The organism is Gordoniibacillus kamchatkensis, from assembly GCF_000829455.1.
Lineage (GTDB): Bacteria > Bacillota > Bacilli > Paenibacillales > NBRC-103111 > Gordoniibacillus > Gordoniibacillus kamchatkensis.
In genome coordinates, this window is sequence record NZ_JXAK01000009.1 from 1 (window position 1) to 57,671 (window position 57,671).

The 57,671-nt window shown below is 58.0% G+C and carries 43 protein-coding genes and 4 pseudogenes (1 of these 47 running past the window's edge); 43 read left to right on the forward strand and 4 right to left on the reverse strand.

The window, feature by feature from the left end; translation table 11 throughout:
* Positions 1-273: 273 nt before the first annotated feature.
* From pnp to dapA, 16 genes and pseudogenes are all read left to right on the forward strand, one after another.
* The gene (gene pnp, locus SD70_RS06900; protein WP_041046977.1) at positions 274-2,358 is read left to right on the forward strand and encodes a polyribonucleotide nucleotidyltransferase; all 2,085 of its coding nucleotides are present in this window, start codon (positions 274-276) and stop codon (positions 2,356-2,358) included.
* A gap of 357 nt (positions 2,359-2,715) precedes the next feature.
* The gene (locus tag SD70_RS06905; RefSeq protein WP_041046893.1) at positions 2,716-3,972 is read left to right on the forward strand and encodes a M16 family metallopeptidase; all 1,257 of its coding nucleotides are present in this window, start codon (positions 2,716-2,718) and stop codon (positions 3,970-3,972) included.
* Complete coding sequence (gene dut, locus SD70_RS06910; protein ID WP_156157918.1) at positions 3,959-4,411, forward strand: dUTP diphosphatase; 453 nt, start codon at positions 3,959-3,961, stop codon at positions 4,409-4,411. Before SD70_RS06905 ends, dut begins: the two co-directional genes overlap by 14 nt.
* A 140-nt stretch (positions 4,412-4,551) precedes the next feature.
* A complete protein-coding gene (locus SD70_RS06915) occupies positions 4,552-5,946 on the forward strand; it encodes a sedoheptulokinase (protein ID WP_197080958.1) in 1,395 nt (464 codons plus the stop codon).
* A 61-nt stretch (positions 5,947-6,007) separates the two neighbouring features.
* Entirely contained in the window at positions 6,008-7,246 is a 1,239-nt protein-coding gene (locus tag SD70_RS06920; protein ID WP_041046895.1) for a response regulator, read from the forward strand.
* Positions 7,247-8,149: 903 nt separating this feature from the next.
* Positions 8,150-8,332 (forward strand): annotated as a pseudogene (locus SD70_RS40235) (HAMP domain-containing protein); the annotation flags it as partial.
* A 119-nt stretch (positions 8,333-8,451) separates the two neighbouring features.
* Positions 8,452-8,565, forward strand: a pseudogene (locus SD70_RS40240) (hypothetical protein); the annotation flags it as partial.
* Between the two features lie 12 nt (positions 8,566-8,577).
* Positions 8,578-9,030, forward strand: coding sequence for a sensor histidine kinase (locus SD70_RS34610; protein WP_041046897.1), 453 nt, complete (start codon positions 8,578-8,580; stop codon positions 9,028-9,030).
* A 163-nt stretch (positions 9,031-9,193) separates the two neighbouring features.
* Positions 9,194-10,180 carry an ABC transporter permease gene (locus tag SD70_RS06935; RefSeq protein ID WP_231571081.1) on the forward strand — a complete coding sequence of 329 codons (987 nt, stop codon included), beginning with the start codon at positions 9,194-9,196 and terminating at the stop codon, positions 10,178-10,180.
* 19 nt (positions 10,181-10,199) lie between these two features.
* On the forward strand, positions 10,200-11,081 hold the full coding sequence (locus tag SD70_RS06940) for a carbohydrate ABC transporter permease (protein ID WP_041046898.1): 882 nt from the start codon (positions 10,200-10,202) through the stop codon (positions 11,079-11,081).
* A 42-nt stretch (positions 11,082-11,123) separates the two neighbouring features.
* On the forward strand, positions 11,124-15,926 hold the full coding sequence (locus SD70_RS06945) for an FAD-dependent oxidoreductase (protein WP_041046899.1): 4,803 nt from the start codon (positions 11,124-11,126) through the stop codon (positions 15,924-15,926).
* Positions 15,927-16,112: 186 nt separating this feature from the next.
* A complete protein-coding gene (dpsA, locus tag SD70_RS06950; RefSeq protein WP_041046900.1) occupies positions 16,113-17,009 on the forward strand; it encodes a dipicolinate synthase subunit DpsA in 897 nt (298 codons plus the stop codon).
* On the forward strand, positions 17,009-17,602 hold the full coding sequence (locus SD70_RS06955; protein ID WP_041046901.1) for a dipicolinate synthase subunit B: 594 nt from the start codon (positions 17,009-17,011) through the stop codon (positions 17,600-17,602). The genes dpsA and SD70_RS06955 overlap by 1 nt, the downstream gene beginning before the upstream one ends.
* A gap of 65 nt (positions 17,603-17,667) precedes the next feature.
* Positions 17,668-18,705, forward strand: a complete 1,038-nt coding sequence (locus tag SD70_RS06960; protein WP_041046902.1) for an aspartate-semialdehyde dehydrogenase — start codon at positions 17,668-17,670, stop codon at positions 18,703-18,705.
* 63 nt (positions 18,706-18,768) lie between these two features.
* Positions 18,769-19,986: an aspartate kinase gene (gene dapG, locus SD70_RS06965; RefSeq protein WP_041046903.1), complete on the forward strand. Its 1,218-nt coding sequence runs from the start codon at positions 18,769-18,771 to the stop codon at positions 19,984-19,986.
* Positions 19,987-20,028: 42 nt separating this feature from the next.
* On the forward strand, positions 20,029-20,892 hold the full coding sequence (gene dapA / locus SD70_RS06970; protein ID WP_041046904.1) for a 4-hydroxy-tetrahydrodipicolinate synthase: 864 nt from the start codon (positions 20,029-20,031) through the stop codon (positions 20,890-20,892).
* 84 nt (positions 20,893-20,976) lie between these two features.
* Here dapA and SD70_RS06975 read toward each other — a convergent pair.
* Positions 20,977-22,466: pseudogene (locus SD70_RS06975) on the reverse strand (peptide MFS transporter).
* Between the two features lie 359 nt (positions 22,467-22,825).
* On the opposite strand from SD70_RS06975, the gene SD70_RS06980 reads away from it, so the two are divergent.
* The 26 genes from SD70_RS06980 to SD70_RS07105 all read left to right on the forward strand — a co-directional run bounded on the left by SD70_RS06980 (position 22,826) and on the right by SD70_RS07105 (position 51,235).
* Complete coding sequence (locus SD70_RS06980; protein ID WP_041046905.1) at positions 22,826-24,502, forward strand: ribonuclease J; 1,677 nt, start codon at positions 22,826-22,828, stop codon at positions 24,500-24,502.
* A 231-nt stretch (positions 24,503-24,733) separates the two neighbouring features.
* Positions 24,734-25,480, forward strand: coding sequence for a ClpP family protease (locus SD70_RS06985; protein ID WP_041046906.1), 747 nt, complete (start codon positions 24,734-24,736; stop codon positions 25,478-25,480).
* Positions 25,477-25,719, forward strand: coding sequence for a YlzJ-like family protein (locus tag SD70_RS06990; protein ID WP_041046907.1), 243 nt, complete (start codon positions 25,477-25,479; stop codon positions 25,717-25,719). Before SD70_RS06985 ends, SD70_RS06990 begins: the two co-directional genes overlap by 4 nt.
* Positions 25,720-25,779: 60 nt before the next feature.
* Positions 25,780-28,317: an FtsK/SpoIIIE family DNA translocase gene (locus SD70_RS06995; RefSeq protein WP_041046908.1), complete on the forward strand. Its 2,538-nt coding sequence runs from the start codon at positions 25,780-25,782 to the stop codon at positions 28,315-28,317.
* 835 nt (positions 28,318-29,152) lie between these two features.
* Positions 29,153-29,923: a spore cortex-lytic enzyme gene (sleB, locus tag SD70_RS07000; protein ID WP_041046980.1), complete on the forward strand. Its 771-nt coding sequence runs from the start codon at positions 29,153-29,155 to the stop codon at positions 29,921-29,923.
* A 103-nt stretch (positions 29,924-30,026) separates the two neighbouring features.
* Entirely contained in the window at positions 30,027-31,307 is a 1,281-nt protein-coding gene (yfmF, locus tag SD70_RS07005; protein ID WP_041046909.1) for an EF-P 5-aminopentanol modification-associated protein YfmF, read from the forward strand.
* A 3-nt stretch (positions 31,308-31,310) separates the two neighbouring features.
* On the forward strand, positions 31,311-32,597 hold the full coding sequence (gene yfmH, locus SD70_RS07010; protein WP_041046910.1) for an EF-P 5-aminopentanol modification-associated protein YfmH: 1,287 nt from the start codon (positions 31,311-31,313) through the stop codon (positions 32,595-32,597).
* Positions 32,594-33,355 carry an elongation factor P 5-aminopentanone reductase gene (gene ymfI, locus SD70_RS07015; protein ID WP_041046911.1) on the forward strand — a complete coding sequence of 254 codons (762 nt, stop codon included), beginning with the start codon at positions 32,594-32,596 and terminating at the stop codon, positions 33,353-33,355. The genes yfmH and ymfI overlap by 4 nt, the downstream gene beginning before the upstream one ends.
* Positions 33,356-33,435: 80 nt before the next feature.
* Positions 33,436-33,690 carry a DUF3243 domain-containing protein gene (locus SD70_RS07020; protein ID WP_041046912.1) on the forward strand — a complete coding sequence of 85 codons (255 nt, stop codon included), beginning with the start codon at positions 33,436-33,438 and terminating at the stop codon, positions 33,688-33,690.
* A 106-nt stretch (positions 33,691-33,796) separates the two neighbouring features.
* Positions 33,797-34,561: a DUF3388 domain-containing protein gene (locus tag SD70_RS07025; protein ID WP_041046913.1), complete on the forward strand. Its 765-nt coding sequence runs from the start codon at positions 33,797-33,799 to the stop codon at positions 34,559-34,561.
* Between the two features lie 55 nt (positions 34,562-34,616).
* The gene (locus tag SD70_RS07030) at positions 34,617-35,543 is read left to right on the forward strand and encodes a helix-turn-helix domain-containing protein (RefSeq protein ID WP_041046914.1); all 927 of its coding nucleotides are present in this window, start codon (positions 34,617-34,619) and stop codon (positions 35,541-35,543) included.
* A 258-nt stretch (positions 35,544-35,801) separates the two neighbouring features.
* Positions 35,802-36,293 carry a YajQ family cyclic di-GMP-binding protein gene (locus SD70_RS07035; protein ID WP_041046915.1) on the forward strand — a complete coding sequence of 164 codons (492 nt, stop codon included), beginning with the start codon at positions 35,802-35,804 and terminating at the stop codon, positions 36,291-36,293.
* 84 nt (positions 36,294-36,377) lie between these two features.
* Complete coding sequence (gene rimO / locus SD70_RS07040; protein WP_041046916.1) at positions 36,378-37,706, forward strand: 30S ribosomal protein S12 methylthiotransferase RimO; 1,329 nt, start codon at positions 36,378-36,380, stop codon at positions 37,704-37,706.
* Entirely contained in the window at positions 37,703-38,284 is a 582-nt protein-coding gene (pgsA, locus tag SD70_RS07045) for a CDP-diacylglycerol--glycerol-3-phosphate 3-phosphatidyltransferase (RefSeq protein ID WP_041046917.1), read from the forward strand. Before rimO ends, pgsA begins: the two co-directional genes overlap by 4 nt.
* Positions 38,285-38,316: 32 nt before the next feature.
* Positions 38,317-39,567 (forward strand): competence/damage-inducible protein A, encoded by a 1,251-nt coding sequence (locus tag SD70_RS07050; RefSeq protein ID WP_041046918.1) that lies wholly within the window; start codon positions 38,317-38,319, stop codon positions 39,565-39,567.
* Positions 39,568-39,742: 175 nt separating this feature from the next.
* Positions 39,743-40,792 (forward strand): recombinase RecA, encoded by a 1,050-nt coding sequence (gene recA, locus SD70_RS07055; protein ID WP_041046919.1) that lies wholly within the window; start codon positions 39,743-39,745, stop codon positions 40,790-40,792.
* Positions 40,793-40,881: 89 nt separating this feature from the next.
* The gene (locus tag SD70_RS07060; RefSeq protein WP_052487130.1) at positions 40,882-41,532 is read left to right on the forward strand and encodes a RecX family transcriptional regulator; all 651 of its coding nucleotides are present in this window, start codon (positions 40,882-40,884) and stop codon (positions 41,530-41,532) included.
* A 185-nt stretch (positions 41,533-41,717) separates the two neighbouring features.
* Positions 41,718-43,259, forward strand: a complete 1,542-nt coding sequence (gene rny / locus SD70_RS07065; RefSeq protein ID WP_041046920.1) for a ribonuclease Y — start codon at positions 41,718-41,720, stop codon at positions 43,257-43,259.
* Between the two features lie 77 nt (positions 43,260-43,336).
* Positions 43,337-44,131: a TIGR00282 family metallophosphoesterase gene (locus tag SD70_RS07070; protein ID WP_041046921.1), complete on the forward strand. Its 795-nt coding sequence runs from the start codon at positions 43,337-43,339 to the stop codon at positions 44,129-44,131.
* A 76-nt stretch (positions 44,132-44,207) separates the two neighbouring features.
* Positions 44,208-44,510 (forward strand): stage V sporulation protein S, encoded by a 303-nt coding sequence (locus tag SD70_RS07075; RefSeq protein ID WP_052487131.1) that lies wholly within the window; start codon positions 44,208-44,210, stop codon positions 44,508-44,510.
* A 197-nt stretch (positions 44,511-44,707) separates the two neighbouring features.
* Positions 44,708-45,655, forward strand: coding sequence for a dipeptidase (locus SD70_RS07080; RefSeq protein WP_041046922.1), 948 nt, complete (start codon positions 44,708-44,710; stop codon positions 45,653-45,655).
* Between the two features lie 196 nt (positions 45,656-45,851).
* Positions 45,852-47,600 (forward strand): 2-oxoacid:acceptor oxidoreductase subunit alpha, encoded by a 1,749-nt coding sequence (locus SD70_RS07085; protein ID WP_052487132.1) that lies wholly within the window; start codon positions 45,852-45,854, stop codon positions 47,598-47,600.
* A complete protein-coding gene (locus SD70_RS07090; protein ID WP_041046923.1) occupies positions 47,588-48,454 on the forward strand; it encodes a 2-oxoacid:ferredoxin oxidoreductase subunit beta in 867 nt (288 codons plus the stop codon). Before SD70_RS07085 ends, SD70_RS07090 begins: the two co-directional genes overlap by 13 nt.
* 154 nt (positions 48,455-48,608) lie before the next feature.
* Positions 48,609-49,178 (forward strand): phosphate propanoyltransferase, encoded by a 570-nt coding sequence (gene pduL, locus SD70_RS07095; RefSeq protein ID WP_041046924.1) that lies wholly within the window; start codon positions 48,609-48,611, stop codon positions 49,176-49,178.
* A 76-nt stretch (positions 49,179-49,254) separates the two neighbouring features.
* Entirely contained in the window at positions 49,255-50,736 is a 1,482-nt protein-coding gene (gene miaB / locus SD70_RS07100; RefSeq protein ID WP_041046925.1) for a tRNA (N6-isopentenyl adenosine(37)-C2)-methylthiotransferase MiaB, read from the forward strand.
* Positions 50,737-50,770: 34 nt separating this feature from the next.
* A complete protein-coding gene (locus tag SD70_RS07105; RefSeq protein ID WP_041046926.1) occupies positions 50,771-51,235 on the forward strand; it encodes a RicAFT regulatory complex protein RicA family protein in 465 nt (154 codons plus the stop codon).
* 234 nt (positions 51,236-51,469) lie between these two features.
* Here SD70_RS07105 and gluQRS read toward each other — a convergent pair whose 3' ends face one another.
* Positions 51,470-52,432, reverse strand: a complete 963-nt coding sequence (gene gluQRS, locus SD70_RS07110) for a tRNA glutamyl-Q(34) synthetase GluQRS (RefSeq protein ID WP_041046927.1) — start codon at positions 52,430-52,432, stop codon at positions 51,470-51,472.
* Between the two features lie 96 nt (positions 52,433-52,528).
* Here gluQRS and hrpB point away from each other — a divergent pair.
* Positions 52,529-55,046: pseudogene (gene hrpB, locus SD70_RS07115) on the forward strand (ATP-dependent helicase HrpB).
* 213 nt (positions 55,047-55,259) lie between these two features.
* Here the strand turns inward: hrpB and SD70_RS07120 are convergent.
* Both SD70_RS07120 and SD70_RS07125 read right to left on the reverse strand, forming a co-directional pair.
* Positions 55,260-56,981, reverse strand: a complete 1,722-nt coding sequence (locus tag SD70_RS07120) for a putative bifunctional diguanylate cyclase/phosphodiesterase (RefSeq protein ID WP_052487133.1) — start codon at positions 56,979-56,981, stop codon at positions 55,260-55,262.
* A gap of 93 nt (positions 56,982-57,074) precedes the next feature.
* Positions 57,075-57,671, reverse strand: partial view of a PIG-L family deacetylase gene (locus SD70_RS07125; RefSeq protein ID WP_052487134.1) — the 3' portion only. It continues 138 nt past the right edge of the window; only the last 597 of its 735 coding nucleotides appear in the window; its start codon lies beyond the right edge, outside the window; it ends in the stop codon at positions 57,075-57,077.

The following is a 57,671-nucleotide window of genomic DNA, read 5'->3' on the forward strand; positions in this document are numbered from 1 at the left end:
GGCGGAGCGGAGGGCGGAAACGAACCGGAGAGACGACTTTTAAAGCCGCGTTCATCCGCCAAGGATGAAGAAAGGAACGTGGCTTTAACGAGGCCGGAGGTTCGTTTCGACCCGCAGCGCAGCGCTATTTTCCAAATAGCCCCAGAGACTAGATCCAGCCCATGTTTTTCTGCAAAAAGAAGGAAATACTAGGCATTACGAAGAATGTTACATAGATGATGAATCGTACGCTTATAGCTTGCAGGAGGTAGACATTTGGTGAAAACTGTGCAAATGGATTTGGCGGGCAGGCCGCTCATCCTCGAGACGGGCCGTCTCGCCAAGCAAGCGGCAGCGGCCGTTAACGTTCGTTACGGGGAAACCGTCGTGCTTTGTACCGTAACCGTATCGCCCGAGCCAAAGCCGCTCGATTTTTTCCCGCTGACCGTGAACTACGAGGAACGGCTCTATTCCGTCGGCAAAATTCCGGGAGGCTTCATTAAGCGCGAAGGCCGTCCGAGCGAGAAAGCGATTCTCGCCGGCCGTCTGACGGACCGCCCGATTCGCCCCTTGTTCCCGGAAGGGTTCCGCAACGACGTGCAAATCGTGGCGATGGTCATGAGCGTCGATCAGGAATGCTCGCCGGAAATCGCGGCGATGATCGGCTGCTCGGCAGCGCTCAGCATATCCGAAATTCCGTTTAACGGACCGGTCGGCGGGGTCATCGTAGGCCGCGTGGACGGCGAGCTCGTCATCAACCCGACGACGGCGCAGGCGGAAAAGAGCGACCTGCATCTCGTCGTTGCCGGCACGAAGGACGCGATCATGATGGTCGAAGCCGGAGCCGAGGAAGTGCCGGAGGAAGTCATGCTCGAAGCGATCATGTTCGGCCATGACGAGATCAAAAAAATCGTCGCCCTGCAAGAGCAGCTCGTCGCCGAAGCCGGCAAGCCGAAGATGGAAGTGCAGCTGCATGCCGTCGACGAAGAAGTGAACCGGCAAGTGCGCGACTTTGCGGCGGCGAAGCTCGTGGAAGCGGTCCGCATCGCGGAAAAGCAAGCCCGCGCCGAAGCTATCGACGCGATCAATAAGGAAACCGTAGAGCATTTCACAACCGTGTACGCGGAAACGCCGGAGAAGCTGGCTGACGTGAAGGAAGTGCTGTACGACATCGTGAAAGAGGAAGTGCGCCGCCTCATTACGCACGACAAAGTGCGTCCGGACGGCCGCAAGCTCGATGAAATCCGGCCGATCGAATGCGATATTAGCCTGCTCCCGCGCACGCACGGCTCCGGCCTGTTCACCCGCGGCCAGACGCAGGCGCTGTCCGTCTGTACGCTCGGCGCCCTCGGCGACGTGCAAATTCTCGACGGCATCGGCCTCGAAGAAACGAAGCGGTTCATGCACCATTACAACTTCCCGCCGTTTTCCGTCGGCGAAGCCCGTCCGCTGCGCGCTCCGGGCCGCCGCGAGATCGGCCACGGCGCGCTCGGCGAGAGAGCGATCGAGCCGATTATCCCGAGCGAGTCGGAGTTCCCGTACACGATCCGCCTCGTCTCCGAGGTGCTGGAGTCGAACGGCTCGACGTCGCAAGCTTCCATCTGCGCATCGGTGCTTGCGCTCATGGACGCCGGCGTGCCGATCAAAGCACCGGTTGCCGGTGTGGCGATGGGGCTTATCAAGGACGGCGACCACTTCTCCATTTTGACCGACATTCAAGGGATGGAAGACCATCTCGGCGATATGGACTTCAAAGTAGCCGGTACGGCCAAAGGCGTTACCGCGCTGCAAATGGACATCAAGATCGACGGCATTAACCGCAACATCCTCGAGCAGTCGCTCGCCCAGGCGAAGGAAGGCCGGATGTTCATTTTGAACAAAATGCTGGAGCGCATTCAGGAACCAAAAAAATCGCTCTCGCCGTATGCGCCGAAGATCACCATCATGCAGATCAATCCGGACAAAATCCGCGACGTCATCGGCGCCGGCGGCAAAGTGATCAACAAGATCATCGACGAAACCGGCGTCAAGATCGATATCGAGCAGGACGGCCGCGTCTACATCGCTTCCCCGAGCGCCGAGGCGAACGAGAAAGCCCGTTCCATCATCGAAGGCATCGTGCGCGAAGTCGTCGTCGGCGAGACGTATCTGGGTACCGTGAAACGGATCGAGAAGTTCGGCGCGTTCGTCGAAGTGCTGCCGGGCAAAGAAGGGCTCGTCCACATTTCGCAGCTTGCGAGCGAACGGGTAGGCAAAGTCGAGGACGTTGTCAAGATCGGCGATAAAATTACGGTCAAAGTGACCGAAATCGATGCTCAAGGCCGCGTCAATTTGTCGCGCAAAGCGACTTTGCAGGCCGAAAGCCCGGTGAAATCGTAGCCGGAAATTGCGATAGGCAAGCGATCAAGTTTGCTCTCCTTCGGGGACGCAAACTTTTTTGTTGCGCCTACGTCTAAAACGAGTGCCGCGAACATAAGTTGGAGCACGGCGAAAGCGCGGCGGACGCAAAATGGCAAATTTGAGTCGGCACCGCATTTTTGATAGACTAGGCGTTGAGCTGGCCGAGGGACGCCCGGCGCATTGCAGAACGTTCCTTCCTCCAGCTTAGCGCCCAGGCGTTAAGCTGGCCGAGGGACGTCCGGCGCATTGCAGAACGTTCCTTCTCCAGCTTAACGCCCAGGTGGGTAATACGACCTGACACGACTCGCACCGGCTTCAGCCAAGGAGGAATCTTCGTTGATTCATACCCGACTTTCCAACGGCCTTAGGGTCGTCATGGAACAAATTCCGACAAGCCGCTCGGTCTCGTTCGGCATCTGGGTCAAAACCGGATCGCGCAACGAGAGCGACAAGAGCAACGGAATTTCGCATTTTATCGAACATATGCTGTTCAAAGGAACGAAGCGCCATTCGGCACAAGACATAGCGGAAGTGTTCGACGGCATCGGCGGCAACGTCAACGCCTTCACTTCCAAGGAATATACGTGCTATTACGCCAAAGTGCTCGACGAGCATTTGCCGATCGCCGTCGATGTGCTGGCCGACATGTTTTTTAACTCGCAGTTTGACGTGACGGAGCTGGAGAAGGAGAAAAACGTCATTTTCGAGGAAATTTCCATGTACGAAGATACGCCGGACGATCTCGTGCACGATTTGGTGGCTAAAGCTTCATACGGCACGCACCCGCTCGGACATACGATTCTTGGCACCGAGGACAACCTCGCGAGCATGACTCCGGACGATCTGCGGGCTTATATGGCGAACCACTATACGGTGGAAAATACCGTCATCGCCGCCGCAGGCAACTTGGACGATCGGGCTATCGAGCTGCTGGAGCGTCATTTCGGCTCGTTCGCGGCCCGCGGCGTGGAGAGCGACGACAAGGAGCCTGACTTCCTGTCCGAGCTGCTGTTCCATGAAAAGCAGACAGAGCAAAACCATATTTGCCTGACGCTGCCGGGGCTGTCGCTGCGAGAGCACAATTTATACCCGCTTATTTTGCTCAACAATGCGATCGGCGGCGGCATGAGCTCCCGGCTGTTCCAGGAAATCCGCGAGAAGCGCGGGCTTGCTTACTCGGTCTATTCGTACCATTCGGCCCATGCCGACAGCGGCTTGTTCACGATTTATGCGGGGACGGCGCCGAAGCAGACGGAGGAAGTGCTGAAAGTGACGCTGGAGCTGCTGTCGAACGTGAAGCGGAGCGGACTGACGCCGGCCGAGCTGAAAAAAGGCAAGGAGCAGCTGAAAGGCAGCCTCATCCTGAGCTTGGAAAGCAACGGCAGCCGGATGAACCGGCTCGGCAAAAACGAGCTGATGCTCGGCAAACATTACACGCTGGATGAAATGCTGCACCGCATCGACGCCGTAGTGATGGACGACATCGACCGCATGATCGCGAGCTTGTTCGCCCAACCGTTCGCGGTCGCCATGGTCGGCGCGAGCGTCGAACCGCTGCGCGATTTCAGGAGGGATGCGCTTGTCACCGTATAACGTATTGATCAAACGGCTCGAAGGAGCGGACGGCATCCCGCTGCCGCGCCGCATGTCCGAGCAGGCGAGCGGCTTCGATCTGCATGCCGCCGTAAGCGAGGACGTCGTCCTGGAGCCGGGCAAGCGCGCGCTCATCCCGACCGGCTTTGCGCTCAGCATGCCGCCCGAGCTTGAGGCGCAAATACGCCCGCGCAGCGGACTGGCTTTGAAGCACGGCATCACGTGCCTCAACACGCCCGGCACGATCGATGCCGACTATCGCGGCGAAATCAAAGTGCTGCTCATCAATTTGGGGGAAGAGCCGTTTGCGATTCGCCGCGGCGAGCGCATCGCGCAAATGGTGTTCCAGCTCGTTCCGCCCGTCCGGCTCGAGGAGACAATCGAGCTTGCCGAGACGGAGCGCGGAGCCGGAGGCTTTGGCCATACGGGTAAACTTTAACTGACCGATTATCGCCCGCATCCGGTGTTTAGTGCCGGATGCGGGCGATTTTTTTTTGCCGGCTGGCAACGAAATCAAGGTTGATGATCGGCGGCACAATGTGCATAATGAAGGCAAGCCGGCGCGAAGGAGCAAATCCATTGCAGCCATACCGACAGGAGGGATGGGCCATCATCGTCATCGGTATTGACATAGGAACGACATCGATTTGCGGTGCGGCCTACGAGGTAACGGCCAAACGTTTATTGCAAGCGGTTACGCTGCCCAACCGAAGCGGGCAAGCGGAACACGGTCAGGATCCTGCCAGCATATACGGCACCGTGGAAACGATATTGCGTCAGCTGCTTGCGCGCTATCCGAAAGCAGCCGGCATCGGCGTCACCGGACAAATGCACGGAATCGTCTATGTCGATCGGCACGGCCAAGCCGTGAGCCCGCTATATACATGGCAGGACAGGAAAGGGCTGCTGCCGGCAGGCGAGCATGAGACGATTGCGGAACGTATGGCACGAATAACCGGGTACGAGCTGTCGACCGGTTTCGGCCTGGTCACTCATGCGGCTTTGACGAGCCAGGGCAAGCTGCCCGCCGATGCAGTGAAGTTATGCACGATAGCGGATTACATCGCCATGCGGATCGTTCGTGGAAGCGCTCCCATCATTGAGGCTTCCAATGCGGCAAGCATCGGCATATTCGACGTTCGGCAAGGTCGCTTCGACGAAGCTGCGCTGGCAGCGGCCGGCATCTCTGCCGATTATCTTCCGGCAGTCCGCCCATCCGTAGCGCCGGCCGGGCATACGAGCGAAGGTATACCGGTATTCAACGCGCTGGGAGACAACCAAGCGAGTGTGCTCGGCTCCGTTAAAGAGCTGCGCACTTCATTGCTGCTGAACATAGGGACCGGAGGACAGCTTTCGGCATATTCGGATCGCTACACTGCGGCGGAAGGGCTGGAGACCAGGCCTTTTCCCGGGGGAGGCGTGCTGCTCGTCGGAGCGTCGCTCGCCGGCGGCAAAAGCTACGCGATGCTGGAACGTCTGTTCCGGAGCGTTGTGGATGTTTTCTCAGACGGAAGGGAACGGGAAACGTCCGCAAGCGGAAGAGAACTGTACGGGCGGATGGAACAACTGCTGGACCGTCTCCCGCCGGCAGGAGACAAGTTGACGGTGCGCACCCAATTTTACGGCACCCGGAGCGAGCCGGGCGCAAAAGGCGCGATCGAGGGAATCGGACCGGACAACTTGACGCCTGAACATTTGACCGAGGCGTTCCTTGCAGGCATGGCCGACGAATTGTACCGGTACTACGAGCTCCTTCCTCTTGAACTGCGCAGCGGATTCGCCACCGTTACCGGTTCCGGCAACGGCCTGCGGCATAACAAGCATTTGCGGCGAATTTGCGCCGAGCGGTTCGGCATGCCGATCGTGCTTTCCGCCGTGCGCGAAGAAGCGTCGGTCGGCGCGGCGCTGCACGCGGCGGTCGCATTAGGCGCCGCCGGCTACGATACGGCGGGCCGGCTGCTGCCCGGCGTTTAGAGCGCAGGTGCGGCAAGCACCCCCAGCAACCACCATACAGTACGGCAGGAGGTCAGGCATCATGTATACACTGCTGCTGGTCGAGGATGAGAATAAAGCGCGGGCCGCCTTAATGGAATACGTGCCGTGGCGCGAATGGAACATAGCGGACGTATTCGAGGCGGCAAACGGCAGACAAGCTTTGGAAGTCGCGAGGGAAAAGGCGCCGGACTTCGTATTGACCGACATACGCATGCCCGAAATGGACGGCATCGAATTGTCCCGGCGTTTGCATGAAGAGCTGCCGGACACGTACGTCATAATGCTCAGCGCTTATTCGGACGTCGCGTATTTGAAGGCGGCTATGAAAACGAGAGCTGTCGATTATTTGCTGAAGCCCGTCGATGTCGCCGAGCTGGAACAGGCGGTGCAGGCCGCCATCGGACGCAAGGCGGAGTCTGAGGTAAGGAAAAAGGAGCGGCACGTGCTGGAGCGGAATTTGCCGCTTTTGCGCGAACGCTTTTTCCTCTCTTTGCTGGAGGACGGCCGGCGAGGGCGGCAGGAGATTGCGGATATGTGCGCTTCGCTCGGGCTGCCTGCTGCGGACGGGATGAAGTGGCATGTTGCGGTGTTCCGCTTCGCCGCGAAGACGGGCGAGGCGCGCCCGCTTCGTTTTACTCCGGCCGTGCGGGAAGAGATGAAGTCGATGCTGCTGCAAGCGTTCCGCCGATTCGAGCCATGCCATGTCGTTATGAACGGGGAAACGGAATGGATCGTGCTGGCAGGGGTTCACGGCGATACCGAGCCGCACCCGCCTGCAGACCGCATCGCCGCGGAAGCACGGGCTCTGCTGGAAAACCATTTCGAGTTCGCCGTCATCGCCAACGTTTGCCGCACCGCGCTGGCATTGGCGGACTTGCACCGCAGCATGGGAATGCTGGAAGCGGCGGACGCCGGAGAAGGGACGGACAGCGGGACGACTCCGGCCGAGGAACGGCAAACGAAGCTCGTTCGGGCGATCAAGTCATATATTGAAGAGCGTTACAGCGACGAAACGCTGACCGTTGCGGACATCGCCGAACATCTCAATTACACGAGCGCTTACGTGTGCATGGCGTTCAAACGGGCGACCGGGCTCACGGTCAATCACTATATGAACCTTTACCGCATCCGCATGGCGAAGCGGCTTTTGGACGATCCGGCGATAAAATTGTACGAAGTCGCCGTGCGCGTCGGGTACAGCAATGAAAACTATTTCAGCAAAGTGTTTAAAAAATACGAGAGCGTTTCGCCTTCGGAGTACAAGCAAGGGAAGGAGTGAGCATGCGCCTTGCGGAACTTTCGCCTGCAGCACCGCATTTTCCTCTACTTCTCGCTGCTGATCATCATGTCGACGATTTTGTTCGGCTACTATGCCTATCAAGCCAACGTGCGGACCGCGGAAGACAATTTCACTTCCGCCGTCAAGGCGACGATGACGCAAGCGGCGAACGGCTTGGAGGGCGTGCTGAACGAAGCCGAGAAGCAGGCCAATTTGTTTGCCGCCAGCTATGCCGTGCAGGAATCGCTTTCGGACGACCCCGCTTCGGTCGTACAGCAGTATGACCGCTACTTGAACATGGAGCGGGTCGTAAACGCCTATGAGAAAAATTACGATTCGTTCGCGATTCGTCTGTTTTTGGATCGTCCGAGAAGGTTCATGAACGATGGGATTCGCTATTTCGACGCATCCGCGCTGAAAGGGGAAGAGGACGCCGGCTTTTTGTTCCGGCGCAATTCGGCGACGTATTGGGAGCTTTCGCCGGCTCCGGCGGACGGGGCACAAGGCGGGAGCTTGCTGTCGGTATACAGGAGCATTTTCAGTCTGTCCGATATTAGCACGTATCAAGGGACGGTAGCGTTCGATTTGAAGCCGAAAGCGTTCGCGGCCGCGATTAACGGCGTGAAGCTGCCGGACAACCGCCGCTTGTATTTGTTTGATGACAAGGGGCGGGGCCTCTATGACAGCGGCGATGGCGGCGAGCAAGCAGCGCTGCCGGGCAAAACGACGATGAACCGGATTCGGCAAAAGGCGGAAGGCAGCTTTCAGGTGGAGATGGCCGGCGGTTCGCAGCTTCTCGTATATGAGCGGCTGCGGCAGTACCCGATCTATATGGCGGTATACATTCCGCTGTCGGACATTTCCAACCGCAGCAAAACGATTTTGTACCAGTTCATTTGGGTGATGATTGCGGTGCTGACGCTGACGTTTGCGGTCGCATACGGCATTTCGCGCGGCGTGACGAGGCGGCTGAAGCGGCTGATGAACGCGATGGGCCAGGTCGAGAGCCACGAGTTCAACATCCAGGTGCCGACCGACCGCAGCGACGAAATCGGCATCCTGACGCGTAAATTCAATTGGATGATCGAGCGCATCCGGCTGCTGATCGAAGACGTGTACAAATCGAACTACGAGAAAAAAGCGGCGGAGCTGAAGCTGCTGCAGGCGCAGATCAACCCGCATTTCTGTACAACACGCTCAACAGCGTGCATTGGCTTGCGGTCAAGCACCAAGCTCCCGACATCAGCTATATGGTCCGCAATTTATCCGACTTTTTCCGCCTCAGCCTCCATGTGGACGACAGCTCCACGCTGGGAACGGAGCTGAAGCACTTGAAGGCGTATTTCAACATCCAGCGATACCGGTTCGAGGACAAAATCGAGCTCGTCGACGAAGTCGACGAATCGCTGCTCGATGTGGAAGTGCCGCCGCTCATTTTGCAGCCGCTGGTCGAGAACGCCATCCTGCACGGCATTTTGCCCGACGGCGAGCGGAAAGGGGTCATCGCGGTGCGCGCCGCCTGCAGCAAAGACGTGCTGACGCTGGAAGTGGCGGATAACGGCCGGGGCATGGACGGGGAAAGGCTGAAGCAGGTGAGAGCCGCGCTTGCATCGGACCGGCCGGAGGCGGAAGGGACAGGGCTGCGCAACGTGCATCGGAGAATCCGGTACCGCTACGACGAGCCGTACGGTCTTCGCGTGTACAGCGAACCGGAAGCGGGTACTCGCTGCGAGCTGACTCTCCCCAAGGCTCACGGCGGCAAAGATAAAAGAGATACAGAATAACGATCGAATGCCAGGCGCGGCCCTTAAGGGGCGGCGCTTTCGTTTGCGGCGGACAGAAGTTAATATTTTACCCGTTCATTGAATCCTGTACATTCAGATGCCCGACTGCGGTGTGCTATAGTGAAAGCATTCGGTAAAACGCTTTCATAAAGGGGAGGCCGCCATGATTACGAGACAACGAACGCACATCCCGCTGGCCGCGAATCCGATGACAAGCGGACCGCCGAAGCGGCGAACGGAGCCTGGCAAGGGCGGCAGGTTCCGGCGCGAAGGATACGGGCAAATGTACTTGATTTTGCTGCCGTCGCTCCTTCTTCTTGTGATATTCAAGTACGTGCCGATGGGCGGACTCGTTATCGCGTTTCAGGACTACAATATTTTCCAAGGTGTGCGGGGCAGCGATTTCGTCGGCCTGCAGCAGTTCCGTGAGCTGTTTGCCAGCGAAGAATTTTACCGGGTGCTGCTGAACACGCTTCTGATCAATTTTTACAAGCTGCTCTTCTGGGTTCCGCTGCCGGCGTTCACTGCCATTTTGCTGAACGAAGTTCGTTTGCTGCTGTTTCGCAAAATCGTGCAGACGACGCTGTACATGCCTCACTTCCTGTCTTGGGTTATCGTCGGCGGCATTTTCGTCAACCTGCTGCAAATCAACGGCGGTTTGGTCAACGACGTCATCGCTTGGTTCGGCGGCCATCGCGTATCGTTCATGCTGCAGCCCGAATTTTTCCGCCATATCGTCGTCGCTTCGGCGATGTGGAAAGAGGTCGGCTGGGGCACGATCGTCTACTTGGCGGCGATCGCGGGCATCAACCCGCAGCTGTACGAAGCCGCCGTCATGGACGGGGCGTCCAAGCTGCAGCAAATTCGCCATATTACGATCCCGGGCATTGCCGGCACGGTCGTCCTGATGGCGATTATGTCGCTGGGCAGCGTGCTGACGAATTCGTTCGAACAAATTCTCGTCATGTATAACGCTGCGGTCTATGATGTGGCGGACGTACTGGAAACTTACGTGTTTCGCAACGGTATCGGACAGATGCAGTACTCGTTTACGACTGCCGTCGGCATATTCAGCGGAGTCGTCGGGTTCGTGCTCGTCGTAACGACCAACGCGCTGTGCCGCAAATTTTTACATCGGGGCATGTGGTGAGGAAAGGGGGCAGCACATCATGAACAAGCTGGCAGCAAGAAGCGATCGTATCGTTACCGCGTTCGCCTATTTGCTCCTGATCGTATCCGCGCTGCTCGTGGCCTTGCCGTTTTTGAACCTGCTGTCGATCTCGCTCAGCTCGGCTAATCCTGTCGTCTCCGGCGACGTCGGACTTTGGCCGAAGCAGCTCCAGTGGGACGCGTACCGGTACGTGATAAAGGCCGGAGCGTTTTACAGCTCGCTGCGCATATCGATTGCCATTACGCTCGTCGGCAGCTTGCTCGGCATCGTGCTCTCGGTCATGGCCGCGTATCCGCTCTCGAAGCCGCAGCTGCCGGGCCGCAAAGGGCTCGTGCTGCTGTACGTGTTCACGATGATGTTCAGCGGCGGCATCGTTCCGCAATATTTGCTCATGAACAGCCTGCATTTGCTGAATACGATATGGGCCGTCATCCTGCCGTCCGTCACCGCCGTATTCAACTTGCTGATCGTGAAAAACTATTTCGAGTCGCTCCCGGAAGAAATCGAGGAAGCCGCCAAAATCGACGGCGCCTCGCCGCTCTTCATTTTGTTCCGGATAATGCTGCCGCTGTCCGCGCCCGTCATCGCCACCATTTTTCTGTTCTATGCGGTCGGGTTCTGGAACGACTACTTCAACGCGCGGCTGTACATCACCGACCAACACATGATGCCGCTGCAAGTGTACTTGCGGACGGTCATTTTCGAAGCGCAAGATCCGTCTGGCAATTTCAAGCTGGATTCGACGAATGTCGGCAGCCTGGCGCCGCAAAGCATCATCAATGCGACCGTCATATTGTCGATGCTGCCGATGGTCGCGCTGTATCCGTTCCTGCAAAAGTTTTTCCTGCGCGGCATGGTCATCGGCTCGGTGAAAGGATAGCCATGCGGCAACGAAACGACATCCAATAAGGAGGAACCGGTCATGAGAGGAATGAAACGATGGACGGCCCGCGCGGCCACGATGGCGATAGCGACGTCGCTCGCGCTAACGGGCTGCGGCGGGGGAGGGCAGAAGGCCGCGCCGGGCGGACCGGCGGCAGCGCCGCAACCGGGGCCCGCGGCAAACAGCGGCAAGCTGAATGCGCAGCTGAAATTTTTGTCCTATCAGGACAACTTCGACCCGGCCACGGATTACGAACGCCAGCTCATCAAAGACGTCCTAGGCGTCGACATCGTGCCTTCGATGGGCAACGAGGACGACAAAGTCAATCTGGTGCTCAGCTCAGGCCAGGACTACGACATGATTTCCATGAACAACCGCAACCTGCTGGCCATGTACGCCAAAAACCAGGCGATCCAGCCGCTCAATCAACTGATCGACCAGTACGGCCCGAACCTCAAGAAGGCGTTCTCCAAAGAGCAGTGGGATATGGTGTCTTCCGGCGGGAACATCTATGCCATTCCGACCTTCAATTACGAAGCGGTTACAGACGGGATCGTCATTCGCAAAGACTGGCTCGACAAGCTGAACCTGCCGCTGCCGACAACGCCGAACGAGCTGTACACCGCGCTCAAGGCGTTCAAGGACAAAGATCCGGGCGGCGTGGGCAAAGACAAGGTGATTCCGTTCTCGTTCTCCGCCGGCGACCCCGGCCACCAGTTGAACATCAGCGGATTGGCGGAAGCGTTCGGCCTCAGCCGCGGCCCTGCGGATTTCGTCATCAAGAACGGAAACATCGAGGCGGGCGTCGATCAGCCCGGGGCCAAAGCGTACATGACGTATTTGAACAAGCTGAATAACGAAGGGCTGCTTGACCCGGATGCGGCGGCGTCGAAGCACGCCAAAATCGTGGAAAAGGTCGGCGCCGGCCTCGTCGGAGCCGCAGCGCTGTCCTGCTGGGATTCGGCGGCGCTGAAGGCGCTCAAGGAAAAAGACCCGAAAGCGGAGCTCGTGTTTCTGCCGCCGCTGAAGGACGAGAACGGCAAGCAGGCCATTGCCGGCACAGGCGGTTTGTACAGCTTCGTCATCGTGCCGAAAGCTTCGAAGAAGGCGGCGGAAGTGGTGCAATACGCCAACGCGTTCCTCGATCCGAGGAACTATACGAAGCTCATTCTCGGCGAAGAGAACGTGACGTATAAAGTCGAAGGCGGCAAATATTACCCGATCTTCCCCGAGTTCAACAAGCTGAACAAAGGGCGCTGGTTTTATCCGGTCAACGATTCCAAAATGTATACGCCGCTTTTCGGCGCGCGCGCCCGCAAAGAGAAGGAGATGGGCGAGCTGTGGGACGACATTAACGCCAAGTCGCTAAAATTCATGTATACGCCCGTCATCAACAATGCGCCGGTTGTCGAAGCCGAGCAGAAGTCGGGGCAAGCGCTCCGCAACCTGGTTCACGAACGGCTGATCAAAATGATGCTCGACTCCGGGGAGCTGGCCAAGTTCGACGAATTCGTCCAAAACGTGGAAAAGCAAAGGCGGCGCCGCTCTGACGGAAGATTACAACAAATGGTACCAATCGACGAAGTAAGCTCGAACTGGTACGGCTCGGAAAATGGGGGGCGGACCGCGGTTCCGCTTCCCATTTTGCGCACATTGCCCGCAAAGGATGGGATGAACATGTATTGCACGATTCCCGCCGGAGAGCTTCCGGTTTTGTTTGAGGCGGACGCCGCTGTCATCGGCGGCTCGCTGGCCGGCGTCGCTTGCGCGCTGCGGCTGGCCAAAGCAGGGAAGCACACGGTCCTCGTCGAGCAGCGCACCTATTTGGGCAGGGAGATTACGGCTGCGCTTCGGCCTTGGCTGGAGCTTGAGGCGGAGAGCGGTCAGGAGCCGCTGCCGGAAGCGCTGCGCGCGTGCGTCGTCGTCGGCGGCGGCGAAACGGCGGGCGAGGTGCCGCTCGATCCGGACGTGCTGAAGCGAACGCTGGAAGATTTGCTGATCGAGCATCAAGTGAACTTTCTTTATGCCACCGCTGCGGTCGGCATTGTGGAAACGGGCGGAAGAGCGAGCGGCGTGGCGATCGCCAACAAGTCGGGAAGGCAGGCGATCCGCTGCCGCACCGTTGTCGACATGACGGAGACGGCGATTACGTCTTTGCTGTGCGGCGAAGCGGCGGACGGGTACCGGTACGGTCCGACGGCCAGGTACAGCCGGACGCTCGAATTTACCGATGTGGAGGACCGGGACGTTTCGGAACCATGGAGCGTGCCCGTGGCGGAGGAGCTGGGTATTGCCGGCAACCTTGTGCGGCTGCACCGAGGATGCCGCGGAGCCGGCCATGTCTTGGCCGAATACGAGCTTGAGCTGCCGAGCGGCAACGGATTGCATGCAGACCGGGAGCGTGAGACGGCGGCGCGCCACACGGGAATGCGGCTTGCCGCTTATTTGATTCGCAACGAAGCCGCTTTTCGCCGCGCGTTTCTCGCCGCTTCCTCTTACGAGCTGCACGGTCCTTTTCCGCTTCAGCCGTCTCCGCCCGGGGCCGCTGCCGCCCAATTCGATCTTGATCGGTACGAAACCCGGGTGCCGGGAGTATTTTGCTTTGGGAAAGATCTCGTCGTGCGCGGCGATACGACGCTTCTGGACCCCGTCCGCGCTTATGCTTTCGGCGATCTGGCTGGCGAGAAGCTGCTGCCGCATGTCGGCGGAGGCCCGTTCCCGGTCGATAACCGGGAAGGGAGCCTGGTACAAAGCGCGATATCGGATGCTTGCGCGGACGCTCCCGACGCGTTCGTCCCCTCTTTAACCGGCTCAGACACAGGAACGCCTGCCATGTTTGTCGGCGACCAGACAGTGCCGCTGCGGGAGCAGGTTGATGTGCTCGTTGCCGGGGGAGGCTCCAGCGGGGCAAGCGCGTCGATTACCGCCGCCCGGGAAGGGATGCGGACGATGCTGCTGGAGCTGAACCCCGGCCTTGGCGGCACGGGGACGTTCGGCGGCGTGGATAGTTACTGGTTCGGCCGGCGAACCGGATTCGCCGCCCGGATCACGGAGTCCGTGCTGACCGTGCAGCAGGAGCTGCAGTATAAAGGCCACAAGTGGAACATCGAAGCGAAAATGTACGCCCTGCTGCGGGAGGCGGAGTCGGCAGGAGTGCAATGGGTGCTGAACGCGATCACCTTCGGTGCATTAAAGAAAGGCGACCGGGTTTGCGGAGCGGTCGCCGCGACGCGCTGGGGGCCGATTGCAGTTGTGGCGAAGGCCGTCATCGACGCGACCGGGGACGGGGATATTGCCGCTTTCGCGGGGGCGGATTACGTATACGGTTCGGAGAAAGACAGGACGGTCATGTGGTATTCGCTGGCGCAATTCAAGGCGCCGGGCCGAACGCAAAACAACTTCACGAGCATGGTCGACGTATCCGATGCGCTCGATTATACCCGCGCCATCGTCGCGGGAAGGCGGAGAGGGGCAAGCTGCCACGACCACGGCATTTATGTCGCGACAAGAGAAAGCCGCCATATTCGGGGCGACGTGACGATGACATTATCCGATCAGCTGCTGTATCGCCGCTGGCCGGACGCCGTCAACGTTCATTTCAGCAATCACGACGTTAAAGGGGTGAGCGGGGCGGATTGGGTCAATGTCGGCCTCATACCGCCGAACCTGGAGATTGAAATTCCGTACAGGATGCTTCTGCCGCAAGGGCTTGAAGGCATAATGGTAGCGGGAAAAGCCATCTCGGCGACCCACGACGCGCTGCCGGCGATCCGGATGCAGTCCGATCTCGAAAATTTGGGCGCGGTTGCGGCGCTGGCTGCGGCGATGGCCGTCCGCTCGGGCACCGTGCCCAGATCGATCGATGTCAAAGCGCTGCAGGCACGGGCGGCGCAGGAAGGGCTCATCGACAGGACGGTTGTAACGCGAAAGCTGGCTTCGATCCAGTACAGCGACGAGCAGCTGGAGCGATTGGCGGACAGCATCGAAGCGGACCGGCCGCTTTACGACTACGCCAACATGCGGATGAACGAAACGTATCGCCATCCGATCCCGTTCGCGGAAATATGCTCCGCAGGCGAACGGATCGTGCCGGTACTTGTCCGCGCGCTCGGTTCGGCCGGCGGCGCCAAGAAAATCCGGCTCGCCCAGGCGCTCTCCATGCTCGGTTCGCAGGCGGGCGTCCCGACACTAGTGGAAACGCTCATGAACGAACTGAATGGCAACTCGCTTCCTGTACGGACGGCGGAAATCATGTACGTGCAGCTTCCGCCGGACCACGGGGCGATGCCTGACGCCGCCTATTTGCTTTATTCGCTCGCCCAGGCGGCCGATCCGAGAAGCGTGCCTGTATGGGAGCGGGTAGCGGCATTGCTGAATCCGGGTGAGGACGATTTTAAAGATTCGCACAAAGGTATTTATTATTACATCGATGCTATATGCCAAGGGGCCGAACGGTTGGGCGACGCGGCGGCTCTGCCCGTCCTCCGGCAGCTGCACATGCTCCCGCTCCTGAACGGCCAGCAGCAGGCGATAGGAGCTCAGCCGGATTACTTCAAGGAGCGGCGGGCGATGCTGGAGCTCGCTCTCGGCCGGGCAATGGCGCGGTGCGGCGGTAAAGAGGGCTATGACGTGCTGATCGCCTATTTGAGCGATAACCGGACTCTGCTCGCCAAGAGCGCGCTGCTCGAACTGCGGCGCATCAGCGGCCTGTCTTACGGCCGTCAGCCGGAGAGATGGCAATTATGGCTGGAAGAGCAGAAGCCTTACCTGCGCACGTATCCGTTCTGCATGCGGCTAGATATGGAGGAGGACAGCTCTAGGCTGCTCAGAAGGGAGCTATAGTCCGGACAGCATCTACGAACGGCCTGCAGCCGATGCAGGCCGTTCGTTTGCGTCCGCTCTTCCGCAATTCTGCTGCCGCTTCTAGCACGTTGCCGGGCAGGGCGATCGCCCGGCGCAAGTCACCCTTCTTGGGCGTATGCATACGATAACGTAGCAAAACGGACCGAGGAAGGGGTGCGAACCAACGTGCTGACCGGAGTGCAAGCCGCTTTTATCGGCGGCGATGCGAGACAGCTCGAAATCATTCAGCGCTTCATTGAGCTGGACGCTACGGTGACGCTGTACGGCTTCGACAATTTGCATAACAACTTTCCTGGCGTAAGCAAGGAAATGCTCACCCCGGAGTCGCTGGCGCAGGCGGACGCGGTAATTTTGCCGGCGGTGGGGTCGGACGATAGCGGCAGGGTGGAATCGATTTTTGCGACAGAAGAGCTGGTGCTGTCGGAAGAGGTTATCGCCGGGATGAAGAAGGACGCGCGCATCTTTTGCGGCATGGCGAAGCCTTATTTGAAAAATTTATGCCAAAAATACGGCATTCAGCTCATGGAGCTGTTCGAGCGCGACGACGTGGCGATTTATAACTCGATCCCTACGGCGGAGGGCGCGCTCATGATGGCGATTCAAAATACGGACATTACGATTCACGGATCGCAATGCATGGTGCTCGGCTTTGGCCGGACCGGCGTTACGATGGCAAGAACGCTGCAAGGATTGGGCGCCAAAGTGAAGGTCGGGGTGCGGCGGGCGGAGCATTTTGCAAGGGCGTACGAGATGGGTTTTCAGCCTTTTTACACGGATGATTTGTACCAGCAGGCGGCCAATATTGACTTGCTTTTTAATACAATTCCGACTATGATAGTCACAGCGCAAGTAATCACCAATATTCCGCACCGCGCGGTCATTATCGACCTTGCTTCGAGGCCCGGCGGCACCGATTTCCGGTTCGCCGAGAAGAGAGGCATCAAGGCGATATTGGCTCCCGGTCTTCCCGGCATCGTCGCACCCAAAACGGCTGGACGCATCATGGCGAACACGCTCAGTCAGCTGCTGGAAAGCGACATGCAGAAGGGGAGAGGTGGGTAATGGATTGGAACGGATTGACGGTAGGCTATGCGCTTACGGGGTCTCACTGCACGCTGGAAGAAGTGATGCCGCAAATCCGGCGGTTTGTCGATGCCGGCGCGAACGTCGTGCCGATAGTGTCGTATTCGGTGCAGACGACCGATACGCGGTTCGGCAACGCTTCGGATTGGCTGCAGCAACTCAGAGACATTACGGGCAACGACATTGTCGACAGCATCGTGAAGGCGGAGCCGCTCGGACCGTCGAAGCTGATGGACGTTATGGTCATTGCGCCTTGTACCGGCAACACGACGAGCAAGCTGGCCAACGCGATGACGGAGAGCCCGGTACTGATGGCGGCGAAAGCGCAAATGCGCAATCAAAGGCCGCTCGTGCTGGCGATTTCCACGAACGACGGGCTAGGCCTTAATGCGGCGAACATCGCCAAGCTGCTCATCATGAAAAACATTTATTTCGTACCGTTCGGTCAAGACGCTCCGAAGGTGAAGCCGAATTCGCTCGTCGCGCGCATGGACCTCGTTATGGAAACGTGCGAAGCCGCCTTGCAAGGCAAGCAGCTGCAGCCGCTCTTAATCGAACGCTACAATTATTAATCGCCGTTAAAGCTCCGAATAGGGGCTTTTCCTATATATAAACAGGTTGAGGGGAGAAGCAACAAATGTCGAATCAGAAACTGTTTACCGTAGCTGTAGTCGGAGCCACAGGCGCCGTCGGCGAGCAGATGATCCGCTTGCTGGAGGAGCGCAATTTCCCCATTCAAGAGCTGAAGCTGCTGTCGTCGAAACGTTCCGCCGGCACGAAGCTTCGTTTCAAAGGCCGCGAAATCACCGTTGAAGAGGCAACGCCGGAAAGCTTCCAGGGCGTCGAGATCGCGCTCTTCAGCGCGGGCGGCGACGTGAGCAAGGAGCTGTGCCCGGTGGCCGCCGGCGCCGGCGCCGTCTGCATCGACAACACGAGCGCGTTTCGGATGGATCCGGACACCCCCCTTGTCGTACCGGAAGTGAACATCGACAAAATCAACGAACATAAAGGCATTATCGCCAACCCGAACTGCTCTACGATTCAGATGGTGCAAGTATTAAAGCCTCTCCACGACCGCTTTGGCGTTTCGCGGGTTATCGTCTCTACGTACCAGGCCGTCTCCGGCGCCGGAGCCCGCGCCGTCGAGGAACTGTGGCGCCAATCGAAGGAGATCGTAAACGGGAACGAAGTGAAGCCGGACATTCTTCCGGTATCGTCGCTACCGGTGAAGCATCAGATCGCCTTCAACGCCATTCCGCAAATTGACAAGTTCCTCGATAACGGCTTCACGAACGAAGAGATGAAGATGACTCGCGAGACGAAAAAAATTATGGGCGACGATTCGATCGAAGTGTCGGCGACATGCGTGCGTATTCCTGTCGCTTACGGCCACTCCGAATCCGTATACGTCGAGCTGAAGCAAGATTTCGATGTGGAAGAAGTCAAGCGCCTGCTCGCGGATGCCCCGGGCGTCGTCCTTCAGGACGACCCGGCGAAGCAGCTGTATCCGCTCGCTGCGAGCGCCGCCGGCAAGCTGGACACGTTCGTCGGCCGCGTGCGCCGCGATTTGAGCAATCCGCGCGGGCTGCATATGTGGATCGTCTCCGACAATTTGCTTAAAGGCGCCGCTTGGAACGCAGTGCAAATTGCGGAATATATTGCCATACAGGCATAAGTAACGCAAGGCGCGGCCGTCCAAACAGGCGGCACGAATATGGCACAGGGGGGAAACCGAACGATGCGCATTGTTGTGCAGAAATTCGGAGGCACTTCCCTCTCCACCGCCGAAGCCCGAGCACACGTTATTGCACACATCAAAGACGCTTTGCAGCAACAATACAAACTAGTTGTCGTCGTCTCCGCGATGGGGAGGAAGGGCGAGCCTTACGCAACCGATACGCTGCTCGAGCTCGCCAGAACGAACGGGAACAGCTTGCCGGCCCGGGAGCTCGATTTGCTCATGAGCTGCGGCGAAATCATTTCCGCGGCGACGCTTTGCAGCTTGCTGCGGGCGGAGTCGATTCCGGCCGTCGCTTTAACGGGCGGCCAAGCGGGTATCGTGACGAACGACTCGTTCGGCGATGCCCGCATTCTTACGATTGACACCACTCGCATTATGCAGCTGCTGGAGCGGGATTTGGTCGTCGTCGTGACCGGGTTTCAAGGCCGTACCGTGAACGGCGATTTCACGACGCTCGGGCGCGGCGGAAGCGATACGTCGGCGACGGCGCTCGGAGCTGCGCTGAAGGCGGACGTAGTCGACATTTTCACCGACGTGGACGGCATCCTGACCGCCGACCCGCGCATCGTGGAAGACGCCAAGCCGCTCGAGCAAGTCAGCTACACGGAAATATGCAACATGGCTCTCGGCGGAGCCAAAGTCATTCACCCGCGCGCGGTGGAAGTGGCGATGCAGGCGAACATTCCGGTGCGGGTCCGCTCCACGTTTACGAAGCACCCCGGCACGCTCGTCACGGTAGCGGATACGCTGCGCGAGGGCGGCAAGACGGTGCATGACCGGTTCGTCACCGGCATCGCCCATTTTGCAGGCGTTACGCAAATTCAAGTGGGCGACTTCGAGCAGTACGATTTATCGCTCAACGTGTTCAAGGCGATGGCTCAGCATCAGATCAGCGTCGATTTTATTAACGTCAATCCGTCCGGCGTGGCCTACACCGTGTATGATCACGTTGCCGACAAGGCGGAAATGCTCATTCGCGATCTCGGCTATGAACCGAAGCTGCTGCGCGGCTGCGCCAAAGTATCGGTTGTCGGCGGCGGCATGAACGGGGTGCCGGGCATTATGGCGCATATCGTCGAAGCGCTCACCGGAGAAGACATTCCCATTCTGCAATCGGCGGACTCGAACGCTACGATCTGGGTGCTCGTGCCCGGCGAACATATGAAGGCGGCCGTAAGGGCGCTCCACAAAACGTTCGGTTTAAACAGAACATAAGTCATCATTCACATTTTGTAACTTTGCTAGGAGGCGTAAACCGTGGATTTCGGAAGACTGATCACCGCCATGGTAACCCCGCTCGACGATCAGCAGCGGGTAAATTGGGATGCGGTGGAGCCGCTCATCGATTATTTGATCGACGAGCAGAAGAGCGATGCGCTTGTCATTAACGGCACGACGGGGGAGTCTCCGACGACGACCGAGGAAGAGAAGCTGCGGCTGGTCGAAATTGCCGTGCGGCACGCGAAAGGACGCGCCAAAATTATCGCCGGCACCGGCAGCAACGATACGGCGCATGCCATCCATCTCTCGCGGCGGACGGCGCAGCTTGGCGTCGACGCGCTGCTTTTGGTCGCGCCTTATTACAACAAGCCGTCGCAGGAAGGGCTGTATCAGCATTTTAAAGCGGTGGCGGAAGCGGTCGACGTGCCGATTATGCTGTATAACGTCCCCGGCCGGACCGGCGTCAACATTTCCGCAGCCACGACGATTCGCCTCTCCAAAATCCCGAATATCGTCGCTACGAAAGATTGCACCGATACGGATCAGCTGACCGAGCTGCTTAACGGCATTGAACCAGGCTTTACCGTATACAGCGGCGAAGATGCGGTGACGCTGCCGGTGCTATCGATTGGCGTACACGGCATCGTTAGCGTAGCAAGCCATGTCGTCGGCAAGCAAATGAAGGCAATGATTGAAGCGTACTTAAACGGCGACGTCCAATCCGCGGCAGCGCTGCACCGGGAGCTGCATCCGGTGTTCAAAGGGCTGTTCTGCGCGCCGAGCCCGGCCCCGGTGAAGCATGCGCTCAAAGTGAAGGGCGTCGATGCCGGCGGCGTTCGGCTGCCGCTCGTCCCGCTAACCGAACAGGAAGCGAAGTTCGTGGAGTCTTTGCTGAAATAAGGAATACGGCCCAAAAGCGATGCTTTGGCGATTGCGACAGGCTGTCGGGAAAAATCCCGACAGCCGTATTTATTTTCCGCGGTCTTACTGTACTCCTTTCATATAACATTGTATCTTTGGAGCAAGCAGGAGCAGGATTGCGCCAAGGAGCAGGGCCGCAGCTCCGATGGCACCGAAGTACGACATTTCGGTGTCGGGGGTATAGAAAGCGACAATCTGCGCATTGATAGCCTGGGCTGCAGCGTTGGACAAAAACCACAAGCTCATCGTTTGTGCCGAGAACGCGGCGGGCGCCAATTTTGTAGTAGCCGACAGTCCCACCGGCGACAAGCATAATTCCCCCAACACGACGAGGAGATAACTCAGTACAAGCCATAGCGGATTTACCAAAGATTTGGAGCCGCCCAGATAGGCCGGTAAAAGAATAACGAGGAAGGATAAGCCCGCCAGCAATAAGCCAAGCGAAAATTTAACCGGAACGGTTGGCTGGCGATCGCCGAGTTTCACCCACAGCCATGCAAAAATGGGAGCCAGGACGATAATAAATAACGGGTTCAGCGACTGGAACCAGGCGGGGGAAATATGCATTCCCGCAAAGTCGAGCTGCGTGCGCTTGTCCGCATAATTGGCAAGAATAGTGGATCCCTGCTCTTCAATAGCCCAGAACATAACGGACGCTATAAACAGGGGAATATAGGCGACGATTCTGGAACGCTCTGTAACCGTTGTTTTGGGGCTGCGATACATCACGACAAAATAGATGATGGGAATGACAATTCCCAGAATACCCACGAGAGCGATAAAGGTTTTGAAGGTAAGAATGCCGGTTGCAATTGCAACGGCAATGACGGCGGCAACTACAACGACCCCTAAGCCGATCAAAGGCAACTGCTTCGTGTTCCCTGCAGAGGAGAGAGGGTTTGCGACGAACGTTCCGGCCAGCCCCAGATTCTTTTTCTTGGTCAGCAGGAACACCAGCAGCCCTGCAAACATGCCGGCGGCAGCCGTTCCAAAACCGAGGTGAAAACTAAATCTCATCCCTATAGTTCCGACAATTAACGGCGCGAGGAAGCTCCAAGATTGATTCCCATGTAGAAAATACTGAAGCCCGCATCGCGGCGGCGATCTTCTTCGCTATACATTTCGCCGACGATACTCGATACGTTAGGCTTCAGCAGTCCGGTGCCGAGCACAATCAAGAACATGGAGATAAAAAACAGGGCAATGCTGCCGGGAATGGCCAAAACGATATGACCCAGCATAATCAATATTCCGCCATAAAAAACGGACCGGGATGTCCCAAATACGCGGTCGGCCAGCCAGCCCCCAATAATGCCGGACATGTACACAAGCGATCCGTAGATGGACATAATGGCCAGAGCCGTATGCTCCTCGATTCCCAATCCCCCTTTGGATACTTCGTAATACATATAAAAGACAAGGATGGCTCTCATGCCGTAATACGAGAACCGCTCCCAAAACTCCGTGAAGAAAAGGGTAAAAAGCCCTCTGGGATGTCCCAAAAACCCGGTCTGCGGGACACTTTCGACAATTGCCTGTTTGTTTCCGCTCATCGTATAAACCTCCCAAAAATAGCCTTTGCAAGTTCATCTTGCCCATGAAGGAAATAATTATAAGCACTTGACGGCGCTTGCCCGCATTACGGGTCATTCGTTTTCCTGTTTTTCTTTCGCAAAGCCATAGTGATGCTGTCAAGGCATCGATTTGCTTTTTTTCTCGCATACTAATGCCACTGGCAATCGGCGAAGCGGTCCGCCGTGCCGGCGGGGAAGCAGCGGCCTGCTGGCCGGCCGCGGCGCGACTTGTAATTCGTCTTTTCTTTCATGTATAATGGTGGCAAGTGACTGGGTTCGGTTTCTTATTGGTTTGGTACCGTATAAAATCGTCGCAAATTTTACTAGGAGGTATAGTCTTGTCCAAGAAAAACCAAGATAAACTACTCATTTTCGCTCTGGGCGGCGTGGGCGAAATTGGGAAAAATATGTATGTAGTTCAATATGCGAACGATATCGTTGTCATTGACAGCGGTTTAAAATTTCCGGAAGAGGATATGCTGGGAATCGACATCGTCATCCCCGATATCGGCTACTTGACGGAAAATCGCGATAAAGTAAGAGGCATTCTGTTGACGCACGGACACGAAGACCACATTGGCGGTTTGCCTTACGTGCTCAAGCATCTGAACGTTCCCGTCTACGGCACGAAGCTGACGCTCGGCCTCGTGGAAGCGAAGCTGAAGGAAGCGGGGCTGCTCGGCGAGACGAAACGCATTCTGATCAATGCCGACTCCGAACTGCAACTCGGCACGATCCGTGCCACATTTTTCAAAACGAACCACAGCATCCCCGATTCGGTCGGGATTTGCTTAGAAACGCCGGAAGGCAACGTCGTGCACACAGGCGACTTCAAATTCGACCATACGCCGGTGAACGAGCAGTATGCCGATTTGCAGCGGATGGCGGGGATCGGGGCGAAAGGCGTGCTGGCGCTGCTATCCGACAGCACCAATGCGGAGCGTTCCGGCTTTACGCCTTCCGAACGCACCGTTGGGGCCGAGCTGGAAGAGATGTTCCGCAAGGCGAAGCAGCGCGTCGTCATCGCCACGTTCGCGTCCAACATTCACCGCATTCAGCAAATTATCGACGCATGCGAAGCGACGCGCCGCAAACTGACGGTCGTCGGCCGCAGCATGGTGAATGTCGTGACGATCGCTTCGGAGCTTGGCTATTTGCACATTCCGGACGGTATGCTGATCGAGCCGGATGAAATCAACAAGCTCGCGGGCGACCGCGTCGCCATTTTGTCGACAGGCTCGCAGGGAGAACCGATGTCCGCCTTGACGCGGATGGCGCGTTCTTCGCACCGCAAAGTCGACATTTTGCCGGGCGATACGGTCATCATTGCGGCGACCCCGATTCCCGGCAACGAGCGGTATGTCGGGCGCACTGTCGACGAGCTGTTCCGGATCGGAGCGAACGTCATCTACGGTCCCGGTTCGGTGACCGGCGTGCACGTGTCGGGCCACGGCAGCCAGGAAGAGCTCAAGCTGATGCTGAACCTGATGCGTCCGAAATATTTCATCCCGATTCACGGCGAGTACCGGATGCTTCGCGTGCACGGCATGCTGGCGGAAGCGGTCGGCGTCGAGAAGGAAAATATTTTCATTCTCGATAACGGCGATACGGTTGAAGTCCAGGGCGGCGTGGCCCGCAAAGGCTCCAAAGTCCAATCCGGCAACATCCTGATCGACGGCCTTGGCGTCGGCGACGTCGGCAACATCGTGCTGCGCGACCGGAAGCTGTTGTCGCAGGACGGCATTCTGGTCGTCGTCGTTACGCTCAGCAAGCAGGACGGTTCGATCTTGTCCGGTCCCGACATCATCTCCCGCGGCTTCGTGTATGTCCGCGAATCGGAGGGGCTGCTGGAAGAAGCGAACCGTATCGTCAGCAACACGTTGACGAAACTCATGAACGACAAAGTCAACGAGTGGGCGTCGCTGAAGACGAACGTCAAAGACGCGCTCGGACGATTTTTATACGAACAGACCCGCAGAAGACCGATGATCCTTCCGATCATCATGGAAGTGTAATTAATAAAGTCACTGAACATAGTCCTTTTGCGAGAACGATTTGTACAACCAAACCAGACCACTTGACCAAAATGACCGCGCAGCGCCAATCGGCCGCGTGGTCATTTTTGCGTCCGCGGACCGGCATTAACGCATGAAAACGGCAGCGGCGCCTCATACTAGAACGGATGGCAAGCCGTGCATGCTACACGGTGCGGCGGCAAGTTCAGCGATGTGGAGGAGGCCAGTGCGATGGCGGAAAACAACCAGCCGGGGCAAGAGCCCGGCGCGGACGAAACGAAAAAGAACCAGACGGTGGAGTCGATTCAACAGCTCGGGCAGACGACAGCACCTACGGCGGAGAGCAATATTTTTTGCATGACGATTATCGGCCAGGTAGAAGGGCATATCGTGCTCCCGCCGCAAAATAAGACGACCAAGTACGAGCACCTTATCCCGCAGCTTGTAGCGGCGGAGCAAAACAACAAAATCGAAGGCGTTCTGATTATTCTCAATACGGTCGGCGGCGACGTGGAAGCCGGGCTTGCTATCGCCGAGATGATCGCCACGCTGTCCAAGCCGACGGTTACGCTCGTTTTGGGCGGCGGCCACAGCATCGGCGTCCCGATCGCGGTGTCCGCGAACCATAGCATTATCGCTGAGACGGCGACGATGACGATTCATCCGATCCGGCTGAACGGACTCGTCATCGGCGTGCCGCAAACGTTCGAGTACTTGGACAAAATGCAGGAGCGCGTCATCCGCTTCATCACGAACCATTCCCGCGTTACCGAGGAGAAGCTGAAGGAGCTCATGTTCAAAACGGGCGAGCTGACCCGCGACATCGGGACTACGGTGATCGGCGCCGATGCGGTAAAATTCGGTTTGATCAACGCGATAGGCGGCATCGGCGACGCTATCGCCGAACTAAACCGGCGTATCGAGGAGCGGCGCGGCGGCGGCAACGCCGGCAACGCCTTAGGAGGGATCGTCCAATGATTTTGTATACGCCAATGCCGCTGGAGCGGGTGTTCGAAGGCATCGAGGAGCTGGAGGCGAATACGTTCACGGCTACGGTGGGAGGAGTGGAGATGGAGCTGCAGCCGGCCGGAGAACGGCAAGCCCGCATCGTGCGTCTGCTCAGCCCGAACCCGCAGCATTATTTGCGCCCCGAGCATGCGCCCGGCTCGCTCGTCCAGTTTTCGCCGCAGCTCGGCGATACCAAACCTTTGTTCTGATATTCGGTATCCCCCCGTAGGTAATGTGTGGTATAATACCACAATGTGGGGGTGGCCTTCGTGGCAAAAGTAAGAAAAAGGAGCAAGTCCCTTAAAACTAATTTGAAATTCGAGCTGTACGGGATACTCATCCTCATTTTCTCCGTCATTACGCTGGCGCTGCAAGGCCCTGTCGGCCGCTCGCTCAGCTATTTGTTTCGTTTTTTCGTCGGCACGTGGGACTTCGTCGGTCCGCTTCTGTTCATCTACATAGGCTTGTATGTCATGATGAAGCGCGCGTGGCCGCCGCTGCGCACGGCGCGCAAGTTCGGACTGCTGCTGTTCCTGCTCGGGCTGCTCGTCAGCAGCCACATATCGATTATGCAGCAATGGTATCCGGGCATCGCCTATTCGGCATCCGATATCGTTACACAGACATGGAACAGCATGATGCAGGGGCTGAAGCCAACGGTAGATGGGCAGCAGGTGCTCACCCACGACGTCGGCGGGGGAATGATCGGCGCGCTGCTGTACGCCGGCTTTTACGCCCTGTTCGATAATTTGGGCGCGCGGCTCATTGAATTTACGCTATTCGTCATCGGTTTCGTCATGGCGACGGGGCTGTCGTTCGTCGAGCTCGGGAGCCGTGTCGGCGGCCGTTTCCGCTGGTTGAGCGAAGGGCTGCAGGAGCGGCTCAAGCAGTTGCTGCGCGATCGCCATCAGGCGAAGCGCAAGGCGGGCACCGATGCGGTCAAGAAGCCGGTCAAAGCGGCAGTACCTTACATTCCGCCAGACGACGAATTCGATGAGGAAGAGCTGCCTGCCATAAAGAAGCCGCGGAAGACGCCGACGTTTTTCCAGCTGCTGCAAAATCCGAACAAGGCCAAGAAGGAAGCGCAGTCGGCGCCGCCGGAATGGGACGAGCCGCACGGCGAGACGGAGGAAGTCGTGTACCGGTCCGACGCTGCGGACAGGCATGCGCCGGAGCCGGCCGCGGCTGCGAACGACGACCAAATTCCGGTCATCCGCGACTTTCAGGACCATTACGACGATGCGCCGGGAGCAGGCGCAGCTCCCGCTGCGGTAATGACGGCGGCAGCTCGTCCGAAGTCCGCGACGGCGGTCGCTTCCAGGGCAGGCGGCGACGATGACGGAGCGGTAACGGTCGAATTCGCCAAGGACAGGCCGGATGCCGTCCATTACGAGCTGCCGTCGCTGTCGCTGCTGGCCAAGCCGCCGGCAGGCAAAGGCTCGGAAATGTCCGATTACAAAGCGAACGCGCGTAAGCTGGAAGCGACGCTTGAAAGCTTCGGCGTTCGGGCCAAGGTGCTGGAAGTCGTGCGCGGGCCGGCAGTGACGCGTTACGAAATACAGCCGGATGTCGGCGTGAAGGTGAGCCGCATCGTCAGCTTGACCGACGACATTGCGCTCGCCCTCGCAGCCAAAGATATTCGGATGGAAGCGCCGATCCCGGGCAAATCGGCAATCGGCATCGAGGTGCCGAATACCGAAGTGTCGGTCGTTACGATGCGCGAAGTGATGGAGACGGCGGCGTTCCAGGAATCGGCTTCGCGCCTTTCGATTACGCTCGGTCGCGACATTTCCGGCCAGCCGATCGTCGGCAACCTCGCGCGCATGCCCCACTTGCTCGTTGCCGGGGCGACCGGCTCCGGCAAGTCGGTTTGCATCAACGGCATCATTACGAGCATTTTGTACAAAGCGAAGCCGAACGAAGTGAAGTTTCTCATGATCGACCCGAAGATGGTCGAGCTCAACGTATACAACGGCATTCCGCATTTGCTGGCGCCGGTCGTCACCGACCCGCGCCGGGCGTCGCTCGCGCTGAAAAAAGTCGTGCTCGAGATGGAAAAGCGGTACGAGCTGTTTTCCAAGAGCGGCACCCGCAACATCGAAGGCTACAATGCGATGCTGACCGAGAACGGTACAGAAGCGCCGCTGCCATACTACGTCGTCATCGTCGACGAGCTCGCCGACCTGATGATGGTTGCGGCAAACGACGTCGAGGACTCGATCTGCCGTCTTGCCCAGATGGCGCGGGCGGCCGGCATTCACCTCATTATCGCCACGCAGCGGCCGTCGGTCGACGTCATTACCGGCGTCATCAAAGCGAACATCCCGTCGCGCATCGCCTTCGGCGTATCGTCGCAAGTCGATTCGCGCACGATTCTCGACATGGTTGGCGCCGAGAAGCTGCTCGGACGCGGCGACATGCTGTATTTGCCGGTCGGCGCTTCGAAGCCGATTCGCGTTCAGGGCGCGTTCTTGTCCGATCAGGAGGTCGAGGCCGTCGTCAGCTTCGTCCGCAAACAGGAGCAAGCGAACTATCAAGAGGAAATGGTGCCGCAAGTCGAAGAGCAGGCGGAGGCGAATAACGAGTACGAGGACGAGCTTTACGATCAGGCGGTGCAAATCGTCCTGGAAGCGAAGCAAGCATCCGTTTCGCTGCTGCAGCGCCGCATGCGCATCGGTTATACGCGAGCTGCCCGCCTTATCGACTACATGGAAGCCAAAGGCGTCGTTGGCCCCTACGAAGGCAGCAAGCCGCGCGAAGTGCTTATGTCGCTGGAACAGTACCACCACAACCGCATGACTTCGTAACAATCGCTAAAGCGTCCCGGTGTTTCCGGGATGCTTGTTTTTTTTTGCGGAAAAATAGGGCTGCGCTGCGGGGTGGAAATGAACCTCCGGCCTCCGTTAAAGCCGCGTTCCTTTCATCATCCTTAGCGGCTGGAACGCGGCTTTAAAGTCGTCTCTCCGGTTCATTCCACCTCGCTTCGCAGTTTCTCTCCCTTAAAAGCACTTCCGAGATCAACCAAGGACGCAATAAAACGAAGATCAAGGCACAAATATAATCCCCCTCAATTAGCAACTGAGGGGGACAGCCTTAATCTACGATTGTGTTGTACTTGCAACAATTGTCAGTTAAATGGCGAATGTAACGCTAATGATTACAAGCAAAATGAAAAGTACGAGTATGGCTGCAGTGCTTGTGAAACCTGCACCGTAACCTGCACATGAACCTCCGACTCCGCCAGCATATGCCATGCGATAACCTCCTCCCCCAGGAGAATCGACTTACAGGCTCAGTATACGTCGCGGGCAGTAGTAATGTTTGGACTTACATACCCTATTGAGCCCGTTCTCCGGAGAGGTTTGGGTAGGTATAAAGCATAGACATGACTATATTTTGGCCGAGTAAAGCAATCAGCCAGAATCTTAACGATTATTGGAATAACCAGCATCACTAAAAAGATCGTGTGTTGCGCTACCGATTCCGGCATCATTTCTTCCATCATGGCACCGCAGACGACTCAAAAAAGGCTCGGCGACAGAGCCACTTTTGAGAAAAGCGCGCGCTTTTGCATACCCAGCCTGCGCCTTTCAAATAATAAGCAAAAATGCTGCCAACAACAAAGAAAGGTTGATCACGGGAATGAACAAACGTCTGATCATCATTACGTGCTGCGTTGTGCTCGTCTTGTTCGCGGGCTTTGAACTGAAACACCGTCTGCAGTCGCAGGCTACGTTTGGCAAAACGGACATCGTCTATGGCGCAATGGGAGGAGACGTGTATGAGCTGCAAGGACGGCTCAAGTCTTTAGGTTTTTACTACGGGAACATCGACGGCGATTTCGGCTGGCAGACGCTGCGGGCCGTTAAAGATTTTCAATACAAGTTCGGGCTGAGAGTGGACGGCATCGTCGGTCCGAAAACGAAGCTGCGGCTTTGGGAAGCGACCAAATCGTGGCGGCCGACGGCGGCTCCGGGCAAGGCCGCAAGCACCGTAGGCGGGGGAGCGGGCGGGGGGAGCGCACCGGTGAATTTGACGCCTAGCAATACGCGCGGCTATTCCACCAATGACATCAATCTGATGGCGAACGCCGTCTACGGCGAAGCGCGAGGCGAACCGTTCGAGGGCCAAGTGGCGGTCGCCGCCGTCATCCTCAACCGCGTCGAATCGCCCAGCTTCCCGAATACGCCGTCCGGTGTCATTTTCCAACCCGGAGCGTTTACGGCAGTGGCCGACGGGCAAATTTACATGACGCCGAACGAAACGGCGAAGCGCGCGGTCAGGGAAGCCCTCAACGGCTGGGATCCGACCAACGGATGCATATACTACTTCAATCCGGCAACGGCAACGTCCAAATGGATCTGGAGCCGTCCGCAATACAAACGGATCGGCAACCATATTTTCTGCCGCTAATACAGCGCCTCGGGAAGCAACCGCTGCGGTTGCTTCTTCGCGTTGCCGAGGAATATAATGGAATCAATATGTCAGCTTTGACGCCAAAGGAGGAACGCCCGTTTTGAAAGAAACTTCATTCGAACGTACCGAATTCCACGGTATCCGCGTGCATGTGCTTCCGACAGACCAATTCAAAACGTTCGCCTTATCGGTCTACATCGGTGCTCCGCTAGCCGAAAGCACGGTGACAAATGCGGCGCTGACGCCGTTCGTGCTGCGCCGCGGCACCGAGAAGCTGCCCGAGACGAAGCAGTTTCGCGAGAAGCTCGACGAACTGTACGGAGCCGGCTTCGGCTTCGACATTTACAAGCGGGGCGACTACCAGATGGTGCAGTTCCGGATGGACATCGTGAACGACCAGTTCGTTTCGTCCGCCGGGTCGCTGCTGCAGGACGGCATCGCCTTCCTTGCCGATGCGATTCTTAACCCTGCGCTGGAGCAGGGCGCGTTCCGTGCCAAATACGTCCAGTCTGAAAAAGATACGCTCCGCAAACGGATCGAATCGATCGTCAACGATAAAATCAAGTACGCCGCCGAACGGTGCATCGAGGAAATGTGCAGGAACGAGCCATACCGCCTTCATCCGCTCGGAAAAATCGAACATTTGGAGCAAATCACGCCCCAGTCGCTGTACGATTATTACCGCCAGTGGCTCGCATCGGCACCGATCGACTTGTACGTTGTCGGCAATACGACGTTACAGGAAGTGCTTCAGCTGCTGGAGCGGTCATTGCCGCAGCTGCGCAGTGCGAACGCCTCTTATACGAGCCGGCCGGCCCCGATTCGGGCTGCCGAAGTGAATACCGTTATCGAACGGTTTGACGTGACGCAAGGAAAACTGAACATGGGTCTGCGCATTCCGGTGACGTACGGCGACGACGCTTACGCGGCTGCGCTCATGTACAACGGCATTCTCGGCGGTTATCCGCACTCCAAGCTGTTTACCAACGTGCGCGAAAAGGCCAGCCTCGCTTATTACGCTTCGTCCCGCTATGACGGGCACAAAGGCATTATGACGATTCAATCGGGCATCGAAATTCAAAATTACGAGAAAGCGGTGGACATTATTCGCCGCCAGCTGGACGACATGTCATCCGGAGTATACAGCGATTCCGAGCTGAGCCAGACGAAAGCGATGATCGTCAATCATTTGCGCGAGCTGCAAGACTCTGCGTTCGAGACGATTTCGTTCGATTTTAACGCCATTTTGTCCGGCAAGGAGCGTACGGTGCCGGAGCTGATCGCCGCGGTGGAAGCCGTAACGCCGGAGCAAATCAAAGCGGTGGCGGGCGGCGTGCAGCTGGACACGATTTATTTTTTGACCGCGGCAAAGGGGGAATAGGGTATGGAAAGGATCCCATACGAACATTTGCAGGAAACGCTCTATCACGAGAAGCTGGATAACGGCCTGCACGTCTATTTGCTGCCAAAGCCGGGATTTCAGAAGACGTACGCCACGTTCGCCACCGAATACGGCTCGATCGACAACCGGTTTCAGGTCGAAGGCGGACCCGAGCACCGCGTGCCGGACGGCATCGCCCATTTTCTCGAGCATAAAATGTTTGAGGAGCCGGAAGGCGACGTTTTTGCAACATTTGCCGCCCAAGGCGCGTCTTCTAATGCATATACGAGCTTCGACCGCACCGTCTATTTGTTTTCGGCTACTGCGAACATTGCGGAAAACGTGACGACGCTGATCAATTTCGTCCAAAATCCGTACTTTACCGACGAAAATGTGGAGAAGGAAAAAGGGATTATCGGCCAGGAAATCAATATGTACCGCGACAATCCCGATTGGCGGTCGTATTTCGGCCTCATCGAGGCGCTTTATCATAACCATCCTGTGCACATTGACATCGCAGGTACGATCGACTCGATCGCGCAAATTACGAAAGAGACGTTGTACGACTGCTACCATACGTTTTATCATCCGACCAATATGATACTGTTCGTCGTCGGCGGGATCGAGCCCGAACCGCTCATGGAGCTGATCCGGAGCAACCAGGCGGGCAAAACGTTCGCGCCGCAGGGCGAAATTCGCCGTTTCTTCGAGCAGGAACCGGAGCAAGTGAAAGAGAAGGAGCGGCTCATCCGGCTGCCGGTATCGCTCCCCAAATGTTTGGTCGGCTTCAAGGAGCCGCCGCAGGAGCTGGACGGAGCAGCGCTGCTCCGCCGCGAGCTGGAGATGAAGCTCGTGCTCGACATGCTGTTCAGCCAAAGCTCGGCCATCTACCAGAAGCTGTACGATGAAGGGCTCATTTCCGATAATTTCGGGCATGAATACAATCAGATCGGCAACCAGGCGTTTTCCGTCGTCGGCGGCGATACGAAAGATCCCGAACGGCTCATGTCGCGGCTGCGCGAAGAAGTGGAAGCGGTGCAGACGTCCGGCTTCGAGCCGGCGGCGTTCGAGCGAAGCCGGAAAAAGCGGGTAGGAGCTTTTTTGCGCACGCTCAACTCGCCGGAGTCGATGGCGAACGAGTTCACGAAGTATAAGTTCCGCGGCGTCGATTTGTTCGACATTTTGCCTGTGTATGAAAGCTTGACGGTAAACGACGTGAACCGCCGCATCAAGGACCATTTTAACTGGAATCGCATGGCCGCTTCCATCGTAAGAAGTGACCGCCCTTGAACGCGCCGCTCCATAAGCCGTTTCCCGAGCAAACGGTGCTCGTCACCGGGGCGAGCCGCGGCATCGGCGCCGCGATCGCTGTCCGCTTCGCCTCGATCGGGATGAACGTCGTCATTCATTACCGCGAGTCGCACGAAGCGGCGAACGAAGTAGCCAGGCAATGCATGAAGTCCGGCGCCAAGGTACTGACCGTATCCGCCGATATCCGCGTTAAAGAGCAGATCGGGAAAATGCGCGAAAAGCTCGAGCTGCATGGCATGATGCCGGATATCGTCGTTAACAACGCCGGCATCGACCATTACGGCCTGCTTTCGGACATAACCGAAGCGGAATGGGACGACGTGATGGCTGTCAACTTGAAAGGAACGTTCCTCTGCACGCAAGCGTTCCTGCCTTACATGCTTGCCCGGAAGTACGGGCGCATCATTAACGTTTCTTCGGTCTGGGGAATATCCGGTGCGTCTTGCGAAGTCGTCTACTCGACGGCGAAGGGCGGCATCAACGCCTTCACGAAGGCGCTCGCCAAAGAGCTCGCGCCGTCCGGCATCACGGTTAACGCCGTTGCTCCCGGCGTCGTGGACACGGACATGATGCAGAACTTCGACCCCGGGGAAAAAAGCTCCCTGCAGAGCGAAATCCCGGCAGGACGCTTTGCCCTGCCCGACGAAATCGCTTCGCTCGTTTACTTTCTTGCGCTGCCGGAGTCGAGCTACATTACCGGCCAAATCATCAGCCCGAACGGCGGATGGCTGACTTAGGCGCAGCGTATAAAACCAACGGCTGACGCAAATATTATTCGTTGTAATCCCTACTTCCCAATCGACAAGGAGGAACTCTCGTGGCAGCAGTGATGGAAGTGTTCAGCAAGTGGAAGTCGTTCCTGGGCGACCGCGTCGAGGCGGCGGAGAAGGCGGGCTTCAGCGACGAATCGATCAGCCAGATCGCTTATCAAATCGGCGGCTTCCTGGCGGATAAAATCGATCCGGAGAACAAAGAGGAGCGCGTCCTGAAGGAGCTCTGGGACGTCGCCGACGAACAGGAGCGCAAAGCGATCGCAAAATGCATGGTGAAATTGGCGAAGAACAACGCTTAATACCGGTCGGCCCCCTAGCAGCAGGGGGCTTTTGTTTTAGGACCGGAGCGAATGCGGCAGGAATTTGCCGAAACTTGTAGAATAGATAGAGCGGAGGTGTTCGTACTTGGAAGTGAAAGAATGGTATATGGAATATAAAATACATAAAAACCGCCCCGGACTGCTTGGCGACATTGCATCGTTGATGGGCATGCTCGATATTAACATCGTGACGATCAACGGCGTCGAAGACCGTACGCGCGGCATGCTGCTGCAAACCGACGACGAAGAAAAAATTGAATTAATGGGTAAAATGTTGAAAAAAGTGGATAATATCACTATCAACGCTTTGCGCACGCCGAAGCTGGTCGACATTTTGGCCGTTCGCCACGGCCGGTATATCGAGCGCGATTCGGACGACCGCAAAACGTTCCGGTTTACGCGCGACGAGCTCGGCCTCTTGGTCGATTTTCTCGGCGAAGTGTTCAAGAAGGAAGGCAACCAGGTCGTCGGCCTGCGCGGCATGCCGCGCGTCGGCAAGACGGAGTCGATCATCGCCGGCAGCGTTTGCGCCAACAAGCGCTGGACGTTCGTCTCCTCGACGCTGCTGCGGCAAACGGTGCGCAGCCAGCTGTCCGACGACGAGATGACGCCGAACAACGTCTTCATCATCGACGGCATCGTCTCGACGATCCGCTCGAACGAGAAGCATTACAGCCTGCTGCGGGAAATTATGGCGATGCCGTCGACCAAAGTAATCGAGCACCCTGATATTTTCGTCCGGGAGTCGGAATATGATTATAGTACGTTCGACTACATCATCGAGCTGCGCAACAATCCGGAGGAAGAAATCAATTACGAGAGCATCACGAACAGCATCGAAGGGTTTTGACGATGAACCCGCGGACAAGCTTATTTGACGCACAAGTTCGCTAGGAGGTGAGCCCGTGTCCGAGCTAGGCCAACTGTTGCGCAATGCCCGCATCGAGAGAAAAATATCGCTGGATGAACTGCAGGAAACGACGAAAATACGCAAACGTTACTTGGAGGCGATCGAAGAGGGCAATTTTAAAGTGTTGCCCGGCAGCTTTTATGTCCGCGCCTTCATTAAGAGCTATGCGGAGACCGTCGGTCTCGATCCGAACGAAGTGCTCAAGCTGTACAATACGGACATACCGGCAGCTGAGCCCGAGCCGGTGGCGAAGCCGCTCAAGCGGACCCGCGCCAGCACGCGGAATGCCGACCGAATCTCGCGCTGGGTATCCAGTATGGTGATGATTTCGTTCGTCCTTTTGATACTTGGGGCCTTGTACTTTTATTTTTACAACAATGCCAAGACCAACAGCAATGCCGACAAAGGGACGAATCCGAACAATCGAATAACCGACAGCACACCACCGCCAGCGCCTGCCGGAACCGGAGCCGCTGCCGGGGGCGGATCGACGGTGACCGGATCGGCCTACGGGAAACCGGCCGAACCGGCCAATCAATTGACGGCATCGGCTCCTGCAGTGCAGACCCCGGCCCAGCAGCCTAATCAGCAGCCGAAGACCAACGTGGCGTTCGTGCGCACCGATGAGGAGAAAAACATCGATTACTATGCGGTAACAGGCGTCCCCAAGCTGGAGCTGCAGCTGAAAGTGACGAGCTCCGACTGCTGGTATCAGCTCGATTCGCTTATAGGCGGCAAGCGGAAATTAATCAAGCAAGAGCAAAAGTCAAGCGGCTACAGCAATTCGTGGAGCCTCGATTCGTCGGCGTTCCTGCGGGTCGGCAAAGCGGATGCGGTGGAAATTACGATCAACGGCACCGTTATTCCGGCCGGCACTAGCCCGAACCCGAAAAACATCCAAATCGATTTGCAGCCATCTTGACCGGTCCGTGAACGCAGCTTGGGCTAGCGTCGGTGGTGCGGAGGGTGGAATATGGGGTAAGAGCGACTTTTGAACTCGTGTTCCGACCTCTAGGTCTAAAATTAGGAACACGAGTTTTTACGGAGCCGCGACCCCATATTCCAACCCGTAGCGCCGCCGACGCTTGCAGCCCAAATGTGTCTCACGGACTTTCATTTTGCCGGCAACATTTGGTATAATAGCGGGCAGATGAATCGCCAAAGCAAAGGTGGAACGCCCATGAGCTCCGAAAACTCTTTCGACATCGTCTCCAAGCTGGATATGCAGGAAATGTCAAACGCGATCAATCAAGCGCTCAAAGAAATCGAAACGAGGTTCGATTTCAAGGGCAGTAAGAGCGACATTACGCTCGAGAAAAACGAGGTCGTGCTGCTCTCCGACGACGATTTCAAGCTGCAGAACGTACGCGACATTTTGTCAGCCAAAATGGCCAAGCGCGGCCTGCCGCTCAAAAACCTCGAGTACGGCAAAATCGAGCCGGCCGCCATGGGCACGGTTCGCCAGCGCATCACGCTGAAACAAGGAATCGATCAGGACAATGCGAAAAAAATCAACACGCTCATCCGCGATTCCAAGCTGAAGGTGAAAAGCCAAATTCAAGGCGATTCGATCCGCGTTACAGGCAAAAGCAAGGACGACCTGCAAGCCGTCATCCAGATGCTGCGCAAGGCGGACTTGCCGCTGGAGCTGCAATTCGATAACTTCCGTTAAAGCCTCGGGCGTTTGACCGCCCGGGCTTTTTTCATTTATACTTAGTGAATATGGGCATATAGGGAAGCGGAGGTTTCAAGAAGCATGACCGAAAGAGTGAAAGTGGTAACGCTAGGTTGCGAGAAAAATCTGGTGGATTCCGAAATTATGTCGGGCCTCATCCATCAGCGGGGATATACGTTAACGGACAGCGCCGAGGAAGCGACGGTCATCATCGTCAACACCTGCGGCTTTATAGATGCTGCCAAAGAAGAGTCGGTGAACACGATACTCGACATGGCTGATCTGAAGCAGACGGGCAGTTTGAAAGCGCTCATCGTCTCCGGCTGCTTGACGCAGCGCTACAAAGAAGAGCTGATGAAGGAAATGCCGGAGATCGACGGCATCGTCGGCACCGGCGATTTTCACCGCATCAACGACATTGTTGACCAGGCGCTCGCCGGCCGCAAGCCGATCTATGTCGGCAATCCGGTGTTCAACTACGAGGCGGCTTTGCCGCGCCGTGTGGCGACGCCGCGCTACACGGCATACGTGAAAATCGCCGAAGGCTGCGACAACAATTGCACGTTCTGTTCGATCCCGATTATGCGCGGCGCGTTTCGCAGCCGCAGCATGGAATCGATTCTCGCCGAAGTGGCCGATCTGGCATCGCAAGGCGTGCGGGAAATCAGCCTTATCGCCCAGGATTCCACCAATTACGGGACGGATTTGTATGACAAGTTCATGCTGCCGACGCTGCTGAACAAAGTGAGCGAAGTGCCGGGCATCGAATGGGTGCGGTTGCATTACGCCTATCCGGGCTTTTTCACGGACGAGCTGATCGCCACGATGGCGTCCAACCCGAAAATTTGCAAATATGTCGACATGCCGCTGCAGCACAGCGAAGATGCGATTTTGAAGCGGATGCGTCGTCCCGGCCGGCAGAGGGATGCGCGCGAACTGATCGCCAAAATTCGCGCGGCGATGCCGGAAGTCGCTTTGCGGACGTCGATCATCGTCGGCTTCCCGGGGGAGACGGAGGAAGATTTCGAACGCCTCAAGCAGTTCGTGCGGGAGATCGAATTCGATCGTCTCGGCGTGTTTACGTATTCCAAGGAAGAAGATACGCCAGCCGCGCGGCTGCCCGATCAAGTCCCCGAAGAGGTCAAAGAATACCGCGCCAACACGCTTATGGAAATCCAGCGCGAAATCGCCTCGCGCCGCAACGGGCGCCATATCGGCAGCGATATCGATGTGCTCATCGAGCGCTATGACGGCCGCAGCGACGTGTACGTAGGCCGTTCGCAATACGATGCGCCGGAAATCGACGGCGAAGTGTTCGTGCGCGGACAGCAGCTGGCCATCGGCCGCGTTGCCAAAGTGCGCGTCACGCACTCGTTCGACTTCGACTTGTCCGGGGAGGCTCTGGCATGAATTTGGCGAATCGGATCACGCTGGCGAGAATATTTTTAGTGCCGCTTATCATGTTTTTTTTGTTGATCAAGCTGCCGCTGCCGCCGGTCCGGATCCAGGAATTCAGCATCACCTACAATCAAATTATCGCTGCCCTTATTTTCATCATCGCCGCCAGCACCGACAGCCTCGACGGCTACATTGCCCGCAGCCGCAAAATGATTACGAATCTAGGCAAGCTGCTCGACCCGCTCGCCGACAAGCTGCTCGTTTCGGCCGTGCTCGTTTCGCTAGTGGAAATGGGTAAGGTGGATGCGTGGATCGTCATCGTCATCATTAGCCGCGAGTTCGCCGTCACCGGCCTGCGCCAAATCGCCCTGCTCGAAGGGAAGGTGATGGCCGCAGGCAAATGGGGCAAAATCAAAACCGCCACGCAGATTACGGCTATTATCGCGCTGCTCATTAACAATTTTCCGTTTGAGCTCGTCGGCTTCCCGTTCGCCACGATCGCCAGCTGGGTTATGGCTGCGACCACCATGTATTCCGGCGTCGATTATTTTGTGAAAAATAAAGATTTGCTCGACTTCACGAACGGCTAACCTCTCTATCGAAGAAGAAAGAAGGGACCGCCATGAATGCGGAAATTATCGCCGTTGGCACGGAACTGCTGATGGGGCAAATCGCCAACACGAACGGCCAGTTTCTTTCGCAGGAGCTGGCGAATCTCGGCATCAACGTCTATTTTCAGACGGTTGTCGGCGACAATGCCGGCCGAATGCGGCAGGCGCTGGAGCTGGCGCGCAGCAGAGCGGATCTGATCGTTTGCACCGGCGGACTCGGCCCGACCCAGGACGATTTGACGAAAGACGTTCTGGCCGACTTCCTCGGGCGCGGCATGATGTATCACGAGCCGTCGCTGCGCAAAATGGCCGACTTTTTCGCGGCGCGCGGCGTCGTCATGGTCGAGAGCAACAAACGGCAGGCGATTATGCTCGATGGCAGCGACCCGCTGGCAAACGAGACGGGGCTCGCCGTCGGCATCGCCTTGACGCAGGACGGCACGCATTACATGCTGCTCCCCGGTCCGCCGAAAGAGATGAAACCGATGTTTCTGAATTACGGCGTACCGTGGCTGCGCGGCGTCATGACGGGCGAAGTGCCGCTCGTCTCAAAAATGCTCAAGTTCGCCGGAATCGGCGAATCCGCCTTGGAGCATCGGCTTATCGACCTGATCGAAGCGCAGACGGACCCGACGATCGCTCCATACGCGAAGGAAGGGGAGGTCGCCATTCGCCTCACGACCCGCGCCGCTTCGCGCGAGGACGGACTGGCGCGCATCGCTCCGGTCGAGACCGACATTCGTGGCCGCCTCGGCGAGTACATATATGCGGATCAGGATGTGACGCTGGAGGCGAAAGTGCTGGAGCTGCTGAAGACGAGCGGCCGTACGCTGGCTGTCGCCGAAAGCTGTTCCGGAGGCTTGCTCAGCGACATGCTGACGGCTGTCCCGGGAAGTTCGCAGGCGTTCCTGGGCGGAATCGTATGCTACTCCAATATGCTCAAGCATCGCCTGGCAGGCGTGCCGATGGAGGCGTTGGAAGGCCCAGGCGCTCCCGGAGCTGTAAGCGAACAGACGGCGTTGCTGCTGGCCGAAGGCGTTCTGGCGCGGACCGATGCCGATTTCGCGGTGTCGATTACCGGCGTTGCCGGACCGGATCCGTCCGAAGGCAAGCCGGTCGGGCTCGTTTACGTCGGCATCGCCTTCCGCGGCGAACAGCCGCGGGCATTCGAGTTGAGGACGCACGGCAATCGCGAGACGATCAAGCTGCGCGCGGCGAAACATGCGCTGTACCGGCTGTGGGAGCGGTTGAAACCCGTTTGACGGGTTCGGATAGATTTGGTATAGTAGGTTTATAGTTTACGGAAGAACCGTAACAAGGATAACTTGCTTACGGTTTTTGTTTGGCACTGAAATCGAATGTATGTTCGATTTTTCTCTTGGCAAATGCCGCAAAACAAGTTATCATATACATATAATGATAAAGGAAGTGACCGTTTTGACAGATCGCCGCGTTGCGTTGGAACAAGCATTGCGCCTTATTGAGAAGCAGTTCGGGAAAGGCTCTATCATGAAGCTAGGGGAATCGGCCCATATGCAGGTGGAGACCGTTTCCTCAGGCTCGCTCGCGCTCGACATCGCCCTTGGAGTAGGCGGTTTCCCGCGAGGCCGGGTCATTGAGATCTATGGACCGGAATCGGCCGGTAAGACGACTTTCGCTTTGCACGCCATAGCAGAAGTGCAAAAAATCGGCGGACAAGCCGCTTTTATCGACGCCGAGCATGCGCTTGACCCGCTCTACGCGAGCAAGCTCGGAATCAACATCGACGAATTGCTCTTGTCGCAGCCGGATACAGGCGAGCAGGCGCTCGAAATTGCCGAAGCGCTCGTTCGTTCCGGCGCCGTCGACATCATCGTCATCGACTCCGTAGCGGCGCTCGTGCCGAAAGCCGAGATCGAAGGCGAGATGGGCGATTCGCACGTAGGCTTGCAAGCGAGACTTATGTCGCAGGCGCTGCGCAAGCTGTCGGGAGCCATCAACAAGTCGAAAGTCATTACGATCTTTATTAACCAGCTGCGGGAGAAGGTCGGCGTCATGTTCGGCAATCCCGAGACGACGCCGGGCGGCCGGGCGCTCAAGTTTTACTCGTCCGTACGTCTCGACGTGCGCCGCGTCGAATCGATCAAGCAAGGCAACGACGTGATCGGCAACCGCACTCGGGTGAAAGTCGTCAAGAACAAAGTGGCGCCTCCGTTCAAACAAGCGGAGATGGATATCATGTACGGCGAAGGCATTTCCAGAGAAGGCAGCATTATCGATATCGCTACCGAGTTGGAAATCATCCAGAAGAGCGGGGCGTGGTTCTCGTATAACGGCGAGCGCCTTGGTCAAGGACGCGAGAACGCGAAGCAATTTTTGAAAGACAATCCGCAAGTCGCCGCTACGATCGAGAAGCAAATTCGCGACGCCAGCTCGCTGTCGAAAGTTATTCCCGCCACCGGCGTCAGCGTCGACGACGAAGCGGAAGAAGCGGCGTTATTCGAATAACGGCATCAATCGAGAGGCGCTGGGAGGCACCTGGACCGAATCGCGGTTCAGGTGCCTTTTGCCTCTGTGAGAAGGAGTGCGAGCGAACGATGAACGGCGATATGATGGGCGAGTCCGTCATTACGAAGATTGAGGTGCAAAAAAACAACAAGCATCGATATAACATTTATGTAGACGAGGCGTACGCGTTTTCTGTACACGAAGATATTATGATCAAGCACCGGCTGCAAAAAGGAAAGCCCATCTCCGCGGATGAGCGAAGGGGCGTTCTATCCGACGAAGAGCGCAACGACGCTTATTTGAAAGCGGTCCGCTTCCTCGGCACGCGGCCGCGCACAAACAAGGAAGTGCGGCAAAAGCTGCACGCCGCCGGCTACGAAGAAGCGGTCATCGACGAGACAGTCCGCCGTCTCGAAACAGAACGCTACGTCGACGACCGCGACTTTGCCAAGCAATGGGTGGAACAGCGGCTTCGCAGCCAGCATAAAGGAAAAGCGTATTTAAGGCAGGAACTGCTGCATAAAGGTGTCGGACGGGAGCATGTGCAGGAAGCGCTGCAAGGAATCGACTGGGAGGACGAAGTAAGCAGCGCTTTCGAAATCGGGGCAAAGAAATGGCGGCAGACGAGCGGCGAGCCGTTCGAGAAGAAGCGGAAAACGGCGGCGTTTTTGTTGCGGCGCGGCTTTTCGAACGACGTTGTCCAACAGGTGCTGCACAAAATTAATGATATTAATAATTAACATCACTTACCTTATCGATGTTTCCGACTTGGCGGTTCCCTTGACAAGCTTCTCCGTCAAAAGCTACAATAATTGTTGTATATTTTTTAAAAATGAATAGTAATAGCTTCACAATTCCCCAGCGGTTCATTAGCCGCAAAGATCCCAAGCTAACACCTTGGAGAATCAACGAGGAGGTGAACACGATGCCTACATTAGGTTGGATCGCGATCGTTCTCGTTGTTGGCGTTCTATGCTTAGGGATTGGTTATTTTATCCGTAAATCTCTTGCAGAAGCGAAAATTTCCAGCGCTGAGGAAGCGGCCCGGCAAATACGGGAAGGCGCTATGAAAGAAGCGGAGGCGCTGAAAAAGGAAACGGTGCTCGAGGCCAAAGACGAAGTCCATAAGCTGAGAACCGAAGCTGAAAAAGACATTCGTGAGCGTCGAAACGAAATTCAACGACTGGAAAGACGATTGTTGCAAAAAGAGGAATCGCTGGATAAAAAATTAGAATCTCTGGAACGCAAAGAAGAGCAAGTCGCGAGCAAGGAAAAACGCATCGAAGAAACGCAAGCTCAGATCGATCAGCTGTATAAAAATCAAGTAGCCGAATTGGAACGCATCTCCGGCCTGACGATGGAAGAAGCGAAGCATATCATACTGACCAACGTCGAGCAGGAAGTGCGGCATGAAACCGCGCAATTGATTAAAGAGATCGAACAGCAAGCGAAAGAAGAGGGCGACAAGAAGGCAAGAGAAGTAATCACTCTCGCCATCCAACGCTGCGCCGCCGATCACGTGGCGGAGACGACGGTATCGGTCGTAGCGCTTCCGAACGAAGAGATGAAGGGGCGCATTATCGGCCGCGAAGGGCGCAACATCCGCGCGCTGGAGACGCTCACGGGTATCGATCTCATCATTGACGATACGCCGGAAGCGGTCATTTTGTCGGGCTTTGACCCGATTCGCCGCGAAATCGCCCGCACCTCGCTCGAGAAGCTCGTTGCCGACGGACGCATCCACCCGGCTCGGATCGAAGAAATGGTGGAGAAGTCGCGCAAGGAAGTCGATGAGCGCATTCGCGAATACGGCGAACAGGCGACGTTCGAAGTTGGCGTGCACGGTCTGCATCCGGATCTGATCAAGATTTTAGGCCGTTTGAAATTCCGTACGAGCTACGGCCAAAACGTGCTGAAGCATTCGATGGAAGTCGCTTACTTGACAGGCCTTATGGCCGCCGAGCTCGGCGAGGACGTGACGCTGGCGAAGCGGGCAGGTTTGCTCCACGACATCGGCAAAGCGCTTGACCATGAAGTGGAAGGCTCGCACGTCGAGATCGGCGTCGAGATCGGCAAGAAGTACAAAGAACATCCGATTGTCATTAACAGCATCGCTTCTCACCACGGCGACTGCGAAGCGACATCGGTCATCGCAATGCTCGTCGGCGCTGCCGACGCACTCTCCGCGGCACGTCCGGGCGCCCGCCGCGAGACGCTGGAGACGTACATCAAACGCCTCGAGAAGCTGGAGGAAATTTCCGAATCGTTCGAGGGCGTCGAGAAGTCGTACGCCATCCAGGCCGGCCGTGAAGTTCGCGTCATGGTACAGCCGGAGAAGATCGACGACACCGAAGCGTTCCGACTCGCCCGCGACATCACGAAGAAGATCGAAAGCGAGCTCGATTACCCGGGCCACATCAAGGTTACGGTTATTCGCGAAACGCGTGCAGTCGAATACGCGAAATAGGTTTGCGTAGCGTATAATAAGGAAAGCGGCTCCTGTGGCTGCTTTCCGATTTTTTTTGTAGAGGAGCTTTCGAAGCGATGAGGCTAGTGTTTATCGGTGACATCGTCGGCTCGGTCGGGCGCAGGGCGCTCAAAGAAATAATGCCGAAGCTGAAACGCCAATATCCGAACGCCGTGTTCATCGCCAACGGCGAGAACGCCGCGGCGGGACGCGGCATTACGGCGGTGCTGGCGAAAGAAATTTTTGAGCTGGGCGTGCACGGTTTGACGATGGGCAACCATACGTGGGATAACAAAGACATTTTCGAATGGATCGACGACGAACCGCGCATCGTGCGGCCTGCCAATTTCCCGGAAGGAAACCCGGGAAAGGGGCATATGATCGTCAAGGCGATGGGCCACGAGCTGGCGGTCATCAACCTGCAGGGGCGCACGTTTCTGCCGGCGATCGACGATCCGTTTCGCAAGGTGGATGACATTTTGGAGCAGCTGAAAGGCAAATATAAATACATTATGGTCGATTTCCATGCGGAAGCGACGTCGGAGAAAATCGCCATGGGTTGGCACCTGGACGGGCGCGTATCGCTTGTTGTCGGCACGCATACCCATGTGCAAACGAACGACGAGCGCATTTTGCCGCAAGGGACCGCCTACTTGACGGACGCCGGCATGACGGGCCCGCGCGACGGCATTCTCGGCATGGAACGCGGCGCCGTGCTGCACAAGTTTAAGACGCAGCTCCCGGTGCGGTTCGTCGTGGATGAGGGAAAATATCATTTCCATGCGGTGACGGTGGATTTGGACGCTGCGACCGGCAAAGCCAAGTCGATCGCCAAAATCCGTTATATCGAAGACGAGTTTGTGATGGAGTAGTCGGAATGTTTCCTCGCGGGACGGAATAGGATGGTTACTGGAATCCATTCTCATCATTCCCGAGGAGGTACTAAGCATGGAAGTATTAAAAGTTTCAGCAAAGTCCAATCCAAACTCCGTAGCAGGCGCTCTCGCCGGAGTGCTCCGCGAGCGCGGCGCAGCCGAGCTTCAAGCCATCGGGGCGGGCGCGCTGAACCAGGCCATTAAAGCGGTAGCGATCGCAAGAGGGTTCGTAGCTCCGAGCGGAGTCGATCTGATATGTGTTCCGGCGTTCACCGACATCATGATCGACGGGGAAGACCGGACAGCAATCAAGCTTATCGTCGAGCTAGGTAAGACGAGTCAAATAGAGCGCACGCAAAGCCTGTTTACGACGTAGACAGGTTTTTTTGCGCGTTCGCAAACGGCCAGTGTGACGGTGTCACTACGGATTGGAATATGGGGTGACGGCTCCGTTGAACTCGTGTTCCTTGAATTGGTTCCAATGAGGGAACACGAGTTCAAAAGTCGCTCCTCACCCCATATTCCATCCTCCGCGCCACCGTCACACTGGCAGCGCATGAGGGAGGGGATCGGATGAACAGAGCGATCATCGACGGGCATTGCGACGTGCTGGACAAATTAGTGCACGATCCGCAGCTTGATTTTTACAGGGAAGAATCGCTTGACGCGTCGTACCCGCGGCTAAGACGGGGCGGGGTGAAAGTGCAGCTGATGGCCATCTATGTGCCCGACCGGGTCGTGCGCCCGACGATTCGCGATGTGCTTCGTTACGTCGATACGTTTCATCGCAAGGTGCTGCGTCCCGGTTTCGTCGAAGCGGTGCGGACGAGGCGCGATTTGCAGCGGGTATGGGAAGGGGAGCAGCTGGGGGCCATATTGACGCTGGAAGGCGTCGATGCGCTGGAGGGCGATTTGCTCAATTTGCGGACGTGCTGGTATCTCGGCGTGCGCTCTGTCGGGCTGACGTGGAATTACGGCAATTGGGCCGCGGACGGCGTGAAGGAGCCGCGCCAAGGCGGCCTCACGGGCAAAGGGCGCAAACTGATCGAAGAATGCAATCGACTCGGCATGATCCTTGACGTGTCGCACTTGTCGGAGGCGGGCTTTTGGGAGCTTGCCGAGCTGACGAAACGGCCGTTCATCGCTTCCCATTCCAACGTGAAGGCGCTGTGCCCGAACCCGCGCAACCTGAATGACGCCCAAATCGCGGAAATCATACGCTGCGGCGGAAGAATCGGAATTACGTTCGTCCCGTACTTTGTCAGGTCGCTGCCTCCCGTCACTGCGTCCGACGTGCTCAAACATATCGATTACATCGCTGCCATGGGCGGGGTCCGGAACATCGTGTTCGGCTCCGATTTTGACGGCATCGAGCAATGGATTACAGGTTTAGAAAACGCGGGGAAGTACGAAACTATAGGTAACGAGTTGTGCAAGCACTATAAGCCGGAGCAAGTCGAGCTGTTCCTGCACGGCAATTGGGCTCGCTTTTTGCAAGAGCAGCTGCCGGCTGTCGAATGACGACCGTTCTCAATATTATATGAATTCCATCTAAAAATTCTATGTTTAAGATACGTCCAAACCTCTTGCATTTTGCTGGCCGAAGGCATAGAATTTGTTTGACGCATGAAAGAAATTTTTTATTATGCGTTTCGAGGCTTGACGCAATTCGACCTCAGCCGCCGGGAAGGCGGCACCATCAAAGGAGTGGACTACGTTGATTAGTCAGTTATCTTGGAAGATCGGGGGACAACAAGGCGAAGGTGTCGAAAGTACCGACCGTATTTTCTCCACTGCGTTGAACCGCCTTGGCTATTACTTGTACGGATACCGTCACTTCTCCTCGCGGATTAAGGGCGGTCATACGAACAACAAAATCCGGATCAGCGTAAAACCGATCCGCAGCATCTCCGACGACCTTGACATCTTGGTTGCTTTCGACCAGGAAACGATCGATTTGAATGCTCACGAGCTCCGCAAAAACGGCGTTGTCGTCGCCGACGCCAAATTCAATCCGACGATGCCGGAAGGCGTTCAAGGACGCTTGTTCCCGGTGCCGATCACGGCCATCGCGGAAGAGCTTGGCACCTCCTTGTTCAAGAACATGGTCGCTTCCGGCGCATCCTGGGCTCTGCTCGGCTTGCCTTTGGAAGTGTTTAATAAAGCGGTAGAAGAAGAATTCGGACGCAAAGGTCCGGCAGTCGTAGAGAAAAACGTCGAGGCCGTCCGCCGCGGTGCGGAATTCGTGCTCGAGCTGGCCGGCGGGCCGCTGTCGGAATTCCAGCTGGAGCCGGCAGACGGCAAGCAGAAGCTGTTCATGATCGGCAACGACGCGATCGGCCTCGGCGCCGTAGCGGCAGGCTGCCGCTTCATGCCGGCTTATCCGATCACGCCGGCGTCCGAGATTATGGAATATCTCATTAAAGTGTTGCCGAAGTTCGGCGGAACGGTCATCCAGACCGAAGACGAAATTGCCGCTTGTACGATGGCAATCGGCGCTAACTACGGCGGCGTGCGCGCACTGACCGCGTCCGCGGGCCCCGGTCTGTCGCTGATGATGGAAGCGATCGGCCTGGCCGGCATGACGGAAACGCCTGTCGTTATCGTCGATACGCAGCGCGGCGGTCCGTCCACCGGCTTGCCGACGAAGATCGAGCAGTCGGACGTGCTGGCAATGATTCACGGCACTCACGGCGAAATTCCGAAAATCGTGTTCGCTCCGAGCACGATCGAGGATTGCTTCTACGATGCGATTGAGGCGTTCAACCTCGCGGAAAAATTCCAGTGCCCGGTCATTTTGCTGACCGACCTGCAGCTGTCGCTCGGCAAGCAGTCGTCCGAACTGCTTGACTATAATCAGATCGTCATCGAACGCGGCAACCTGGTAACGGAAGCGCCGGCGCTCGAGGAAAATCAAATGTTCAAGCGTTACGCGTTCACGGCTGACGGCGTGTCGCCGCGCGTGCTGCCGGGCACGAAGAACGGCCTGCACCACGTTACCGGCGTCGAGCACGGGGAGGACGGCCGTCCGTCCGAATCGCCGGTCAACCGCCAAAAAATGATGGATAAGCGTATGGAAAAGATGAAGCACATCAAAGTGCGCAATCCGATTCTCGCCGACGCGAAGCACGATAGCCCGGACCTGCTCATCATCAACATGGGTTCGACCAGCGGCACGATCGACGAAGCGCGCAGCCGTCTCGAGCAGGAAGGCATCAAGACGAACCGCGTCACGGTGCGCCAGCTGCATCCGTTCCCGGCCGAAGAGCTGAAGCCGCACATCGAGAAGGCGAAGCAAGTCGTCGTCGTCGAGTACAACGCTACCGCCCAGCTCGCCCAGCTGATCAAATTGAACGTCGGCCATGCGGACAAAATCCGCAGCGTGCTGAAATATAACGGCAACCCGTTCTTACCTTCGGAAATTACCAAAGAGTGCAAGGAGCTGACGCTGGTATGGCAACATTAAAAGATTTCCGCAACAATGTGAAACCGAACTGGTGCCCGGGGTGCGGCGACTTCTCGGTGCAAGCGTCCATTCAGCGGGCGGCGGCCAACGTCGGTCTCGAACCGGAAAACTTGGCTGTCGTCTCCGGTATCGGCTGCTCCGGACGCATCTCCGGCTACATTAACTGCTATGGCTTCCACGGCGTTCACGGCCGCGCGCTGCCGATCGCGCAAGGCCTCAAAATGGCCAACCGCGAGCTGACCGTCATCGCTTCCGGCGGCGACGGCGACGGCTTCGCAATCGGGATGGGCCATACGGTGCACGCAATTCGCCGCAACATCGACATTACCTACATCGTCATGGACAACCAAATTTACGGCTTGACCAAAGGCCAAACGTCGCCGCGCTCGGCGGAAGGCTTCAAGACGAAGTCGACGCCGCAAGGCTCCATCGAATCGGCGCTGTCGCCGATCGAGATGGCTTTGGCCGCAGGCGCAACGTTCGTTGCGCAATCGTTCTCGAGCAACCTGAAGCAATTGACCGCCGTCATCGAGGAAGGCCTGAAGCATAAAGGCTTCTCGTTCATCAACGTGTTCTCGCCGTGCGTAACGTTCAACAAAATCAATACGTACGACTGGTTCAAAGAGCATGTCGTCGATCTGGAGGAAATTCCGGATTACGACCCGTCGAACCGCATTATGGCGATGACGAAGCTGATGGAAACGGAAGGCATGCTGACAGGCATCATTTATCAGGACAAGTCGCGGAAAAGCTACGAAGATATGGTGCACGGCTTCAAACCGGAAGGGCTTGCGAAGCAAAACGTCAAGCTCACGGAAGCCGAGTTCGACAAGCTTGTCGCTGAGTTCAAATAAGCACGTTGATGGCTCACCATCAAGAGCATGCGGAAATGGTCCGCATGCTCTTTTTTCACAAGCGGACAGGTGTGACATCGATCACTTGGTTAAGCCGGCGGGTTGTGATAGGATGAAGGGCGTAGGACCCGCAGCGAAGAAAGGATGATTACATATGAAGCAAGTTCCGGTCGGCATATCCGCTCGTCATATTCATCTTTCGCCGGAGCATATCGGACTGTTGTTCGGGCCGGGCTATGAGCTGAAGCAGCTGAAGCCGTTGTCGCAGCCGGGCCAATTCGCCGCCGAGGAGCAGGTCGCGATCGCAGGCCCGAAAGGGCAGTTCGACAAAGTGCGCATTCTCGGCCCGGCGCGGGGCAAGACGCAGATTGAAATTTCCCGGACCGACGCGTTCCATCTCGGCGTCAATCCGCCGGTGCGAGAGTCAGGCAACATTGCCGGCACGCCCGGGCTGAAGGTGATCGGACCGGCAGGCGAGATCGAGCTGCAGGAAGGCGTTATCGTCGCGGCGCGGCATATTCATTTTCATACGGATGATGCGGCCAAATGGGGAATCAAGGACAAGCAGCGGCTGCGCGTGCGGCTGAGCGGCGAACGGCCGCTCGTTTTCGAGGATGTGATTGCCAGGGTGTCGGATCAATACGCCCTCGATATGCACATCGATACGGACGAAGGCAACGCGGCGGGCGTCAAGACGGGGGATACGGCGGAAATATTGGATTGAGTCATTCCTTTGTATATGGCCTAACTCTCATGCTATAATCGAAGTTATGAGATTAGAGTCAAAGGGAGTGACAAACATGACGAAGCAGACAAAATCCGACAAGGATTATTCGATATATTTTCAACCACCGTCGCTCAAAGACGCGAAGAAGCGCGGCAAGGAAGAAGTCGCCGTTCATTACGATTTTGCGATTCCGCAAGAGCTGCAGCAGTTCGGCGCAGGGAAGAAGTACTTGATCCGCACGTACGGCTGCCAAATGAACGAGAACGACACGGAGACGATCAAAGGGCTGCTCGAGCAGATGGGCTATACGGAAACGGAAGAAAAGACGGAAGCCGATGTCATTCTGCTCAACACGTGCGCCATCCGCGAGAACGCCGAGGACAAAGTGTTCGGCGAGCTCGGGCACCTCAAGCCGCTGAAAACGCACAACCCGAATTTGGTGCTCGGCGTATGCGGCTGCATGTCGCAAGAGGAAGCGGTCGTGAACCGGATCATGCAAAAGCATGCGTTCGTCGATCTCATTTTCGGCACGCATAACATTCACCGGCTGCCGCAGCTGCTGCGCGACGCGGCGTTCGGCAAAGAAATGGTCGTCGAAGTATGGTCCAAAGAAGGCGACATCATCGAAAACTTGCCGCGCAAGCGCGCCGGGATGAAAGCATGGGTCAACATTATGTACGGCTGCGACAAGTTTTGCACGTACTGCATCGTGCCGTATACGCGCGGCAAAGAGCGCAGCCGCCGTCCGCAGGACGTGCTGGCGGAAGTGCGCGAGCTGGCGCGGCAAGGCGTGCAGGAAGTGACGCTGCTCGGCCAAAACGTCAACGCCTACGGCAAAGATTTCGAGGATATCGACTATACGTTCGGAGACTTGATGGACGACATCCGCAAAATCGATATTCCGCGCGTGCGGTTCACGACGTCGCACCCGAGAGATTTTGACGACCGTTTGATCGAAGTGCTCGCCAAAGGCGGCAACCTCGTCGAGCACATCCATTTGCCGGTGCAGTCGGGATCGACGGAAGTGCTGAAGCTGATGAGCCGCAAATACTCCCGCGAACAATATTTGGAGCTGGTGCGCAAAATTAAGGCGGCCATTCCGAACGCGGTGCTGACGACGGACATTATCGTCGGCTTCCCGAACGAAACCGACGAGCAGTTCGAGGAGACGCTGTCGCTCGTGCGCGAGGTCGGCTACGACAACGCGTTCACGTTCATCTATTCGCCGCGGGACGGCACGCCGGCAGCCGCAATGGAAGACAACGTGCCGGCAGAGGTGAAGAAGCAGCGGCTGCAGCGGCTGAACGAGGCGCTGATGGAATCGAGCCTCGCCGCGAACTTGAAGCTGCGCGGCCAAGTCGTCGAAGTGCTCGTCGAAGGCGAAAGCAAGACGAATGCGAACGTGCTGGCAGGACGGACGCGGACGAACAAGCTGGTCCATTTCGCCGGGCCGAAAAGCCTGGAAGGGCGGATGGCGTACGTGCGCGTTACGGACGCGCAGACGTGGACGCTGAAAGGCGAGCTGGTAGAGGAGCCGCTGCAGCTGTCGGTCTAACAAAACGCTGCGCGAACATAGAGGAGTGGTGGTCATGGCGGAGAAAGAAGAATTGCGCCGCAAATTTGCGGAGTACGGCGTTATCGAGACGTTTACGAACACGGAAATGATCGTGCGCGAAGACGTGTTGGCCAAGGCTAAGGAGCTGGCCAACCTGATCTCAACCTCGACCGAGGTAGAGATGTTCAAGAAAGCGGAGAAGCTGATCGCGGATAACGAGCGCGTACAAGGATTAATTAGCGCTATCAAGAAAAAACAGAAAGAAATTGTGGCGTTCGAGCATACGTTCAAAAACCCGGACATGGTGAAGAAAATCGAGGCGGAGATCGATGCGCTCCAGGACGAGCTCGACTCGATCCCGGTCGTGAGCGAATTCAAGCAGACGCAGCACGACATCAACTATTTGCTGCAGCTCGTCATCGGTGTCATCCGCGATCAGGTGGCGGACAACATCAACGTTGAAGCCGGCACGGCTCCGCAGCCGTCAAGCTGCGAGTAGGCAGCATGCCCGGAGCGGGGTGAAGCGGGCCGCAGCGTTTGGCGGCAGGCTTACGCCGCTGTATGGAAAAACTCCCGGGGACGGGAGTTTTTTTCTTAGCGCTTCAAAATGGTTAAGTTCGTTAAACGATAAAGCGCAATGATAATTATGCTGCACAGCATGAAAGGCTACCGCTAGACCGCACGGTCTCTTCTCATCGAAATAGGCTTGCTTAGAGAAGCTTTTGTTAGCGGGTCACGAGATGAGGAATCGGGCGATCTCATTGGTGAGCCGGACAGGTTCGCGCGGTACGAGCGCGAGCGTGAAACCGGCGGTAAGTTCGCGCGCCGGTACCGGCTGCAGTTTGTCGATAAGGCCGCATAAAAACGCAAGAGCGCCGACGACGCGCTCCGGAGCGGTGCCGGCGGCACGGAGCGCGGCAAGGCTGAACGCGCTGCCGTGGCGCTTGGCAAGCCGCTCGCCGTCCGCAGCGAGCACGAGCGGGACGTGTGCGAAGCGCGGTGCGGGCAAGCCGAGCGCTTCGTACAACGCCAGCTGGCGCGGCGTCGAGTCGAGCAGGTCGTGCCCGCGCAGCACGTCGGTGATGCCCATGGCGGCATCGTCGACGACGACGGCGAGCTGGTAGCCGATGATGCCGTCGGCGCGCCTGACGACGAAATCGCCGCCGGCGCCGGGAGGAGCGTATTGCCGGCCGCAAACGGCGTCGTTGTAATGGAAGCCGTGGGCCGGCATGGCGAAGCGGTACGACGGCTTTTTGGCCGCTGCGCGCCGCTCTCGTTCGGCTGCCGAGAGGCTGCGGCACGTCCCGGGGTAAACGGGACCTTCCGAGGCGATGCCGTGCGGTGCGCTGGCCATGCTCAGCAGCTCGGCCCGGCTGCAATAGCAAGGATACAAGCGGCCATCGGCGAGCAGCCGCGCAAAAGCATCCTCGTACAGCTCCTCGCGCCCGCTTTGCACATAGGGCACATACGGTCCGGCGACATCCGGGCCTTCGTCCCAGTCGAGCCCGAGCCAGCGCAAATCGTCCATGATCTGGGCGGCGAGCTCCGGGCGGGAGCGCGGCTTGTCAATGTCTTCCATGCGCAGCACCATTTGACCGCCTTGGCTGCGCATGTCAAGCCAGGCGAGCAGCGCGGTGCGGGCGTTGCCGAGATGAAGCTGTCCGGACGGCGTAGGGGCGAAGCGGCCGCGTTTCATGGCATTGGCAGCCTCCTTAGTAACAATTATCGTACAAGTTCATTGCCACTCATTGTAGCAAAAAAAGACAGAGGACTGAAGAGGAGAGAGAAGCGGATGGCGGTTACCATGCCGATCGACGACATCATTCCCGATCTGCGCAGCGCTCTGAGCCGCTCCCGGCATGCCGTTCTTGTCGCCGAGCCGGGAGCGGGCAAGACGACGCGCGTGCCGCTGAGCTTGCTCCACGAGCCGTGGCTCGCAGGACAACGGATCGTCATGCTCGAGCCGCGGCGGCTTGCCGCGCGCACAGCTGCGGCTTTCATGGCGCGCAGTCTCGGCCAGAAGCCCGGCGAGACGGTCGGGTACCGCGTGCGCGGCGATACGCGGGTCGGCCCGGCGACGCGCATCGAGGTCGTGACGGAGGGGGTTTTGACGCGGATGCTGCAAAGCGATCCTTCGCTGGAGGGGATCGGCCTCGTCATTTTCGACGAATTTCATGAACGGAGCTTACACGCCGATCTCGGACTTGCGCTCAGCCTACAGGCGCAGGAGCTGCTGCGCGATGAGCTGCGCCTGCTCGTCATGTCGGCGACGCTCGAAGCGGAGGCCGTGGCAGAGCTGTTTGGCGGAGCGCCGGTGCTGCGCAGCGCGGGGCGGATGTACCCGGTGCAAACCCGCTACCGGCCGTTCCAAGCCGGCGGGCGGCGCATCGAGGAGGGGGTGGCCGCACTGATCTTGCAGGCGCTGCGCGACGAGCGGGAGGGAGATGTGCTGGCATTTCTGCCGGGGGCCGGTGAAATTCGCCGCACCGAAGCGCTGCTCGCCGCGGCGCTTGCCGGAAATGCCGATGCGCAGCGAGTACGGCTGGCCGCGCTATACGGCGCTATGCCGCACGACGCCCAGGACCGGGCGCTGCAGCCGGCAGATGACGGTGCGCGCAAAGTCGTGCTGGCGACTTCGATCGCCGAAACGAGCCTTACCGTCGAAGGCGTCCGCATCGTCGTGGACTGTGGCCTCATGCGCGTCTCGCGCTTCTCGCCGCGCACCGGGATGACGCGGCTCGAGACGGTTCCCGTCTCGCTCGCCTCGGCCGACCAGCGGCGCGGGCGGGCGGGGCGCCTCGGTCCAGGCGTCTGCTACCGGATGTGGAGTGAAGAGCAGGAGCGCCTGCTGCCGGCGCACAGCAAGCCGGAAATACTGGAGGCCGATCTGAGCTCGCTCGCGCTGGAACTCGCCGCCTGGGGCACGGCGGATCCGGCCGAGCTCGCTTGGGTGACGCCGCCGCCGCAGGCGGCGTACGAGCAAGCGCGCGAGCTGCTCGCCCTGCTCGGCGCGCTCGACGCGGCCGGGGCGATCACCGCCCACGGCCGCCGCATGGCCGAGCTCGGCGCCGCGCCGCGGCTCGCGCACATGCTGCTGCGCGCGGAGGCGCTCGGGCTCGGCGCCCTCGCCTGCGAGCTCGCCGCCTTGCTCGGCGAGCGCGACGTGCTGCGCGGCGCGCCGGGCGCTCAGGCGCTGACATGCGCCTGCGCGTCGAGGCGCTGCGCGCGCATGCGGCCGGCGGCGGGGCAGCCGCCGGAGTCGATCCCGCAGCGGCGAGCCGCATCGCCGCAGAGGCGGCCGCATGGCGCCGCCAGCTTGGCGTCGCCACCGCGCCGAGCCCCGCCGCCGAGCGGTGCGGGGCGGTGCTCGCGCTCGCTTACCCGGACCGGATCGGGCAAGCGCGCGGCGCGGCAAGTTTACGCTGAGCGGCGGACGCGGCGCGGCGCTGCCGGAAGGGCAGCCGCTCGCCCAAGCGCCTTACCTCGTTGCCGCCGAGCTCGACGATCAAGGCGTCGAGAGCCGCATTTTGCTGGCGGCGCCTATCGAGCAGGCGGAGTTCGAAGACGTGATGGCGGACAGTTTGACGGAATCGTTCGAAGTGTTATGGGATTCAGGCAAGCAGGCGGTGCAAGCCCGCCGCCGCGTTCGCCTCGGAGTGTGGACGCTGAAGGAAACCGTCTGGGACAAGCCGCCAGCTGAAAAAATCCGGGAAGCGCTCTTGGCCGGTATCGCCGCCGAAGGCCTCGCCATTTTGCCTTGGTCGAAAGCCGCCGTACAGCTGCGGGAACGGATCGCCTTTCTGCACCGTTTCGACCCGGCTTGGCCGGATATGTCGGATGAAGCGCTGCTCGCGGCGCTGCCGGATTGGCTTGGGCCACATACGGACGGCATGCGCAATAAAAACGATCTGCAGCGGCTGAACTTGCCGTCGGTTCTTGAAGCAGCACTTACGTGGGAGCAGCGCGCCCGGCTCGAGCGGGAAGCGCCGACGCACATAACGGTGCCGAGCGGCTCCCGCCTTCCGGTCGATTACGGTGACCCCGAACAGCCCGTGCTCGCCGTACGGCTGCAGGAAGTGTTCGGCTGGACGGAGACGCCGCGCATCGCCGGCGGCCGGGTGCCGCTAACGCTGCACCTGCTGTCTCCGGCGCAACGTCCGGTGCAGGTAACGCGCGACCTGGCGTCGTTTTGGCGGACGACGTATTTTGACGTAAAGAAAGACTTGAAAGGACGCTATCCGAAGCACTATTGGCCGGACGACCCGCTACAGGCAACGCCGACGAACCGGGCGAAGCCGTGGCCGTCATAACGACGAAACGATAAAACTCCCGCCGCCAAGCCGCGAGGCAATAAGCTGGCTGTGAGACGTCCGGCATAACGCTCACCGATGAACTTCCAGTTTAACGCTTAGGCGTTAAGCTGATTGTGAGGCGTCCGGCTATCGCTCACCGCTGTACCTCCAGCTTAACGCCTAGGCAAGGATGCGGGAGTTTTCGTTGTTACACAATCAGAACGGGACCGCTCATCCGAGCTGCGAACGGGCTTGCTTGTTGGCGAGGGCCCATTCCGCATCCGGAAAACGGTCAGCCGGCTGCGGCATGCCGAAGAGAGCTCCTTGCATAAAGCGGCAGCCGAGCGCGGCCAGCGCATCCCGCTGCTCTTTCGTCTCTACTCCTTTAACAATGAGAGTAAGGGCAAGCTTATCGGCCAGATGAACGAGGGCTGAGACTATGGCCTTCTCCATTTCGCCGGAAAGGTGGCGAGTCAGCGAACGGTCCAGCTTGATCGTATGTGCCGCCAGCTGACGTAAATAGCGCAGCGAAGAAAAGCCGGAGCCGAAATCGTCGATGGTCAGCTCCACTCCGGCATTCGTAAGCGTTTGCAGCGGTTTGTCCGCCCATTCCGACTCGCTGACCAGCTCACTCTCGCAAATTTCGACAGACAGCAGAGCAGGGGAGAACCTAAGCTGGTGCAACACGGACAAAATGCGCTCGCTGCAATCGTCCCGGCACAGCTGCCGCAGCGACATATTGATGCCGAGCCGCAGCGGCAAGCCCCAGTCGTGCTGCCAGCGAAGCAGCTGATTGCATGCGGCATGGAGCATCCAATCGCTCAGCTCGTCGCTGAAGCCGTTCGCCTCGGCGAGCGGCATGAACTGGTCGGGCAGCAGCAGCCTTCCGTCCTCCGGACGCCAGCGGGGCATCGCTTCAAATCCGATCGGACGATTCGACGCGGCATCGACGAGCGGCTCGTAGTGCAGAAAAAAATGTTCCTTCGCGAGCGCCTCGCGCATCCCGAGCAAGCTGCTCGAGGCGATCGGCTCATAGCGGCCGACGGCGAACGCGAAATTGTTTTTGCCGCGCTCCTTCACTCTGTACATCGCGGCGTCCGCGGTTCGGAGCAGCGAATCGGCGTCTTGCCCGTCGCTCGGATACAAGGCGATGCCGACGCTGGCCGACAACGAAGCGGAATGGCCGTGCACGTGAAAAGGCTTGGACAGCTCGCGGGTGATCCGTTCGGCGATTTCCGCGGCTTGCTGTGTTGTGTGCAGGTTGCACAAGATGACGACGAATTCGTCGCCGCCGATGCGCGCTGCCAAATCTTCTTCGCGGATGCACCGTTTCAGCCGTTTGGCCGCGTAGCGGATCGTTTCGTCGCCGATGGCGTGGCCGAGCGTATCGTTCACGGTTTTGAAACCGTCGAGATCGATCAGCAGCACGGCCAGGGTGTCCGGCGTGGCCGCCGCGTGCCGCCCCGCGCGAATATCGTCCAGAAGCGACGCCAGCCGCTGCTGAAACAGCCGCCGGTTCGGCAGCTCCGTCAAGTAGTCGTGATAGGCCATATGATGAATGGTCCGTTCGTTGTTGCGGCGTTCCGTCACGTCCTGGGCGATGGCAAAGACGCCGCAGCCGGGCGCATCATGCGCCGGCATCAGCGTAACGTGCAGCTCTACGATGCGGCCGCAGCGGCGCGTCATCGCCGCTTCGAGCTGGACGGAGGCCCCGCCGGAGGCGGTCAGCAGCGCTTCCGCGAAGCTGTCTCGCGCTTCTTCGTCAAGCGCCGCAAAGAGGGAGCGGCCTTCGATGTCGTCGCGGTTATATCCAGTCAGTTCCTGCGCCGCGCGGTTTGCCTGCAAGCATATGCCGCTGGTATTCAGCTCGAATACCGCATGCGGATGAAGCTCGAATAAAGCGGCATAGCCGTGTTCGCGCCGCTGCGAAGAAGGCTTGATCGAATCGTTCAAAACGCATTCACCTACAGTAGATAAAGATACTTTCTATTATAGAACGTTTTGCCCGGGCTGGATAGGAATTCCACCGCATTTTTGCAAATTATTTTATTTTACATGTGCAAACAGATCGGTTTCGCCAGGCCGGTACGGGGCATCGGCCTGGATGAAATATTCGTTCGTGCCGAATTCGCGCACGACGCGGTCGTCCGGTCCCCAGAGCGACTTGTCGAGCTCGGTTTGCGAACGGTGGGCGCGAAACGAGAGCATTTTGCTGCGGCGCTGGTCGGTAATGTCGATGCGGGTAATTTGCTCTTTGCGAAAGCCGTATTTCTCCGGCCGCTTCATCGCTTCCCCGAACGAGATGAAATAGAGCCGCAGCTGCGGCAGTTCCCTCTTCAGCTCGGCGCAGGCGCGCGTTGTCGCCAGGCCGATGGCGCAGTGGTCGGGATGCCCGCCGATGCGCTCGTGAAACGTCAGCACGACGTGCGGCTTGCGGAAGCGCAGCTCGGTTTTGATCGTCTCCACAAGCTGGCTGACCGGTTCGCATTCGACCAGTTTGTCGCGAATGCCGAGAAAGCGGAGATCGCCGATGCCGAGCAGACGGCACGCCTCACGCAGCTCGGCTTCGCGCAGCGCCGGCATCGTTTCGCGGTTCACGAACGGAGGGTTGCCCATCCTGCGGCCCATCTCGCCCTTCGTCGC

Excerpts from the sequence above, each read along its gene's own strand:
- SD70_RS06960 (WP_041046902.1), top strand. The coding sequence starts at position 17,668 with ATGTCGAATCAGAAACTGTTTACCGTAGCTGTAGTCGGAGCCACAGGC.
- SD70_RS07105 (WP_041046926.1), top strand. The coding sequence starts at position 50,771 with ATGGCGGAGAAAGAAGAATTGCGCCGCAAATTTGCGGAGTACGGCGTT.
- miaB (WP_041046925.1), top strand. The coding sequence starts at position 49,255 with ATGACGAAGCAGACAAAATCCGACAAGGATTATTCGATATATTTTCAA.
- SD70_RS06935 (WP_231571081.1), top strand. The coding sequence starts at position 9,194 with ATGATTACGAGACAACGAACGCACATCCCGCTGGCCGCGAATCCGATG.
- SD70_RS07080 (WP_041046922.1), top strand. The coding sequence starts at position 44,708 with ATGAACAGAGCGATCATCGACGGGCATTGCGACGTGCTGGACAAATTA.
- SD70_RS06985 (WP_041046906.1), top strand. The coding sequence starts at position 24,734 with ATGGCGGAAAACAACCAGCCGGGGCAAGAGCCCGGCGCGGACGAAACG.
- rimO (WP_041046916.1), top strand. The coding sequence starts at position 36,378 with ATGACCGAAAGAGTGAAAGTGGTAACGCTAGGTTGCGAGAAAAATCTG.
- sleB (WP_041046980.1), top strand. The coding sequence starts at position 29,153 with ATGAACAAACGTCTGATCATCATTACGTGCTGCGTTGTGCTCGTCTTG.
- SD70_RS06920 (WP_041046895.1), top strand. The coding sequence starts at position 6,008 with ATGTATACACTGCTGCTGGTCGAGGATGAGAATAAAGCGCGGGCCGCC.
- rny (WP_041046920.1), top strand. The coding sequence starts at position 41,718 with ATGCCTACATTAGGTTGGATCGCGATCGTTCTCGTTGTTGGCGTTCTA.
- pduL (WP_041046924.1), top strand. The coding sequence starts at position 48,609 with ATGAAGCAAGTTCCGGTCGGCATATCCGCTCGTCATATTCATCTTTCG.
- gluQRS (WP_041046927.1), bottom strand. The coding sequence starts at position 52,432 with ATGAAACGCGGCCGCTTCGCCCCTACGCCGTCCGGACAGCTTCATCTC.
- pgsA (WP_041046917.1), top strand. The coding sequence starts at position 37,703 with ATGAATTTGGCGAATCGGATCACGCTGGCGAGAATATTTTTAGTGCCG.
- dapG (WP_041046903.1), top strand. The coding sequence starts at position 18,769 with ATGCGCATTGTTGTGCAGAAATTCGGAGGCACTTCCCTCTCCACCGCC.
- SD70_RS06945 (WP_041046899.1), top strand. The coding sequence starts at position 11,124 with ATGAGAGGAATGAAACGATGGACGGCCCGCGCGGCCACGATGGCGATA.
- SD70_RS06940 (WP_041046898.1), top strand. The coding sequence starts at position 10,200 with ATGAACAAGCTGGCAGCAAGAAGCGATCGTATCGTTACCGCGTTCGCC.
- SD70_RS06990 (WP_041046907.1), top strand. The coding sequence starts at position 25,477 with ATGATTTTGTATACGCCAATGCCGCTGGAGCGGGTGTTCGAAGGCATC.
- SD70_RS07070 (WP_041046921.1), top strand. The coding sequence starts at position 43,337 with ATGAGGCTAGTGTTTATCGGTGACATCGTCGGCTCGGTCGGGCGCAGG.
- SD70_RS07060 (WP_052487130.1), top strand. The coding sequence starts at position 40,882 with ATGAACGGCGATATGATGGGCGAGTCCGTCATTACGAAGATTGAGGTG.
- SD70_RS06955 (WP_041046901.1), top strand. The coding sequence starts at position 17,009 with ATGGATTGGAACGGATTGACGGTAGGCTATGCGCTTACGGGGTCTCAC.
- SD70_RS07090 (WP_041046923.1), top strand. The coding sequence starts at position 47,588 with ATGGCAACATTAAAAGATTTCCGCAACAATGTGAAACCGAACTGGTGC.
- pnp (WP_041046977.1), top strand. The coding sequence starts at position 274 with ATGGATTTGGCGGGCAGGCCGCTCATCCTCGAGACGGGCCGTCTCGCC.
- SD70_RS07050 (WP_041046918.1), top strand. The coding sequence starts at position 38,317 with ATGAATGCGGAAATTATCGCCGTTGGCACGGAACTGCTGATGGGGCAA.
- SD70_RS07035 (WP_041046915.1), top strand. The coding sequence starts at position 35,802 with ATGAGCTCCGAAAACTCTTTCGACATCGTCTCCAAGCTGGATATGCAG.
- yfmH (WP_041046910.1), top strand. The coding sequence starts at position 31,311 with ATGGAAAGGATCCCATACGAACATTTGCAGGAAACGCTCTATCACGAG.
- SD70_RS07075 (WP_052487131.1), top strand. The coding sequence starts at position 44,208 with ATGGAAGTATTAAAAGTTTCAGCAAAGTCCAATCCAAACTCCGTAGCA.